Source organism: Cupriavidus sp. 86D6, from assembly GCF_057815095.1.
The window spans coordinates 1-54,692 of sequence record NZ_JBYPSB010000020.1 but is presented as its reverse complement, the minus strand read 5'-3'; the positions used below and the strand labels follow the sequence as shown (position 1 = coordinate 54,692).

At 66.3% G+C, this 54,692-nt stretch carries 59 protein-coding genes and 1 pseudogene (1 of these 60 running past the window's edge); 26 read left to right on the top strand and 34 right to left on the bottom strand.

Features of this window, described 5'->3' with window-relative positions; translation table 11 throughout:
- Nucleotides 1–516, bottom strand: the 5' portion of a protein-coding gene (locus AC3G88_RS27145; RefSeq protein ID WP_488894323.1) for an SRPBCC family protein. 18 nt of this gene lie to the left of the window's left edge; only the first 516 of its 534 coding nucleotides appear in the window; the start codon lies at nucleotides 514–516; its stop codon lies off the left edge, out of view.
- Between the two features lie 418 nt (nucleotides 517–934).
- On the opposite strand from AC3G88_RS27145, the gene AC3G88_RS27140 reads away from it, so the two are divergent.
- Together AC3G88_RS27140 and AC3G88_RS27135 are read left to right on the top strand one after the other, a co-directional pair.
- The gene (locus tag AC3G88_RS27140) at nucleotides 935–2,269 is read left to right on the top strand and encodes an MFS transporter (protein ID WP_488894322.1); all 1,335 of its coding nucleotides are present in this window, start codon (nucleotides 935–937) and stop codon (nucleotides 2,267–2,269) included.
- A gap of 565 nt (nucleotides 2,270–2,834) precedes the next feature.
- Complete coding sequence (locus tag AC3G88_RS27135) at nucleotides 2,835–3,797, top strand: helix-turn-helix transcriptional regulator (RefSeq protein WP_487522635.1); 963 nt, start codon at nucleotides 2,835–2,837, stop codon at nucleotides 3,795–3,797.
- Between the two features lie 27 nt (nucleotides 3,798–3,824).
- Here the strand turns inward: AC3G88_RS27135 and AC3G88_RS27130 are convergent, their stop codons facing one another.
- The 13 genes from AC3G88_RS27130 to sctV form a co-directional block, all read right to left on the bottom strand.
- A complete protein-coding gene (locus AC3G88_RS27130) occupies nucleotides 3,825–4,865 on the bottom strand; it encodes an EscU/YscU/HrcU family type III secretion system export apparatus switch protein (RefSeq protein ID WP_488894321.1) in 1,041 nt (346 codons plus the stop codon).
- Nucleotides 4,862–5,665 carry a type III secretion system export apparatus subunit SctT gene (gene sctT / locus AC3G88_RS27125; protein WP_488894320.1) on the bottom strand — a complete coding sequence of 268 codons (804 nt, stop codon included), beginning with the start codon at nucleotides 5,663–5,665 and terminating at the stop codon, nucleotides 4,862–4,864. The genes AC3G88_RS27130 and sctT overlap by 4 nt, the downstream gene beginning before the upstream one ends.
- A gap of 14 nt (nucleotides 5,666–5,679) precedes the next feature.
- Nucleotides 5,680–6,168 (bottom strand): type III secretion protein HrpD, encoded by a 489-nt coding sequence (locus tag AC3G88_RS27120; protein WP_488894319.1) that lies wholly within the window; start codon nucleotides 6,166–6,168, stop codon nucleotides 5,680–5,682.
- Nucleotides 6,165–7,538 (bottom strand): FliI/YscN family ATPase, encoded by a 1,374-nt coding sequence (locus AC3G88_RS27115; RefSeq protein ID WP_488894318.1) that lies wholly within the window; start codon nucleotides 7,536–7,538, stop codon nucleotides 6,165–6,167. The genes AC3G88_RS27120 and AC3G88_RS27115 overlap by 4 nt, the downstream gene beginning before the upstream one ends.
- 12 nt (nucleotides 7,539–7,550) lie before the next feature.
- On the bottom strand, nucleotides 7,551–8,159 hold the full coding sequence (gene sctL, locus AC3G88_RS27110; protein WP_488894317.1) for a type III secretion system stator protein SctL: 609 nt from the start codon (nucleotides 8,157–8,159) through the stop codon (nucleotides 7,551–7,553).
- Entirely contained in the window at nucleotides 8,141–8,920 is a 780-nt protein-coding gene (locus AC3G88_RS27105; RefSeq protein WP_488894316.1) for a type III secretion system protein SctK, read from the bottom strand. Before AC3G88_RS27105 ends, sctL begins: the two co-directional genes overlap by 19 nt.
- Nucleotides 8,917–9,708 (bottom strand): type III secretion system inner membrane ring lipoprotein SctJ, encoded by a 792-nt coding sequence (gene sctJ / locus AC3G88_RS27100; protein WP_488894315.1) that lies wholly within the window; start codon nucleotides 9,706–9,708, stop codon nucleotides 8,917–8,919. Before sctJ ends, AC3G88_RS27105 begins: the two co-directional genes overlap by 4 nt.
- On the bottom strand, nucleotides 9,705–10,211 hold the full coding sequence (locus AC3G88_RS27095) for a hypothetical protein (RefSeq protein WP_488894314.1): 507 nt from the start codon (nucleotides 10,209–10,211) through the stop codon (nucleotides 9,705–9,707). Before AC3G88_RS27095 ends, sctJ begins: the two co-directional genes overlap by 4 nt.
- Nucleotides 10,212–10,264: 53 nt before the next feature.
- Entirely contained in the window at nucleotides 10,265–10,468 is a 204-nt protein-coding gene (locus tag AC3G88_RS27090) for a hypothetical protein (RefSeq protein WP_092297932.1), read from the bottom strand.
- Nucleotides 10,469–10,533: 65 nt separating this feature from the next.
- The gene (locus AC3G88_RS27085; RefSeq protein ID WP_488894313.1) at nucleotides 10,534–11,670 is read right to left on the bottom strand and encodes a type III secretion system protein SctD; all 1,137 of its coding nucleotides are present in this window, start codon (nucleotides 11,668–11,670) and stop codon (nucleotides 10,534–10,536) included.
- Entirely contained in the window at nucleotides 11,667–13,385 is a 1,719-nt protein-coding gene (gene sctC / locus AC3G88_RS27080; protein ID WP_488894312.1) for a type III secretion system outer membrane ring subunit SctC, read from the bottom strand. Before sctC ends, AC3G88_RS27085 begins: the two co-directional genes overlap by 4 nt.
- 36 nt (nucleotides 13,386–13,421) lie before the next feature.
- Nucleotides 13,422–13,688 (bottom strand): flagellar biosynthetic protein FliQ, encoded by a 267-nt coding sequence (locus AC3G88_RS27075; RefSeq protein ID WP_153946904.1) that lies wholly within the window; start codon nucleotides 13,686–13,688, stop codon nucleotides 13,422–13,424.
- 4 nt (nucleotides 13,689–13,692) lie between these two features.
- Nucleotides 13,693–15,810, bottom strand: coding sequence for a type III secretion system export apparatus subunit SctV (gene sctV / locus AC3G88_RS27070; protein ID WP_488894311.1), 2,118 nt, complete (start codon nucleotides 15,808–15,810; stop codon nucleotides 13,693–13,695).
- Between the two features lie 237 nt (nucleotides 15,811–16,047).
- Here sctV and sctQ point away from each other — a divergent pair, with 237 nt between their 5' ends.
- The 5 genes from sctQ (at nucleotide 16,048) to AC3G88_RS27045 (ending at nucleotide 20,426) form a co-directional block, all read left to right on the top strand.
- The gene (gene sctQ / locus AC3G88_RS27065; protein WP_488894310.1) at nucleotides 16,048–17,178 is read left to right on the top strand and encodes a type III secretion system cytoplasmic ring protein SctQ; all 1,131 of its coding nucleotides are present in this window, start codon (nucleotides 16,048–16,050) and stop codon (nucleotides 17,176–17,178) included.
- Nucleotides 17,175–17,834: a type III secretion system export apparatus subunit SctR gene (gene sctR / locus AC3G88_RS27060; RefSeq protein WP_153946901.1), complete on the top strand. Its 660-nt coding sequence runs from the start codon at nucleotides 17,175–17,177 to the stop codon at nucleotides 17,832–17,834. The genes sctQ and sctR overlap by 4 nt, the downstream gene beginning before the upstream one ends.
- A gap of 261 nt (nucleotides 17,835–18,095) precedes the next feature.
- The gene (locus AC3G88_RS27055) at nucleotides 18,096–18,833 is read left to right on the top strand and encodes a helix-turn-helix transcriptional regulator (RefSeq protein ID WP_488894309.1); all 738 of its coding nucleotides are present in this window, start codon (nucleotides 18,096–18,098) and stop codon (nucleotides 18,831–18,833) included.
- 260 nt (nucleotides 18,834–19,093) lie between these two features.
- Nucleotides 19,094–19,225 (top strand): hypothetical protein, encoded by a 132-nt coding sequence (locus tag AC3G88_RS27050; RefSeq protein ID WP_488894308.1) that lies wholly within the window; start codon nucleotides 19,094–19,096, stop codon nucleotides 19,223–19,225.
- Nucleotides 19,226–19,439: 214 nt separating this feature from the next.
- Nucleotides 19,440–20,426: a Bug family tripartite tricarboxylate transporter substrate binding protein gene (locus tag AC3G88_RS27045; RefSeq protein ID WP_488894307.1), complete on the top strand. Its 987-nt coding sequence runs from the start codon at nucleotides 19,440–19,442 to the stop codon at nucleotides 20,424–20,426.
- Nucleotides 20,427–20,495: 69 nt separating this feature from the next.
- On the opposite strand, the gene AC3G88_RS27040 is transcribed toward AC3G88_RS27045, so the two are convergent.
- On the bottom strand, nucleotides 20,496–20,960 hold the full coding sequence (locus AC3G88_RS27040) for a nucleoside deaminase (RefSeq protein WP_092597388.1): 465 nt from the start codon (nucleotides 20,958–20,960) through the stop codon (nucleotides 20,496–20,498).
- An 82-nt stretch (nucleotides 20,961–21,042) separates the two neighbouring features.
- Nucleotides 21,043–21,516 (bottom strand): helix-turn-helix domain-containing protein, encoded by a 474-nt coding sequence (locus tag AC3G88_RS27035; protein WP_488894306.1) that lies wholly within the window; start codon nucleotides 21,514–21,516, stop codon nucleotides 21,043–21,045.
- Between the two features lie 70 nt (nucleotides 21,517–21,586).
- Between AC3G88_RS27035 and AC3G88_RS27030 the strand changes: the two genes are divergently transcribed.
- The 3 genes from AC3G88_RS27030 to AC3G88_RS27020 all read left to right on the top strand — a co-directional run bounded on the left by AC3G88_RS27030 (nucleotide 21,587) and on the right by AC3G88_RS27020 (nucleotide 23,343).
- On the top strand, nucleotides 21,587–22,438 hold the full coding sequence (locus tag AC3G88_RS27030; protein ID WP_488894305.1) for a class I SAM-dependent methyltransferase: 852 nt from the start codon (nucleotides 21,587–21,589) through the stop codon (nucleotides 22,436–22,438).
- Between the two features lie 65 nt (nucleotides 22,439–22,503).
- Nucleotides 22,504–22,920, top strand: a complete 417-nt coding sequence (locus AC3G88_RS27025) for a cupin domain-containing protein (protein WP_488894304.1) — start codon at nucleotides 22,504–22,506, stop codon at nucleotides 22,918–22,920.
- 9 nt (nucleotides 22,921–22,929) lie between these two features.
- Complete coding sequence (locus tag AC3G88_RS27020; RefSeq protein ID WP_488894303.1) at nucleotides 22,930–23,343, top strand: hypothetical protein; 414 nt, start codon at nucleotides 22,930–22,932, stop codon at nucleotides 23,341–23,343.
- A 30-nt stretch (nucleotides 23,344–23,373) separates the two neighbouring features.
- Here AC3G88_RS27020 and AC3G88_RS27015 read toward each other — a convergent pair whose 3' ends face one another.
- Entirely contained in the window at nucleotides 23,374–24,141 is a 768-nt protein-coding gene (locus tag AC3G88_RS27015; RefSeq protein ID WP_487522617.1) for a sulfite exporter TauE/SafE family protein, read from the bottom strand.
- Nucleotides 24,142–24,231: 90 nt separating this feature from the next.
- Between AC3G88_RS27015 and AC3G88_RS27010 the strand changes: the two genes are divergently transcribed.
- The 5 genes from AC3G88_RS27010 (at nucleotide 24,232) to AC3G88_RS26990 (ending at nucleotide 27,878) form a co-directional block, all read left to right on the top strand.
- Nucleotides 24,232–25,146 carry a LysR substrate-binding domain-containing protein gene (locus AC3G88_RS27010; RefSeq protein ID WP_488894302.1) on the top strand — a complete coding sequence of 305 codons (915 nt, stop codon included), beginning with the start codon at nucleotides 24,232–24,234 and terminating at the stop codon, nucleotides 25,144–25,146.
- 30 nt (nucleotides 25,147–25,176) lie between these two features.
- The gene (locus AC3G88_RS27005; protein ID WP_488894301.1) at nucleotides 25,177–25,746 is read left to right on the top strand and encodes a hypothetical protein; all 570 of its coding nucleotides are present in this window, start codon (nucleotides 25,177–25,179) and stop codon (nucleotides 25,744–25,746) included.
- 168 nt (nucleotides 25,747–25,914) lie between these two features.
- On the top strand, nucleotides 25,915–26,556 hold the full coding sequence (locus tag AC3G88_RS27000; protein WP_488894300.1) for a flavodoxin family protein: 642 nt from the start codon (nucleotides 25,915–25,917) through the stop codon (nucleotides 26,554–26,556).
- Between the two features lie 21 nt (nucleotides 26,557–26,577).
- Entirely contained in the window at nucleotides 26,578–26,895 is a 318-nt protein-coding gene (locus AC3G88_RS26995) for a putative quinol monooxygenase (RefSeq protein WP_487522613.1), read from the top strand.
- Nucleotides 26,896–26,993: 98 nt separating this feature from the next.
- Nucleotides 26,994–27,878, top strand: a complete 885-nt coding sequence (locus AC3G88_RS26990; protein WP_488894299.1) for an isocitrate lyase/PEP mutase family protein — start codon at nucleotides 26,994–26,996, stop codon at nucleotides 27,876–27,878.
- 70 nt (nucleotides 27,879–27,948) lie between these two features.
- On the opposite strand, the gene AC3G88_RS26985 is transcribed toward AC3G88_RS26990, so the two are convergent.
- From AC3G88_RS26985 to AC3G88_RS26975, 3 genes are all read right to left on the bottom strand, one after another.
- Nucleotides 27,949–28,671, bottom strand: coding sequence for a hypothetical protein (locus AC3G88_RS26985; RefSeq protein WP_488894298.1), 723 nt, complete (start codon nucleotides 28,669–28,671; stop codon nucleotides 27,949–27,951).
- Between the two features lie 183 nt (nucleotides 28,672–28,854).
- The gene (locus AC3G88_RS26980) at nucleotides 28,855–29,517 is read right to left on the bottom strand and encodes a hypothetical protein (protein ID WP_488894297.1); all 663 of its coding nucleotides are present in this window, start codon (nucleotides 29,515–29,517) and stop codon (nucleotides 28,855–28,857) included.
- Nucleotides 29,514–30,920 (bottom strand): selenium-binding protein SBP56-related protein, encoded by a 1,407-nt coding sequence (locus tag AC3G88_RS26975; RefSeq protein ID WP_488894296.1) that lies wholly within the window; start codon nucleotides 30,918–30,920, stop codon nucleotides 29,514–29,516. The genes AC3G88_RS26980 and AC3G88_RS26975 overlap by 4 nt, the downstream gene beginning before the upstream one ends.
- A gap of 198 nt (nucleotides 30,921–31,118) precedes the next feature.
- Between AC3G88_RS26975 and AC3G88_RS26970 the strand changes: the two genes are divergently transcribed.
- Genes AC3G88_RS26970 through AC3G88_RS26945 form a run of 6 tightly spaced genes read left to right on the top strand, consistent with a single transcriptional unit; the run spans nucleotide 31,119 to nucleotide 37,008 of the window.
- Nucleotides 31,119–32,219, top strand: coding sequence for an ABC transporter substrate-binding protein (locus tag AC3G88_RS26970; protein ID WP_488894295.1), 1,101 nt, complete (start codon nucleotides 31,119–31,121; stop codon nucleotides 32,217–32,219).
- Between the two features lie 2 nt (nucleotides 32,220–32,221).
- Nucleotides 32,222–33,064, top strand: a complete 843-nt coding sequence (locus AC3G88_RS26965) for an ABC transporter permease (protein WP_488894294.1) — start codon at nucleotides 32,222–32,224, stop codon at nucleotides 33,062–33,064.
- A 10-nt stretch (nucleotides 33,065–33,074) separates the two neighbouring features.
- On the top strand, nucleotides 33,075–33,872 hold the full coding sequence (locus AC3G88_RS26960; protein WP_488894293.1) for an ABC transporter permease: 798 nt from the start codon (nucleotides 33,075–33,077) through the stop codon (nucleotides 33,870–33,872).
- Between the two features lie 21 nt (nucleotides 33,873–33,893).
- Nucleotides 33,894–34,685 carry an ABC transporter ATP-binding protein gene (locus tag AC3G88_RS26955; protein ID WP_488894292.1) on the top strand — a complete coding sequence of 264 codons (792 nt, stop codon included), beginning with the start codon at nucleotides 33,894–33,896 and terminating at the stop codon, nucleotides 34,683–34,685.
- A gap of 41 nt (nucleotides 34,686–34,726) precedes the next feature.
- Entirely contained in the window at nucleotides 34,727–35,641 is a 915-nt protein-coding gene (locus AC3G88_RS26950; RefSeq protein WP_488894291.1) for a TauD/TfdA dioxygenase family protein, read from the top strand.
- 2 nt (nucleotides 35,642–35,643) lie between these two features.
- Nucleotides 35,644–37,008, top strand: a complete 1,365-nt coding sequence (locus tag AC3G88_RS26945; RefSeq protein ID WP_488894290.1) for an LLM class flavin-dependent oxidoreductase — start codon at nucleotides 35,644–35,646, stop codon at nucleotides 37,006–37,008.
- A 44-nt stretch (nucleotides 37,009–37,052) separates the two neighbouring features.
- Here the strand turns inward: AC3G88_RS26945 and AC3G88_RS26940 are convergent, their stop codons facing one another.
- Nucleotides 37,053–38,180 carry a tail fiber protein gene (locus tag AC3G88_RS26940; protein WP_488894289.1) on the bottom strand — a complete coding sequence of 376 codons (1,128 nt, stop codon included), beginning with the start codon at nucleotides 38,178–38,180 and terminating at the stop codon, nucleotides 37,053–37,055.
- Between the two features lie 224 nt (nucleotides 38,181–38,404).
- On the opposite strand from AC3G88_RS26940, the gene AC3G88_RS26935 reads away from it, so the two are divergent.
- Complete coding sequence (locus tag AC3G88_RS26935; protein WP_488894288.1) at nucleotides 38,405–39,496, top strand: tetratricopeptide repeat-containing glycosyltransferase; 1,092 nt, start codon at nucleotides 38,405–38,407, stop codon at nucleotides 39,494–39,496.
- 20 nt (nucleotides 39,497–39,516) lie between these two features.
- Here the strand turns inward: AC3G88_RS26935 and AC3G88_RS26930 are convergent, their stop codons facing one another.
- Together AC3G88_RS26930 and AC3G88_RS26925 are read right to left on the bottom strand one after the other, a co-directional pair.
- On the bottom strand, nucleotides 39,517–40,236 hold the full coding sequence (locus tag AC3G88_RS26930; RefSeq protein WP_488894287.1) for a BON domain-containing protein: 720 nt from the start codon (nucleotides 40,234–40,236) through the stop codon (nucleotides 39,517–39,519).
- Nucleotides 40,237–40,279: 43 nt separating this feature from the next.
- On the bottom strand, nucleotides 40,280–40,495 hold the full coding sequence (locus AC3G88_RS26925; RefSeq protein WP_487522601.1) for a hypothetical protein: 216 nt from the start codon (nucleotides 40,493–40,495) through the stop codon (nucleotides 40,280–40,282).
- Between the two features lie 139 nt (nucleotides 40,496–40,634).
- On the opposite strand from AC3G88_RS26925, the gene AC3G88_RS26920 reads away from it, so the two are divergent.
- The gene (locus AC3G88_RS26920) at nucleotides 40,635–41,204 is read left to right on the top strand and encodes a DUF4142 domain-containing protein (protein ID WP_488894286.1); all 570 of its coding nucleotides are present in this window, start codon (nucleotides 40,635–40,637) and stop codon (nucleotides 41,202–41,204) included.
- Between the two features lie 78 nt (nucleotides 41,205–41,282).
- On the opposite strand, the gene AC3G88_RS26915 is transcribed toward AC3G88_RS26920, so the two are convergent.
- The 5 genes from AC3G88_RS26915 to glmS all read right to left on the bottom strand — a co-directional run bounded on the left by AC3G88_RS26915 (nucleotide 41,283) and on the right by glmS (nucleotide 45,331).
- Nucleotides 41,283–41,699 (bottom strand): NUDIX hydrolase, encoded by a 417-nt coding sequence (locus AC3G88_RS26915; RefSeq protein ID WP_487522599.1) that lies wholly within the window; start codon nucleotides 41,697–41,699, stop codon nucleotides 41,283–41,285.
- A gap of 175 nt (nucleotides 41,700–41,874) precedes the next feature.
- Complete coding sequence (locus AC3G88_RS26910; protein ID WP_488894285.1) at nucleotides 41,875–42,399, bottom strand: CinA family protein; 525 nt, start codon at nucleotides 42,397–42,399, stop codon at nucleotides 41,875–41,877.
- Complete coding sequence (locus AC3G88_RS26905; RefSeq protein ID WP_488894284.1) at nucleotides 42,386–42,967, bottom strand: DUF421 domain-containing protein; 582 nt, start codon at nucleotides 42,965–42,967, stop codon at nucleotides 42,386–42,388. Before AC3G88_RS26905 ends, AC3G88_RS26910 begins: the two co-directional genes overlap by 14 nt.
- 26 nt (nucleotides 42,968–42,993) lie before the next feature.
- Nucleotides 42,994–43,218, bottom strand: coding sequence for a DUF2188 domain-containing protein (locus tag AC3G88_RS26900; RefSeq protein ID WP_487522597.1), 225 nt, complete (start codon nucleotides 43,216–43,218; stop codon nucleotides 42,994–42,996).
- Between the two features lie 283 nt (nucleotides 43,219–43,501).
- A complete protein-coding gene (glmS, locus tag AC3G88_RS26895; protein WP_488894283.1) occupies nucleotides 43,502–45,331 on the bottom strand; it encodes a glutamine--fructose-6-phosphate transaminase (isomerizing) in 1,830 nt (609 codons plus the stop codon).
- A gap of 153 nt (nucleotides 45,332–45,484) precedes the next feature.
- On the opposite strand from glmS, the gene AC3G88_RS26890 reads away from it, so the two are divergent.
- From AC3G88_RS26890 to AC3G88_RS26880, 3 genes are all read left to right on the top strand, one after another.
- Nucleotides 45,485–45,979, top strand: a complete 495-nt coding sequence (locus AC3G88_RS26890) for an Lrp/AsnC family transcriptional regulator (RefSeq protein ID WP_488894282.1) — start codon at nucleotides 45,485–45,487, stop codon at nucleotides 45,977–45,979.
- Between the two features lie 237 nt (nucleotides 45,980–46,216).
- Nucleotides 46,217–46,615: a hypothetical protein gene (locus AC3G88_RS26885; RefSeq protein WP_488894281.1), complete on the top strand. Its 399-nt coding sequence runs from the start codon at nucleotides 46,217–46,219 to the stop codon at nucleotides 46,613–46,615.
- Nucleotides 46,616–46,868: 253 nt separating this feature from the next.
- Complete coding sequence (locus AC3G88_RS26880; protein WP_488894280.1) at nucleotides 46,869–47,207, top strand: cupin domain-containing protein; 339 nt, start codon at nucleotides 46,869–46,871, stop codon at nucleotides 47,205–47,207.
- 43 nt (nucleotides 47,208–47,250) lie between these two features.
- On the opposite strand, the gene AC3G88_RS26875 is transcribed toward AC3G88_RS26880, so the two are convergent.
- From AC3G88_RS26875 to AC3G88_RS26850, 6 genes and pseudogenes are all read right to left on the bottom strand, one after another.
- Nucleotides 47,251–50,622 carry an ImcF-related family protein gene (locus tag AC3G88_RS26875; RefSeq protein ID WP_488894279.1) on the bottom strand — a complete coding sequence of 1,124 codons (3,372 nt, stop codon included), beginning with the start codon at nucleotides 50,620–50,622 and terminating at the stop codon, nucleotides 47,251–47,253.
- 44 nt (nucleotides 50,623–50,666) lie between these two features.
- The gene (locus AC3G88_RS26870; protein ID WP_488894278.1) at nucleotides 50,667–51,902 is read right to left on the bottom strand and encodes a hypothetical protein; all 1,236 of its coding nucleotides are present in this window, start codon (nucleotides 51,900–51,902) and stop codon (nucleotides 50,667–50,669) included.
- A gap of 8 nt (nucleotides 51,903–51,910) precedes the next feature.
- Entirely contained in the window at nucleotides 51,911–52,162 is a 252-nt protein-coding gene (locus AC3G88_RS26865; protein ID WP_488894277.1) for a PAAR domain-containing protein, read from the bottom strand.
- 17 nt (nucleotides 52,163–52,179) lie between these two features.
- Nucleotides 52,180–53,202 (bottom strand): annotated as a pseudogene (locus AC3G88_RS26860) (SEL1-like repeat protein); the annotation flags it as partial.
- 24 nt (nucleotides 53,203–53,226) lie between these two features.
- Nucleotides 53,227–54,495: an SEL1-like repeat protein gene (locus AC3G88_RS26855; RefSeq protein WP_488894276.1), complete on the bottom strand. Its 1,269-nt coding sequence runs from the start codon at nucleotides 54,493–54,495 to the stop codon at nucleotides 53,227–53,229.
- Between the two features lie 3 nt (nucleotides 54,496–54,498).
- Nucleotides 54,499–54,692: hypothetical protein (locus AC3G88_RS26850; protein ID WP_488894275.1), on the bottom strand; the 194-nt coding region annotated here is incomplete at its 5' end.

Genomic DNA, 54,692 nt, shown 5'->3' with positions numbered 1-54,692 from the left:
AAACGCCGGCGTGGTGCGTAGCGCCGCTTCCCGCGCCTCGGCAGCAGCCTCGCGCTCGTCGGCCTCGGCGCGCTGCCGCAACCGTTCCATCGCGCCCAGCATCTCGTCACCGAGCGCCAGCGGGTATTCCGATCCCGCGCCGTTGGGCAGCGCGAAGGGGTCCAGCCATACCTGCCACGTGACGACCGTGGTGCCGGCATCCGGCCCGGCCGCCACCTGCCAGCGGCCGCGCGTGTGGCCCGACAGCTTGCGGTAGCTGTACGACCATGGGCCGCGATCGGTCAGCACGTCCACCGCCGGCAGCCCGCCCGCACGATAGACCATGCGCCGCACCGTTCCCGGCGCGCCGTTGCCCAGTACGACATCGCACCGTCGCAGTGCCGCATCCCATCGGGCGATGGCGCAATAGTCGCCGCCGAGCAGCCACACCCGATCGGGTGATGCCTGCACCAGGATCGACCGTTCCACCGGCGTCATCTGCGCATGCGCGGCGGCACACGCAAGGGCAAGAAGCATGGCGGCGGACACCGCTTTCAATGGACGCATGATGGGGCAGCTGGCGGCATGAAATGGGGAACGGGCACAAGCGTAGCGGCTACCTGCGCGCAAGGCCATTACCGAGCACTCGTAGTGCCACGGCTGCTACGGATTTCCGTAGCGAATGCGCCGGCTGGCGCGCCGTATGCTTACCGCCTTGTCCCGGGTACGGCCCAGGCCCGACGCTCAGGGATTACCCGAAAGCCCCGCGCCGGTGCATCACCCGGCATCCCGCTTTCGTACTGGCTTGCAGCACAGGATTCAATTTTCTTTATCGGACCTTGCCCGAAAAAGTAGTTGGACGTGCAGCGGTCCCGGTTTCAAGAATGCAGGCACCAACGACGCTGCCAGCCTGGGTTCCACGGCCAGCCAGCGCGCTCACCACGAAGAGGATTGCATGGACACGCAGATAGGCAGCATCCCGGGACCGGACCGGCCATCGTCGCACCCGGCCGGCGCACACCCCGACGCGCAGGCCGAGCCGCAGCGCGGCTTCTTCTCCTGGTATCGCGACATCACCCCCAACGAGCGGCGCACGTTCTGGAGCTGCAAGGTCGGGTACGCGCTCGACGCCATGGACACGCAGTTCCTGAGCTTCGTGATCCCGACGCTGATCGCCACCTGGGGCATCTCGCGCGCAGACGCGGGCTTCATCGGTACTGCCACGCTGCTGACATCGGCGGCCGGCGGCTGGGTGGCCGGCATCCTGTCGGACCGCATCGGCCGCGTGCGCACCCTGCAACTGACCATCCTCTGGTTCGCGTTCTTCACGTTCCTGTGCGGCCTGGCGCAGAACTACGAACAGTTACTGATCGCGCGTGCGCTGATGGGCTTCGGCTTTGGCGGCGAATGGACTGCCGGCGCCGTGCTGATCGGCGAAGCCATCCGCGCAAAGGACCGCGGCAAGGCCGTGGGCATGGTGCAGGCCGGCTGGGCCATCGGCTGGGGCCTGTCCGCGCTGCTGTACGCGCTGGTGTTCTCGCTGCTGCCACCCGAAACCGCCTGGCGTGCGCTGTTCCTGATCGGGCTGCTGCCAGCGGTGTTCGTGATCCTGCTGCGTCGGATGGTCAAGGAGCCGGAGGTCTACGTCGAGCACAAGGCCAAGGCCGGCCAGGGCGCCGCCGACCGCAAGTCGTTCGCCGCCATCTTCTCGCCGGGCCTGCTGTCCATCACGGTGCGTGCGGCGCTGCTGACCACCGGCGCGCAGGGCGGCTACTACGCCATCACCACCTGGTTGCCGACGTTCCTGAAGACCGAGCGCAACCTGACGGTGCTGGGCACGGGCGGGTATCTGGCCATGGTGATCGTGGGCTCCTATATCGGCTACGTGATCAGTGCCTACCTGACCGACCGCATCGGCCGCAAGCGCAACTTCATCCTGTTCGCGATCGGGTCGATGACGATCGCGCTGGCGTACACGCATATTCCCGTCAGCAACACGCTGATGCTGCTGCTGGGCTTTCCGCTGGGCTTCTTTGCCTCGGGCATTTTCTCGGGCATGGGGGCGTTGCTGACCGAGCTGTTCCCCACCAGCGTGCGCGGATCGGGCCAGGGCTTCTGTTACAACGTGGGCCGGGCCATCGGTGCGTTCTTCCCGTTCCTGATCGGCCAGGTGAGCCAGCAGATGTCGCTGGGCCACGCGATCGGTATCTTCGCGGCGGCGGCCTACGGCGTGCTGATCCTGGCCGCCCTGACGCTGCCGGAAACACGCGGCAAGCCGCTGGACGCATAGGTGTCCCCGGCGACATATCACGAAGCGATGCAACATGGCCATGTGTAACCGGCCAGTAACCGAAAGTGGCAACGGCGCCACGGCGCTTGCGGCGACGACGCAGACTGGCGTACGCTTCTGACGCGCAGTCGCCCGGCACCTTGCCGCCCAGAAACACAATGACACGGCAGCGTCCGCGCGGCACCCGGCCCTATCCCTCTGACGGGGGCGCGCGAGAGGCCCAGCACGCCTGCGGTCGGGCAATACGCCAGCCAGCACACCGGCCGGCGTCGCGGTGGAAAACAGCGTCAACACAAGAAACGACAGCACGGCCACGGTTGGCCGGGTCAATCGGCAATCCAGACGGGATTCCGGGTCAGCAGCAGTATGTGAGCCAGCCGGCTCGACGTCATGATGGCGCCCCTCGACAAGGCGTGGCGATGCCTGCACCAGTGTTCCGGTGCAGCGATTCGACCATGCCGCCGTGGCGCGAATCCTGGCGCGCTGACGGCAGCTCGAACGGGAGGCGCGGCAGCAGGCTCACAAGGCTGGCATACCGCGCAGCAGGCATACGCACGGAGGCCTTATGACCAGAGTAGAGGCAGGCATGCCCGGCCAGGACGCGGGGGCGTCAGGCATGGATATCGCAAACACGCTGCGCAACACGCGGCCGGCACACACGCCACCATCGATGGCGGTCACGCATCATGGTGTGCGGTTCTATGGCGAACGGCATATCGTTCCCACGCGCGGCAGGCCGCGCCAGGGCGGCACGCCCGGGCTGGTTTCGGCGCTGGCCGCCGAAGGCACGCACGAGGGGCGCTGCGGCGTGATGCAGGCCGCCATTCACGCCATCGGCTTCGACTATCTCGGCTATGGCACCGCCGCCAACGTCGGGGGCCAGATCCAGCCGCGCACGTTCTTCGACACGTACACGGCGCCCGGCTGGCGCGACCGCTATTTCCGCGAGCGGTATTTCGAGATCGATCCGCGCAACCCCCAGCCCGGCATGTTTGGCCTGCCGATGGTGTGGGATGCGGACGACCTCGAACAGGGCATCGACGGCAAGGCCACGCCGCTGCGACTGCGGCGCTTTCTGGACGACCTGCGCGATGCCGGCATCCGCAGCGGGGTGTTCCTGAACCTGCCGATGCCGAGCACCAGCGATATCGTCATCATCAGCTTCATGTCGGGCATCGAGAGCCGGCGCTGGATTGGCGACACCGTGCTGGGCCAGGCGCTGACGCTGGGGCTGGGGCTGCATGAATTCCTGACCTGCCACGCGGAGATTCCGGCCACGGCCGAAAAGCCGCGCGAGGGCCTGTCGGATGTGCAGCGCGAAATCCTCGCCTGCCTGGCGCAGGGGCTGTCCGACAAGCAGATCGCGCGCCAGATGGCGATGTCGGTCTTCAACGTCGACTATCACATGCGCCGCCTGCGCAGCCACTTTGGCGTTCGCAACCGCGTGCAGCTGGCCGCGGCGGCAACGCTGCTGCGCCCAGCGGGCGTACGCATCGGCGGCCCGCGCGAAGTGCTGGCGGAGGTCTGAGCCGTTCGCCTGACCGGCCCGCCCGGATCACGTCTCGCCCGTCGCCCAGCGCATCAGTTCGGCCACCCGCTCGAACAGGTCGCGGTCGATCGGGCGATCCAGCGGCACCTTCAGATAGAGCTGCATCGCCAGGTCCGAATCGAACGCCGACGGAATCAGGTAGTCGGCGGCGGCCTGGCGGATGCGCGCCGCCACCTGCGCGCCACCCTTGGCCAGCACGCGCGGCAATGTGCCGGGCCCGTCGTAGCGCAGCGCCACCGCGTACTGCGTGGAATAGACCACCGCCGTCGATACGCGCACGCGCTCACCCACCCCGAAGAACGCCGCCTCGAAGAACGCGGCTCGCCGCCGGCCGGCCACGATCGGATCGCCTTGCGTCTCGCGGTGCTCGCGGCGGTACTCCTCCACGCTCATGCGTTGCTGCTTCATGAACTCGTGGCGCTCGTGCACATAGTCGATGACCGCCATGACCAGGAAGATCAGCGCCGCCCAGCAGCACATGCGCAGCAGGATCCAGGCAATCAGCACCAGGATCTCGGCAGGCCGGGCATGGCCGGTGCGCACGCCGTCCTCGATCGCGCCGCGCGCGAGCACGTAGACCAGCCCGGCCAGCAAGGCGATCTTCAGCAGAATCTTGGCCAGGTTCAGCAGGTTGCGTACGGCGAACATCCGTTTCAAACCTTCGGCGGGATTGAGCCGGCTCAGGTTCGGCTTGATCTGCTCGAACGCCACCAGCGGCCCCACCTGCACGAACGCGCCCACGATGCCGCATAGCAGCGCCACCACCGCCACGGGCAGCACGCCCATCAGCAGCAGCCGCGCGCTGGCTTCGCCCAGCACCAGCATCTGCTGGTCCTGCAGATGCTGCGGCACCGCGCCCATGGCGTTGTGCCACAGTGCCTGGAACAGGCGCACGAAATAGCGGCCCAGCACCCACAGCACCGCCAGCACGCCCAGGAACACCACCGCCGACGTGACGTCGCTGCTGCGCGGCACCTCGCCGCGCTTGCGGGCATCCTCCAGCTTGCGGTGGGTGGCTTCCAGGTTCTTTTCGCTACTGTCGCTCATGGCGAGACCCCTGCCGCGCCGCGCCGCAGCAGTTCGATCAGCACGTTGTCAGGCCGCAGAAAACCCTGCAGCGTGTCGACCATCACGGCCAGCATCAGGGCCAGCATCAGCAGGGCGACGGTGATCTTCACCGGCTGGGCGAACTGGAACACGTCGAACTGCGGCACGAACCGCGCAATCAGCGCGAAGCCGAGTTCCACGATCACCAGCAACAGCAGGATCGGCGCGGCAAGCTTGACCACCCACGAGAACATCGTGCCGGCATAGGCGGTGGCGTAGCCCAGCGACGCCAGCGACATCTCCGGCCCGAACGACATCACCGGCCAGAACGCGAACGACTCGACGATCACGCCGGTCATCGCAAAGAAGCCGCCAAACGCGGCGAACAGCGCAATGCCCAGGTGCGACAGCAGGTTTTCCATCGGCCCGTCCTCCTGTTGCGTCACCGGGTCGAAGAACGTCGCGTTGCCCGAGCCGGTCTGGAAGTCGATCAGTTCGCCCACCATCTGCAGCGCCACGAAGAACAGCCCGAACGCCATGCCCAGCAGCAGGCCGATGAACGCCTCCTTGAAGATCAGCGCCAGCCAGAGCCCGCCCGCCATGTGGTCGAGGTCGATACGCGCGCCCGGCGACACGAACAGCGCGATGGCCAGTACCACGCCGTTGCGCGCCACGCCAGGAACGGCCTGCTGCGACAGGAACGGCAGCACCGTGAACGCCGTCAGCAGCCGCGGCATCACCATGACGATGGGCATGATGACCTCGCGTCCCCAGTGGAACAGCCATGCCGGATCAATCATCGCGCCCTGCATGCCTAGCCCTCCGACTGGCGATGCCAGCCCCGCACGGCCGCTTCCTCGACCGCGTCTTCCTCGTGCCGGTCCCCCGCGTGACGCGCCTCGTCACGCAGGCGCGACACCAGCTCGCGCACGCCGTGCAGCCGCGCATGCGCGCGCAGCAGTTCCCGGCGGCTGTCGTCGAACGCCGCGCGACGCCGCTCCACTTCGTCCAGTGCCTCGCCCAGTTGCGCGTTGGCGCGGGCGATGCGCGTATCGAACGCCGCCTGCCAACCCTGGGCATCGAGCAGGCCGGCGACCGATACGCCGCCCTGCGCCGCGCCTTCGGGCAGCCGCGTCAGGAATGCGGCACGGTCCGCCAGCGCGCCACTGACCACCCGCTGCGCCGCCTCGGCAGCCTGCAGGCCTTGCATCACATGGGCGCGCTGCTGCTGCATGGCGCGCATGGCATCGTCGTGACGGCGCTCGCGCACCGCTTCCAGATCGTCCAGCCGGTGATCGCTCATGCCTGGGATCCCATGATTTTCGGCGGCTGCACAGCGGCCGCGAGCTTGTCCAGCGCGGCCGCGAAGGTGTCCAGCCGTTCGGCCGGCTGCGACACGTACGCACGGATGGCGCCAATCGCTGCCACGGCCGCATCGGCTTCGCCGTCGGCGCCCGGGCGGTATTCGCCGATCTGCAGCAACAGCTCCATGTCGTGGAACTTCGCCAGCAGCTGACGCAGCCGCGCGGCATCGTGCCGGTGCGCGCCGCCTGTGACCTGCGGCATGACCCGGCTGACCGACTTCAGCACGTCGATGGGCGGATACTGGCCGGCGCTGGCCAGCTTGCGCGACAGCACGATATGGCCGTCCAGGATCGAGCGCACTTCCTCGGCAATGGGGTCGCCGTCGTCCTCGCCTTCGGTCAGCACGGTGTAGGCCGCTGTGATCGATCCCTGCGCGCTGGTGCCCGCGCGTTCCAGCAGTTGCGGCAGCATCGAGAACACCGAGGGCGGATAGCTGCGACGCGTCGGCGGCTCGCCCCCGGCCAGCCCGATCTCGCGTTGCGCGCGCGCCAGGCGCGTCAGCGAATCCACCAGCAGCAGCACGCGCCGGCCCTGATCGCGAAAGTGCTCGGCAATCGCCGTGGCCGTGTAGGCGCAGCGCACGCGTTCCATTGGCGAACGGTCGGACGTCGACACCACCAGCACGGTACGCGCCATGCCCTCCGGGCCAAGGTTGTATTCGATGAACTCGCGCACCTCGCGCCCGCGCTCGCCCACCAGCGCCACCACGTTCACGTCGGCGCTGGCGCCGCGTGCCAGCATCCCCAGCAGCGTGCTCTTTCCCACGCCGGGCGGCGCGAAGATGCCCACGCGCTGCCCTTCGCCCAGTGTCAGCAGGCCGTCGATGGCGCGCACGCCGGTGGCCAGCGGTTCGCGGATCAGCCGGCGCGTCAGCGGATCGGGCGGCTCGTTGTCGACCGGCACGCGCGTGACGCCCACCAGTTCGCCCTTGCCGTCGATGGGCTCGCCCAGCGCATCGAGCACGCGCCCCAGCAGCGCCGCGCCCGCCGGGCACTGCGGCCCGTGCAAGGCGGGCAGCACTTCGGTCAGCGTGGAAATGCCGGTGGTGCGACCCAGCGGCGTCAACACCGCCGTCTGCTGCATGAAGCCAACCACCTCGGCCAGCAGCGGCGCCTCGCCCGGCGTGACCAGCTGGCAGATCTCGCCGATATGCGCCTGCACACCGGTGGCATGGATCAGCATGCCCACCGCCTTGCTGACGCGGCCGCGCATCGACACCGGGGTGAAGTGCTCGAATGCACGGCCCAGGTCGGCCGCCGCATGGGCCAGCGCAGATTCGATATCGGCGGGTTGCAGTTCGGTGGCCATGGCAGGTCTCCCTCAGCCCGTGCGCAGGCGCCGGGCAAACGCTTCAAGCTGCGCCTGGAGCCCCACGTCGATCGAGCCCGATGGCGTCAGGATGCGGCACGCATCGGGGTCGAGGGCCGGCTCCACCACCACGTTGGCGCGGCGCGGCCAGTCCAGCGTCTCTGCCAGTTGATCCAGCAGCGACCGCACGGCCTGCTCGCGGCCCAGCGGAATCTGGATCGTGATGAACGGCTCGGCGCGCACCAGGGCTTCGATGCGCTGCAGCGCCACTTCGAGAATCAGATCCGGGTCGAGCTCGCCGGCAATCTGCTGCACGGCCTTCATGACGATGTCCGCCATGGTGCGCCGCATGCCAGCCAGCTGGCGCTCGGCCTCGGCGGCGGCGCTGACCTGCGCGGCGGCGTGGTCGGCCTGCGCACGCGCCCAGCCATCGCGGTAGCCGTTCTGGCGGCGCAGTTCGGCTTCGCGCTGCGCCTCGGTGCCGATGTGCAGCGCCTCGCGCCGGGCGGCCTCGATGACCTCCGAGGCATCCATCAGCGCCGCATACTCGGCTTCCTTGAGTACCTTGCGTTCCGACAGCAACTGCAGGTTCTCGCTCGTGATCAGAAAAGCCAGTGCCATGCGGAAAACCGTTCGGGAATCAGGTTAAGCAGCATCAGCTCGCGCAACTGCGCCACCTGGCTGCGCGAAAGCGGGGCCGGCGGCAACATGGCCAGACGGCGCGGCGACTTCTGCATCCACACGCGCCGCAGCGGCGCGTCATAGACGTCCAGCAGGCCGCCCAGCAACCGATAGCCGCGCTCTGCCATCAGTCGCGCGGCGCACGCGGGCCGCGCGCGCATTGGCGCGAGATTCATCGGCACGTCGGCCAGATCGGGCACGCGCTTCAGCAGAAAGGCCACCGCCTGGGGATCGATGCGTCGCGCGGCGCGCCGCATCGCGCGTGGCGTGGCACCCACCAGCCGGCTGGCCAGCGGCTCGATGCTCTCGGCCAGTTGCGCCGGCACCATGCGGCGTTCGATGGCAAAGCCGGCCTTGTGGACCGCCAGTCCCATCCAGATCGCCAGCAGGCGCAGCGCGCTGCGTTCGATCAACACCACGCGTGGCAGAGGGTCGGCGCCGGTCAGCAGGGCCAGCAGGCGCTCCTGCGCCGCCGCGTCGCCGGCCAGGTTCAGCGGCGCCCCCAGCAGGCCGGCGGCGGCATCGCCGAAACAGTCGGCGCGGCGCAGGCGCAACGGCCAGTCTGCCGGCAGCCAACTCGGATGCAAGTGCATGAGCGGGCGTTGCAACAGGTCGGCGATGGCGTGCGCCAGCGCCGCGTCCGGCAACACCGGCGCAGCCGGCGCCAGCGCGGCGAGCAGGACGCCTGCCGGCACGCTCATGACGCACTCCGCGCGGCACGCCGCGGCGGCCAGCGCAGGTTGCCGCGCCGCCAGGCCAGCACGCCCGCGCCCATCAGCGCCAGCGCCAGCGCCAGCACCGCCATCAACGCCATGGCGGCAAAGCGCGCCACCGGAAACGCGGCTGCGCCGGGATGGTTCGCCACGGGCACCGGCGTGTACGGGCGTGCTTCCACCAGCGACAGCGACACGCTGTCATGCGTCACGCCTTCAATGCTGTGCGCCACCATGTCCTTGACCGTCGGCACCAGCAGGCGCAGATCCACGTCGGGTCGATGCTTGATGAATACCGCAGCCGACGACGGCCGGATCTTGTCTGACAGCGGATCGGTGGCCGGCACCACCACATGCACGCGCGCCGTGACTACACCATCTATATTGCGCAGCGTCTCCGACAGCTCCTGCGACAGTGCGTAGATGTAGCGCATGCGCTCTTCGGTCGGCGTGGCCACCAGCCCCTGCTTCTGGAACACCTGGCCCAGCGAAGCGAACCGCTCGCCGGGCAGGCCTTCGCTGCGCAGGATTTCCAGCGCCTGAGGCAGTTGCGATTCCTCCACGCGCACGCTCCAGCCGCCATTGCCGCTGCCGGCCGAATCGCCGTCCGACGCGCGCACTTTTTCCGCGTCGATGCCGTCCGCCGTCAACGCAGCCAGTATCTGATTGGCCTCTGGTTCGTTGAGCGACGCATAGAGATCCACCTTGCAGCCCGACAGCGCCAGCAGCAGCAGGACAGGCAGGACGCGGAGGCAACGGTTGGCGGTGGCGATCATTGCTGGTTCTTGAGCAGGTTGTTGAACAGGTTGGTGCCGGCGCTGCCGATGCTGGACGTGACGTTGATCGACGAGAACAGCTCCAGCGACTGCGTCTGCAGCAGCATGGCCTGGTACACGACGTCACTGGTGTTGCCGGTGTGGATGGCGGCAAACATGTCCTGGCGCAGCGATTCCAGCCGCGCGGCCTGGCGTGCCGATTCCTCGCCAGCCGATACATAGCCCTGGCGAATGGCGTTGCCCAGCGTCGTCGACGACGGATCGCTGGCGGCCTGCACGGCACTGGCCTGGCGCGAGCCATCGGCGGCCTGTGCGCCGCGGACCATGCTGGCGAAGGACTGGGCATCGGCGGCATCGGCCGTCGCGGCATGCCGCGCGGGTGGCGCCTGGTGCGCGGCCAGCGCGGCACTGTCGGCCGCCTGGACGGCGGCTTGCGAGCCGGTGCCAGTGGCGCCAGCGCCGGCCACCGGCGCCACGGCGGCAATCGTGTTGGGATCCATCATGGTGCTCCCTGGTTCGGCCACGGAAGGCGGGGCGGCGCCCCGCCCGCCTGTGCTCAGTTGGTACGGGATGTCTGCTTCACGTCCTGCATGGCGCCCTGGATCAGGTTCGCCTTCTGCGTGTTGTGGGCCATCTCGCTGCTGACCACCGCGTTCTGGCGCGTCAGCGTGTCCTGCAGATTGAGGATGTTCACCGAGAATTCCTGCGCCTTCTGCTGGATCTCGTTCATCTTGGCGTTGAGGTCGACTTCGTTTGCCATGTCAGCTCCTTGGTAGGTTGGCGATATCTGCATCGAACGATGCAAATTCCTGCTGCCCGGCCGCGCTAGCGGCGCGCCTGGGCCGGCACGGGGGTGTCTTTCAGCACCACGCCGTCCGCTTCGATCCTTTCGATTTCGGCGCCGTTCTTGAGCACGGCGCCCTCGAAGTACCGGCTGCCGTTGGCCAGCTGGACCGAACGGTTACCGTCGGCATCCTCGGTAATGCTGACCACACGCGCCGGAAACACGCCCTGCCAGTTGTCGAGGTTGCCGTTGCGCAGGGGCCGGCGGCGGTTGTCAGCCGTCTCCCGATAGTCGATGCGATCCGTCACCAGCACGCCGGGGTGCAGGTCCTCTGTCAGCCTGCGCACCTTGTCCCGGCCGCCCTGCGGGTCGGCGGTGCCCGACAGCAGTACGCGGCCCTGGCCCTGGTAGGCGATACCGACGCCCGGTTCGTCCAGGTAACGCTGGATGTGCTCGATCAGGTCGTCGGCCGAGCGCAGCTGCTGCTGCACGCCGCGGCCATAGGGTGCCAGTGCCTGCGCCACGCGCTGGCGGTCCACCCGCGAATTGACGAAGCCGCGCACGGCCACCGTGCCATTGGGCTGGGTCACCACCTCCAGTTCGGGATAGTTCGCCACGGTCTTGCGTACAGCCGCCGGATCGATCTCGGCGTTGCGCAGCGGCGTGCCGCGCTGTGTCAGCGTGGCTGCCGCCCAGCCTGCGCCCACCAGCAGCACCGTGGCGGCCAGCCCGACAGCCGCCACCATCGCCCGGCCATGGCGCCGCGCGGCTTCTCCCTCGCCATCGGCGTGGCGCTCGGCACGGCGCCCAGACTCCGCCCATGCGAATAACGTGTCGGTTGCCTCGGTGGCGGCAGGCTGCGCGCGCAACAGTTCGACGTCCAGGGAGCCAATGCTCAGGATGTCACCGCCCGCCAGCGCAAACACCCGCTGCGTGGTGGGCCGGCCGTTCAGGGCCACGGCGCCATCGCCCACGCGCTCGGCCGAGACCGCCACCTCGCCAACGTTCAGCACAAGATGGCGCGGCAGCACATCGCTGCCCGGCACGCTGATATCGACGTCGCCCGACGCGCCGATCACATTTTCGCCGCGCCGCAGCGTGACCTGCCGGCCGTAGACATCGCCGCCCAGAAAGCGCAGCGACCAGGCCGATGTCCGTTCCTGCGCGAGGTCGCTCATCCGCTCATCCCCGGTACCACCAGCCGTGGCGTCAGCAGGTAAAAGCGTTCCATGTTGTTCTGGCGCTTTTCCTGGTACTTGAACAGGTTGCCGATGATCGGCACGTCTTGCAGCAGGGGCACGCCCGACGTGGCGTTGATGCGCTCCTCGGTCGTATAGCCGGCGATCAGCAGGCTCTTGCCCTCTTCCACCATGGCTTGCGTGGTGATGGAACGTCTGCGCACCACGGGAATGCGGTCCACCGTCTCGCCGGACAGGTTGCCGTCGGCAATATCGATGCTGAGCATCACGGCGCGGCTCTGCTTCTCGTCCACCACCAGCGGCGTGACCCGCACGGCGGTGCCGGCCGTCACGTTGAACAGGCCCGCGTCCTGGAAGCCGTCCACGCGCACGTAGAACTCCTGCAGGTTCTCCAGCGCCGCCTCGGTGTTGTCCAGTGTCAGCACCTTGGGGCGCGCCACGAAGTTGGCCTGCCCGCGATCGGCCAGTGCCTTCACGCGCGTCAGCAGGAAGCGGGTGATGTCATTGCCGATGGCACCCGTGAACTGCAGGCCGCTGGACGCGGCCGCGGCCGTGGTGCCGGCTTCGGACGTGAGATTGCCGAACGTCAGCGCGGGATTGTTGTTGCCGCCCCCGATCTGCAGGTCCACATGGCGCGTATGCAGGCGCCAGTCCACGCCAAGGCTGTCCAGGTCCTCCTGGCTGATGTCCATGATCGTCACCTCGATTTCCACCAGGCGCGGCTTGATGTCGAGCGATTCGATCAGGCGTCGGTACTGCGCCATGCGATCCGGCGTGTCCCGCACCAGCACGGCGTTGAGCCGCGTGTCGGCCTGGAATTGCGGCAACTGGTTGCTACCCCATGGGTTGGCCTGCACGTCGGTGTTGATCACCCCGTTGCCACCCATGCTGTCGAGCACCTGCCCCGGGTCGGCACTGGGCATGCCCATGCCGCCGCCATCGCCCGTGCGCAGCTTGGCCATGCGCGTGGCGCCCCGGCTGGAACCGGCGTTGGGCGCACCCAGCGGCGGCAAGCGATTGCGGCCATACAGGCTGCGCAGCACGCTGACCACGCCCGGCACGGTAATCTCCTTGCCGGAGCGATTGATGCGGAAATCATTGGCCCACGAGTACTTGAGCGGGAACAGCTGGACTTCGGCACGCTCGTCGGCAATGGAGCGATCGTCTACCGCACGCACGGCGGCGCGTACCGTTTCGACGTAACGCTTGGGCCCCGACACCATCAGCGTGCCCTCGGCATCGTTGATGGTGATCGGATAGCGGGAATCCGGCACCTGCATGCGCTCCAGCGAATCGCGCAGGCGCATGCCGGCGCCGCGCGCGATCGGCAGGACCTCGCTGCGCGCCTCGCTGGCCACGTCGATATAGAGCAGCGAGCCATCGAAGTAATAGGTCAGGCCGAACATGGCGCACACGCTGCGCAGCACATGCTGGGCGGATTCGGTGAACTTGCCGTTGATGGTGCCCTCCACCTTCGGATCGATGACGGCCGTGGTGCCCTGCGACGCCGCCAGCTCGCGCAGGAAGTCGGGCAGCCGCTTGTCGCTGACCGACGCATTGAACGGCTTGCTGGACCAGCGCAGGTCCGCCGCCTGCGCGGCGGTCATCGCCAGCAGGCACAGCAGGCAAGCCACCGGCCACGTCCGCAGCCAGCGCATTCGCGTCGGTTGGTAGTCCTGAAAGTACGGCGTCATGTCGGCTCGTTCATCCTGTCGTTGTTCGGGACACCCTCACAGCAGCGTCAGCATCGTCTGCAGCGCGCGCTGCGCAAAGCGCATCACCTCGCCGCCCAGCCAGCCACCCAGCAGCACCAGCGACACCAGCACGGCGATCAGCCGCGTGGAGGTGCCGATGCTCTGGTCCTGGATCTGCGTCACCGCCTGGAGCACCGCCACCACCAGTGCCACCACCGTGCCGATCAGCACGATCGGCAACGTGACCCACAGCACCACCAGCAGGGCCTGGCGCGTGATATCGAGGATGGTGTCGGCGGTCATCGTGCTATTCCGCCGCCGGGTTCTGGATCCAGCCCACCGGCACCAGCGTGACGTCCTCGTCGATTTCCTGATAGGACAGGACGGCCAGGCGCGGGGCCACCGGCTCGATCAGCCGCTTCACGTAGCGGCGCACATCGGTGCTGACCACCACCACCAGCCGCGTCTGCCCGGCCTTTTCCAGCAGCACGCGCAACTGCTCGCGGATGTCGCGTGTCACGTCGTGGCTCAGCAGCAGCAGGTTGCCACGCGCCGCGCGTTCGATCGCGCCCTGCACCCGCCCTTCCAGCGCGGGTTCGAACAGCACGGCGTCGATCGATCGCGCGGCACCGACATGGCGGCTCGTGATCAGCCGCCCCAGATCCACGCGAACCAGTTCCGTCAGCGCAATGGCGTCGGTTTCCTTGGGCGCCCAGGTCACCAGGCTTTCGAAAATCGTGCGCAGGTTGCGGATCGGCACCCCTTCCTGCAGCAGGCGGCGCAGCACGTCGGTCACACGCTGCAGCGGCACCACGCGCGCCAGCTCCATCACAAGGTCCGGCGCCTCGGCCTGCACCACATGGATCATGGCCTGCACGTCCTGGATACCCAGCAACTGGGCCGCGTGCTGCTTGATGACCGCGCCGATATGCACCGCCAGCACTTCCTCGCAGGACAGCGTGCGGACGCCGTCTGGCAGCGGTGCGTCGCCGGTGGGCGCGGCGACCCAAACCACTTCGGCAAAGGGGCCGAACGGGGCGCCGACCTCGGCCTCGCCCTGGTCGATCCGGGCGCGCGCACCGGGCTCCAGCAAGCGCCTGCCGGGACGCAACGCGCCAGCCGACGCCACTACGTCCTGCACGCGGATCGCGTAGGCATCCGCCTGTCCAAGGCCCGTCCAGACGATGCGCAAACGCGAAAAGACCATCCCGAGATCGGCCTCGACCTCGCCCTTTGCAATCGTCATGCGCTGTTCGAAAAGACGCAGGTCCACGCGGTCGCGCAAGGATTCGTCCAGGTCGAGCGCCAGCGGCGGCGCCACTGCACCATCCATGCGGTCCGCGCCGCCGCCCTCCACTTCGATCCACGTCACCGTGCCGGCACTGCGTTGGGCGCGTCGCATCAGCAGGTAGCCGCCACCGCCCACCACCAGCGCCATGATGGCGAAGGTCCATTTGGGGAATCCCGGCACCACCAGGAATACGGCAATCGCCACGCCCGACACCACCAGCGCCTTCGGCTGGCCCAGCAGCTGGCTGCCGATCACGTTGCCGAGGTTCAGCGAGCGTGTACGGTCTTCGGCGGAAGACACCCGCGTGATGACCACCCCTGCCGCGATCGACACCAGCAGCGACGGGATCTGCGACACCATGCCGTCGCCGATGGTCAGGATGGCGTAACGCTGCAGGGCATCGCCGATGCTCATGTCCTTCATCAGCGTGCCGATGCAGATGCCGGCCAGGATGTTGACCAGCGCGATGACCACCCCGGCGATGGCATCGCCCTTGACGAACTTCATCGCGCCGTCCATCGCGCCGTGCAGCTGGCATTCCTGTTCCAGCGCACGACGCCGCTCCTGCGCCTGGCCGGCGGTAATGGTGCCGGCCCGCACGTCGGCGTCGATGCTCATCTGCTTGCCCGGCATGGCATCCAGGGCAAACCGGGCGCCTACCTCCGCCACGCGCTCGGAACCCTTCGCAATCACGATGAACTGCACGATGGCGATGATCAGGAACACCACGCCGCCCACCACCACGTTGTTGCCGACAATCAGCTTGCCGAAGGTGTCGATGATGTGCCCCGCGTTGGCGTGCAGCAGGATCAGCTTGGTCGATGCGATATTGAGCGACAGGCGAAACAGCGTCGTGAACAGCAGCAGCGACGGGAACGTGGACAGCGACAGCGCAGACGGAATGTACGTGGCCACGATCAGCAGCGTCAGGCTCATGCCCAGGTTGATCGTCAGCAGCATGTCCAGCAGGAACGTGGGCAGCGGCAGCACGAACAGCGCAATCACCGCGAACAGCAGGAGCGTCAGCGCCAGGTCGGACTGGCGCGACGCAGCGGCCGCCATCTGCTGGAGGCCCGGTGTCGCCGGCCCCAGCCCACGCGTGAATACGGGCAGGTTTGCGGGTAGTTTTGCCATGGCCTTGCTGAACGTTTGCGGGACGATTGCTCTACGCCGGATCGTTTGATTGCTGGGAGTTTTGCCAGTGGCCGCAGTGTATGAGGCGCCTCCCCGGGCGACCAGTACCGAGGATTCGTAGCACCGCCCCGGCAAGGCATCGGCGCCCCTACAAGGGCTCGTAGTGGACGCGGCAGCACCCGCCTGCGTATCGTTGGCGGCAGTTTGATTGCCGCGACGATCGCCCGATTTCGTTCCATGCCATTGACCGTTCATGCCGCCGATGCCGCCGGCAGGCCGCCGATCACCGATCTTGACGCGGTCGCCGGCTTTCCCCATGTGGAGCCCGACATGGCGCGGCTCTCCAACCTGCTCGCCTGCGTGGCGCCGCTGCCCGTGCGCCTGGCCGGGCGCGACTGGCACCTGCGCTTTGTCCGCGCCGATACCGGCGATGCCGGCGATGCCGGTTTCGTCGCACCGGGCCCACACGCCTACCGCTTCACGCTGGGGTCTGCGCACGGCCGGCTGTGCCTCGATGCCGCCGCCGAACAGATGCTGCTGGGCCAGCCAGGCACGGCAGCGTCGCTGCCCGAACTGCTGCGCTATGCCTTGCTGGCCGACGCCTGCGCGCCGCTGGCGCATGCGCTGGCCGCCGTGCAGGGCGATCCATTGACCTGGCAGCCGGGCGCAACCGGGTGGCCGTCGAACCTTGCTGCCTTCGGGCTGATGCTGACTGCCGTGGGCGATGACGACGGCGGCAGCGCAACGAAGCGGCTGGCCGCTGTCCTGCAGCTCGACCAGCCCGAATGCCTGTCCCGGCTGACGCGGGCGCTGCCGATGCTGCCGTCCGATGCCGGCCAGCGGTTCGACACGCTGCCGATACCGATTGCCGTGCGCATCGGCACCACCACGGTCGCCATCGGCGACACGCGCGGCATCGTGCCCGGCGACATCATCAGCATCGAGCACTGGCAGTCGCAGGCGGGCGGATTCCTGGTGCGCTGCGGCACCGGGCGTCGTGGTGCGCACTGGACGGCGCTGGCCGAGGGCCGGCGCGTGACCGCATTGCAGGACCTCAACGTACAAAACGGAGCACACATGGAAGCAACCGACACGCTGGGCATGCCGCATCCGGATGCCGCGCCAGCGTCGCTGGCGCAACTGGACGGGCTCGAAGTGGAACTGCGCTTCGAAGTGGGTGGCGTGGCGCTGCCGCTGGCGGAACTGCGCACCGTGCGCACCGGCTTCGTATTCGAACTGCCACAGCCGCTCAGGCAGAGCGAAGTGCGCATCGTCGCCAACGGCGTCCGCATTGGCACCGGGACGCTGATTGCCGTGGGCAACCGGCTGGGCGTGCGCGTCACCACGTTCGCGGCAGGCGATGCATGAGCACCGGTCTCTACAACCCGGTACTGATCCTTACCATCATCCTGACGTTCGGCATCGCGCCGTTCGTTGCGCTGATGGTCACCAGCTACACCAAGCTGGTGATCGTGTTCGGGCTGCTGCGCGCCGCGCTGGGGCTGCAGCAGGTGCCGCCGAACATGGTGCTCAACGGCATCGCGATCATCCTGACCGCCTATATCATGGCGCCGATCGGCTCCGATGCGTTCGATGCGATGAAGCGCCGCGCCGAATCGAACGCGGCATTCAACGTGCAGGACGTGGTGGCGGTCTACGACGCGGTCAGCGGGCCGCTCAAGTCCTTTCTGGTCAAGCACACCGAGGAACGCAACCGCACGTTCTTCGTGCAGTCCGCCAAGCGCATCTGGCCAGAAGGGCGCGCAGACGACCTGAAGTCCGACGACATGATGGTGCTGATTCCAAGCTTCACGCTGTCGGAGCTGACCCGCGCGTTCCAGATCGGCTTCGTGGTCTACCTGGTGTTCGTGGTGGTGGACCTGATCGTCGCGGCCATCCTGCTGGCGCTGGGCATGTCGATGATTGCCCCCACCACCATCTCCGTGCCGTTCAAGCTGCTGCTGTTCGTGATGCTCGAGGGCTGGACGCAGCTGATCCAGGGGCTGGTCCTGTCATACAGGTAGCCGCTCAACCGTACCCCACCATCGGAGGGCACGCAGTCATTCCAGTCATTGCGGCCACGGCGTTGCAGAATTAACAGTCCGTTAAGGATCGATCGGCAAAAACGTAAAAAACGCCGCCGCTGCACTGCCCAACGTTACGTAACGCGTAACGGCGCCGTGCCGGAAGTACACAGCAGCACGCGGTCTCCGGTGCGTTCGCGTGGCTGGAACGGAACTTGCGCCTCAGTCGCTTCCAAATCCAGAAGAAAGGGGAGCGACACCATGAAGGCAGCCGTTGTAGAGTCCCGGCCACTGATCGGCTTTGGTATCCAGCAGGTGCTATACCGCATTCAGGACATCGACGATTCCTGTCTGATGTCGCCCGGCCCCGTGCGAGGCCTCACGCTGGACGGCATTGAACTGCTGATCGTGGGCGATTTGCTGCAGGGGTACGACGCAGCCATGCTCGATTTGCTGCGGACCGCCACCGATGTGCGCGGCGTGCTGTACCTGAGCGCCGGCGGCACGGTGCAATGGATGCCCCCGCGCGAAATCCCGCCGCTGCTGTCATGGCTGCCGGAAAACGCCTCGCTGGAGGCCATCGAGGGAACGCTGCGCAAGATGATCGGCGCCATGCGCAGGGGATGCTGCACCGGCACGCCCTACGCGGCATTGCCTGGCGAAGGCGTGACCCCGCCTGCGGCGACCCGTGACGCTGCCATCGTGCTGCCCATGTCCGTCCAGGCGCGCCTGTCCGATACGCGCCTGCCCGAGTTCGTCACCGAGGCGCAGCTGCTGAGCCTGACGCAGCGTCAGTACGACGTGCTGGTGCTGCTGTCCAAGGGCATGTCGATCAAGCTGATCAGCCGCCGCCTGCATATCTCCGTGCCCACGGTGAAGAGCCACACGCTGCAGATCTACCGCCGGCTCGCCGCCAGCAACAAGACCGAGGCGGTCTTCGTGGCACGCGAGCGGGGCGCGCTGCTGTCGTCGATCTCGGCGGCGGCCGAAGCCGCCTGACGGGGCCCAACACGCGGCAAGGGGCCGCTCAAGGCCGCTGGGAGAACGTGCGTTCGAATACCGATTCGGCGATGCGATTTTTCAGGATCTCGATCGAACCACCGGCGATCATCCAGCCGCGGCAGCGCAGGTGAACTTCCACCGCAGGCCCTGGAACTCGCACAGCAGGCGGCCGAACTACTTGCGCTGCAGCGCCCACTGGCGCGCCATCTCATACGCGTAATCCGCTTCTTGAAACCGCCCTCGCCCAGCAGCCGGACATGCGCAACAAGCTCGCGCAGCAAGGGGCCGAGGCCATGAACCTGGCGCCGGATGCGTTCGGCAAGTTCGTGGTGGCCGAGTACCAGGCCTGGAAGCCTGTCGTGGTCAGGGCCGGGGCACGCATCGACTGACCGCCGCGGCGCTGTGTCATGATGGCGGCCTGCCCTGCAGCACGTCTACCACGGCATCGGCGCGGCTATCGCACAGTGCCTCGCAAAACCGGGGCTGACCCTGACTTCGGCTGCAGATTTCCTCACCGATAATCCGCGAAGCCGGGCCCTGCCCGGCCATAGAGCCCCGGGGCGATGCCACCGGGCGCGGAAGAATATCAGTGAAGGAGATGTAGTGCGTATCAAGCATCAAGCCGCACGCGTGGCGTGCGGGATGGCTGTTGCCATCGCCACCATGTTCACCGCCCATGGCGCCCTGGCCGCCGATGCCTGGCCGACCAAGCCGATCAAGGTCATCGTGCCCTACACGCCGGGCGGTTCCACCGACACCGTGTCGCGCGTGGTCTTCGAGCGCGTCTCGCAGAGCCTGGGCCAGCCCATCATCATCGAGAACAAGCCCGGCGCCAACAGTACGCTGGGCGTGGGCGTGGCCGCGCGTTCGGCACCCGATGGCTACACCTTCGTGTCGGTGCTGGCCGCATACAGCGCCAACATGTCGCTGTATTCCAAGCTCAGCTACAAGCCGTCGGACCTGACCCCGGTGGCGGAAATGGCCGAGCTGCCGCTGTTCCTGTTCGCCAGCAAGAAGGTGCCGGTCAAGACCGTGGCCGAACTGGTGGACTACGGCAGGAAGCACCCCGACACGCTGACGTTCGGCTCCAGCGGCGTCGGCAGCTCGGCGCACCTGACCGGCGAACGGCTGGCGATGGAATCGAAGGTCAAGATGACGCACGTGCCGTACAACGGCAGCGCGCCGATCCTGCCGGCACTGGTGTCCGGCGAGGTGTCGGTGGCCTTCGACCCGCTGCTGGTGCCGATGCCTCACGTCAAGTCAGGCAAGATCAACGTGCTGGCCGTGGCATCGGCCAGGCGCTGGCCCGGCGAGCCGAATATTCCGACGATGGAGGAATCGGGCTTCCCCGGCTTCGTGATGAGTTCGTGGACGGGCCTGCTGGCCCCGGCCGGCACGCCGCAGCCGGTGATCGACCGCATGGCCAGGGAAATCGCCGCCGCCACGCGCAGCGCCGGCGTGGCGAGGAAGCTTACCGAACTGGGCTTTATCCCGGTGGGCGGTACGCCGGAAGAGTTCCGCAAGCTGATCGAGCGCGACACCACGCGCTACGCGCAAATCGTGAAGGCGGGCAAGATCACGCTGGACTGATCGCCGCGGCGCCCGTCGCGACGCCCCTCCCGCCGCGCGGGAGAAGGCCTTGGGGCGGCGGCAACGCGCTTAACCCTGCCGCCGCTTCCACTCCGCATACAGATCCGCCTCACCTTCCAGCCGCACGGGCAGGTACTGGATCTTCATCGACTGTTCGGCGAACGGTTTGGCCAGATCCGCGTAGATGGCCGCCGTTGACAGGCCGAACGGCTCCCCATCGTCGTTCGAATAGGCGTACGCCACCTCGGTCACGCCCGCCAGCCGCATGGCCGCCATGCACATCGGGCACGGATGGCCGCTGGCATACACGGCACAGCCGGCCAGGCTGGGCGTACCCAGCTTGTGGCTGGCGGCGCGAATCGCGTTCAGTTCGGCGTGCGACGTGGGATCGTTGGTCTTGTGGATCTCGTTGACGGCGGTCATCAGGACTTCGCCGTCGCGGACGATCACCGCGCCGAACGGGCGCCCGCCCGCCTGCATGTTGGCTTGCGCCAGGCGGATGGCTTCGCGCAGGTACTGCTGTGCATTCGACATATTCGACATGTCCGGTCTCCGTAAAACGCAGGCGCCGATGATAACCGCTTGCCGGCTGTATCCAGCGCGGCGCGGGTGCGCTTCACCGGCCGGAAGCCGTGTCCGGCGAGCGTGCCGTGCGGGGCGGCTTGCGCGGCAGGGCCGGCCGGCTCCGCTCGCCGATGACACCCTTGGCGGCCGCGCGCAGGATGCGCCGGAACGTCGGGCAATCCATATGGGCCGACGCCGGACAGGCCGCCGCGTGGCGCAGGCCGTCGCGCATCGCCACGAGTTGGCGGATCGTGCGGTCGAGGTCGTCGGCCTTGGCGGCCAGCTTGCGGCGGTCGATGTGTACCTGGCCGTCGCGGGCCAGCATGGCGGCAATCTCGTCCAGCGAAAATCCCGCCGCCCGCCCCAGCGCCACCAGCGCCAGCCGGTCCAGCACATCGGGGGCATACTGGCGGCGCAAGCCACGCCGCCCGGTGGACGCGATCAGGCCTTTTTCCTCGTAGTAGCGCAGCGTGGACGCCGGTACGCCCGATTGCCGCGCCACGTCTGCGATGTCGAGCGGATTCACCCTTGACCTCAAGTGGACTTGAACTGGCACAGTGTAGCTTCCCTTCCTGGAGAACCCGCGAGAACGCACGATGATTGCCAATCCGCAGACCAACAGCGACCAGAGCACCCTCTGGAACGGTACGGGCGGCCGTGCCTGGGTCGTGAACCAGACCCTGCTGGACCATATGTTCCAGCCATTCGAACCGATCCTGCTGGATGCCCTGCCGGCCGGTGAAGGACATCGGCGCGTGCTCGATATCGGCTGCGGCACCGGCGCCACCTCGCTGGCCATCGCGCAGCGCCTGGGCGACCGGGGCGAATGTGTCGGTGTCGACATTTCGGCCCCGATGCTGGACATGGCACGCGAACGCGCCGCGCGCCTTGGCGTGGCGGCACGCTTTGTCCAGGCCGATGTGCAAACCCACCGGTTCGCACCGGCCAGCATCGACCACTTCGCGTCGCGCTTCGGGGTCATGTTCTTCGACGACCCCGTGGCGGCCTTCGCCAACCTGCGCCGTGCCGCGCGGCCGGGCGCCACGATGCGCGCCATCGCCTGGCGCAGCCCGGCCGAGAATGCGTTCATGACCACGGGCGAGCGTGCCGCCGCCCCGCTGCTGCCCGACCTGCCCGTGCGCCAGCCCGGCGCCCCGGGGCAGTTCGCCTTTGCCGACCGGCAACGTGTGGCCGCGATCCTGGCGCAAGCCGGATGGTCCGGCATCGACATTCGCCCCATCGACGTGCCGTGCGAACTGCCCGAGTCGGATCTGACCCGCTACATTGGCTGGCTCGGTTCGGTGGGCCAGCGACTGCTGACGGCAGACGAAGCCACCCGCGCGCGGGTCATCCAGACCGTGCGTGCCGCCTTCGCGCCGTTCGTGCAGGGCGACACGGTGCGCTACACGGCCGCGTGCTGGCAGATCGACGCGCAGGCCGGAGACTGATGTTGCAGCTCCCGGCGGCGCGACTAGACTGGGTACATCATCGCGCGCACGACGGGGGGCAAACCATGGCCGCATCCACGGAACACCCGGTCAGCCATTCGACGCTGGCGTTCGGACGCATCTATGCCGATGACGCCGGCGAATCCCACTTCGGCGCGCTGTCGTTCGACATGGCCGAGCGCAGTTTTGCCCCGCCCGCACCGCCGTTCTGGGTGTCACGCATGGACGAGGCGGTGCGGCAGGGCTTCCTGGTGGTGCCCACCGGCTGGGTGGGCGACCTGCACCCGGCGCCGGTGCGCATGTGGATCTTCCTGCTCGACGGCGAAATGGAGTTCGAGACCTCAGACGGCGAGCGCCGCGCACTGGTGCCCGGCGGTACGCTGCTACTCGACGACACGGGCGGCAAGGGCCATCGCAGCCGGGTGATCGGCGGCAATATCGCCACGCTGGCCATGGTGGAAATGCCGGTGCCCGGCCGCTAGGCGCAGCGAATGCCGTCCGACATCGGCCCCGATCCACGGCAGGACGGTACTGCGCCGCCGGCATCACCGTCCCGGCCGCCGTTGCCGCCACCGGCGCCGCTGCCGCCCACCGTGCCGTCGGGCTTCCGGCAGGGCATCATCACGGCGATCACGGTGCTGCTGGGGTTTTCGCTGGCGTTCTGGCGCTTCTGGGGGTTCGAAAGCCCGGGCTACTGGAGCCGGGGCTCACTCGCGGCGGCGGCATGCCTGATTCTGGCGGTGGCGTTGCAGATCCTTGCGTTATTCCGCGCGCTGCGCGTGGAAGACGACAGCATTCCCGAGTATCGCAGGACCGTCCGCTGGTTCATCGCCTCGGCCCTCGCCCTGCTGGCCGGCCTGACCATCGCGATGATGGACGCGGCGCTGATCGAGCAGGTGGACTGACGGGCGCTGCGGCCCCAGGGCCGCAGCCGGCTATCGATGCATCAGCGCCGGCGCGTAGGTCTTCACGAAAAACGCCAGCGTGATGCACGACGTGGCCAGCAGCGTGCCGGCCCGCACCACGCGCGGCGGCGTCATGCGGCCAAGCAGTGCGCCGCCATATCCGCCCAGCACCGCCCCAATCAGCATGGCAACCGTTTCCGGCCAGCGCACCGCGTTCGCCACGATAAACGCGATCACGGCCACGGCATTGGCCGCGCTGACCATCAGCGTGCGCGGCGCGTTCAGGTTCTTGAGGTCGCGGCTGTCCAGCAGGCCCCACATCGCAATCATCATGATGCCGACCGCCCCACCGAAATAGCCGCCGTAGACTCCCAGCCCGAACTGCACCGCCAGCACCGCGTGCGCATGGATGCGCCAGCGCGCGCGCAGCGCCTCGCCCAATTGCCGCCCGAACGCCAGCGCGACGCAGGCGATCAGCAGCAGCCACGGCAGCACGAACGTGAACGCGGCCGACGACGTACGCAGCAGCAGCATCGCCCCGACAAACCCGCCACACAGCGTGGCCACCAGCAGCGTGCGCAGCGATACCGCGCCCACCGGGCCCAGCCCGTCGCGATAGGCCCAGGCGCTGGCCAGGCCGCCCGGAAACAGCGCGACCGTGCTCGATGTGTTCGCCTGAACCGGTGGCACACCGGCGGCAATCATGGCGGGCAGGCTCACGAACGAGCCGCCACCCGCCAGGGCGTTCATCGCACCGGCAACAAATCCCGCGCCAAAAACCAGAAGAATTGGGTCCATGGAGCGAATCCTAGCCATCGTGCCGGGCACCCGCAATCTGGCTTTTCCGGTGCTAGACTTCGGCAAAACCGAAAGCTGGAGGAGGACGGGGTGCGCTTCGACCTGACCGATTTGCGGCTGTTCCTGAGCGTGGTGGAATGCGGCAGCCTGACCCAGGGTGCCCGGTCGATGCATCTGGCCCTGGCGTCCGTGAGCGAACGGATTGCCGGCATGGAGGCCACGCTGGGGGCGCCATTGCTGGAGCGCGACCGGCGCGGCGTGAGCCCAACGGCTGCCGGCGAGGCACTGGTGCGGCACGCGCGGTCCATCCTTGGCCAGGTCGAGCAGATGCATGGCGAGCTACGCAGCTATGCCACGGGCCTCAAGGGCCGTATCCGCCTGCTGTCGAACACTGCCGCGCTGGCGTCGTTCCTACCGCCGCACCTGCGCCGCTTCCTGGCCGCGCATCCTGACCTGTCGATCGACCTGGGCGAACGCCCGAGCCCCGAGATCGTCCAGGCGTTGGTGGAGGGACGCGCCGAACTCGGTATCGTGGCCGATTTTGCCGATTTCGGGAACCTGCAGACACACCGCATCGCCGAGGACCAGCTCGTGGTGGTGGCCGGCCGCCAGCACCGGATCGCCACGCAGCCGGCCGTGGCATTCGCCGACATCATCGGCGAGCCGATCGTGGGCATGGCGGACACGGCACTGGAAACGCACCTGGCCGAGCGCGCGTCGCGGCTGGGGCACCAGCTGCACTATCGCGTGCAACTGCGCAACGTGGAACATGTGGCGATGCTGGTCGATGCCGGGATCGGCATCTCGATCGTGTCCAGCGCGCTGGCCAGGTCGATGCCGCACGGCCTGGCCATCCTGCCGCTGTCGGAACCGTGGGCCACGCGCAGGCTGTTCCTGTGCGCGCGCGATTTTGGCGCGCTGACACCGCACGCGGGTCTACTGGCGCGCCAACTGATCGGCACAGGCGAGCCCGACGCCTCAAGTCCGACCGCCGGAAAGCCGTAAAATCTTGCGACATCGTTCGGAAGCATTCCCATGAAGACCCTGATCCTGCTGGCCGCCGTCGGGCTGGCATCCGTCGCCCAGGCCCAGCCCACCGCTGGCGGCGTGGCCGCCCCGCTGGGCCTGGAGCTTGGCAAGACCTCGTGTGCACGGCTGACGCCGGGCCCGAATCGCGAAAGGACCGGCGCGGCGCCATGGGCCGGCGGCGACGCATTCGAGTTGAAGCGCCTGGAACGCTTCAACCTGCCGGGCCTGACCCGTGCGGTGGTGAACTGCGACGGCCAGGATCTGGTGACGCTGGTGACGCTGACGTTCGACCGCACCGCCCTCGACGACGTGACCCACAAGCTCGACGCCCGCTACGAATCGAAGCGCAAGACCGAACCCAACGCCCAGAACGGCTACGCGGAATGGGCGGCGTCCAATGGCAGCCTGGAACTGCTCTACGCCCGCGACGGCAAGCAGTTCACGGTGGCGTACTGGGGCAAGGGCGCCAAGGCGCGCTACTTTGCCTACAACAGCAACTCGGACAAGGCCGCGTCAGCGCCGGCACCGGCCCAGCCTGCGGCGCCGGCAAAGGCGCCAGTGCCGGCGCCACTCTGACGACGACCGCCACAGCGCCGTCGGCCGACCACGGGTGACGGCCCGGCGCTTTGGTGGACGCTTCGCCACTTCAACTTTTGGTTGAAAATCCTTTTCCGTACCTGTGCCTACCGGGAACAGGTCGCCCCGACCATACTGGCTTCACCTTCCTCTCATCCGGAGCCAGAAATGACCACCCCCACCCAGGTTGCAATCGTCTACCACAGCGGCTACGGCCATACCGCCAAGCAGGCAGAAGCCATGGCACGCGGTGCGGCGGGCACGGCAGACACCACCGCGCTGCTGATCAGCGTCGACGAAATCGACCAGTACTGGGACAAGCTTGAGCAAGTGGACGCCATCATCTTTGGCGCGCCGACCTACATGGGCAGCGCGTCCGGACAGTTCAAGATGTTCATGGATGCCACGTCGCGCAATGTGTTCGCCAAGGGCTTCCGCTGGGCCAACAAGGTGGCCGCCGGCTTCACCAACGCCGCGTCACGCTCGGGCGACAAGCTCGTCACGCTGCAACAAATGGCGATCTTTGCCGCCCAGCACCAGATGCACTGGGTCAACCTGGGCCTGTCCTCCGGGCACAACAGCTCGACCACGACCGAGGACACTCTGAATCGCCACGGCTTCTTCATCGGTGCCGCCGCGCAGTCCGATGCCGACGTGAGCGCCGAAATGGGCCCGCCGCCTGCCGACCTGCGTACTGCCGAGCACCTGGGCGCACGCGTGGCGCAAGTCGCGCGCGAACTGAAGGCCGGCCGCGCCGCGCTGGCGGCGCTGGACACCGGGCGAGTCGTCGAACTGAAGGCCGCTGCCTGATTCGCCGCCCGGAGAACCCACATGCCCCACATCACCTCGTTCATCGTCCGCCTGCCGGGCAAGCCGGAGCATCGCGAAGCCCTGCAGGCCCAGTTGCATCAAGTGCTGGAGACCATGGCCGGCGAGCCCGATTTCATCAACACGTTCCTGCATCGGTCCAGCGACGACCCGGACACGCTGGTGGTCTATGAAACCTGGGCCTGCTCGGCCGAGGACTTCCGCACCCGCCATCTGGCCAAGCCGTACCGGCAGGCGTACGAAGCCGCGCTGCCCACGCTGCTCAAGGCACCGCGCACCATCGAATGGCTCGACCCGCTCAAGGAATACCTGAAGCGTTGATCGCCAAGGTGTAATCTTCAGCCTGCATTGCGCGCCCCCCCTTTTACGTGCGCACCCGGGATGCCCGCCGGCATCCCGGCCAGACTGGAGCCCCCCCCATGACCTCCAAAGCATCTTCCCGCAGACAGGCCTTCCGGCAGCAGGTGGCAACGCGCAAGGCGCTGCTGATGCCCGGCGCATTCAATGCCATGAGTGCGCGCGTGATCGAAGACCTTGGCTTCCAGGCCCTGTACCTGACCGGCGCCGGCGTTACCAACATGTCGTTCGGCCTGCCCGACCTGGGCTTCATCGGCCTGAGCGACATGGCCGAGCACACCGCCCGCGTGCGCGATGCCGTCGACCTGCCGCTGCTGGTGGATGCCGATACCGGCTTCGGCAACGCGCTGAACGTTCACCACGCCGTGCGGACGCTGGAACGCGCCGGCGCCGATGCCATCCAGCTCGAAGATCAGGTCATGCCGAAGAAGTGCGGCCACTTCGCCGGCAAGCAGGTCGTCAGCACGGGCGAGATGGTCGGCAAGATCCGTGCTGCAACCGATGCGCGCGATGATCCCAACTTCCTGATCGTGGCGCGCACGGACGCCGCCGCCGTGCACGGCCTCGACGACGCCATCGATCGCGGCCACCGCTTTGCCGAAGCCGGCGCCGACATCCTGTTCCTGGAAGCCATCGAGGATATCAAGGACATCGAACGGCTGCCCGGGCTGTTCAGTACGCCGCTGCTGATCAACATCGTGATCGGCGGCAAGACGCCAGTGCAGGGCCGCGACGCGCTGGAGCGTCTGGGCTACGGCCTGGTGCTGTACGCCAATGCCGCGCTGCAAGGTGCCGTACGGGGGATGCAGCAGGCGCTGGACATGCTGCAGACCAACGGCCAGATGACCGAAGACCCGGCCATCGTCGCGCCATTCGGCGAGCGGCAGCGGCTGGTCAGGAAGCCGCTGTACGACGAACTCGACGGCCGCTACAAGAGCGACGACTGACCATGCCTGGGTGTCAGCCGTAGCTGGCCAATGACACCGGTGCGCCGGACGACAACACCTTCCGCTGGCGTTACCGGTTCTCCACCAGCCGCGTCACTACCTGCACTAGCACGCCAACGTCGTCCGCCACCTTGTCGAGTTTGACTTCCATCCTGTCCATCCGCTCGTCCATCTTGTCGAAGCGGTTGTCCATCTTGTCGAAGCGGTCGTCCATCTTATCGAGGCGGATATCGATCTTGTCGAAACGGTCATCCATCTTGTCGAGGCGGATATCGATCTTGTCGAAACGGTCATCCATCTTGTCGAGACGGTCGTCCATCTTGTCCAGACGGATATCGATCTTGTCGAAACGGTCATCCATCTTGTCGAGACGGTCGTCCATCTTGTCCAGACGGATATCGATCTTGTCGAAACGGTCATCCATCTTGTCGAGACGGTCGTCCATCTTGTCCAGACGGATATCGATCTTGTCGAAACGGTCATCCATCTTGTCGAGACGGTCGTCCATCTTGTCCAGACGGATATCGATCTTGTCGAAACGGGTATCCATGACGTCCAGACGGATATCAATCTGCTCAAGATGCTTGTCGACGCCATCCAGCCTTGCCACCAACGGTTTGAACTCCGCATGCACGATATCGCGGTTGTGACCGGCCATGTAGGTCATGACGCCCAGCACGATGCCCACGATCGCCGCGGCCAGGATGCCGGCGACAGTAAGTTGACTGACGGTCAGACCTGCATCCTGCGCCTGCGGCGCAAAAGCCCCCACTGCGGAAATCAGCGAATTCATGTTTTGAGAATATTCGTATAGGCACCGAACCGTGCACTGTCGCTTCTTGTTGTCCTGCTCATCATCGATACAGGGGCTCTCGCGACCTGTCGAACATCACCCCAGCCGCGCGGCTATTGCATCACGGAACAGCCGATATCCGTGATGGAGTGAGATCAAACGACAACGCACTCGGGCGACAAATCAATCCACTGCCAGCAGTGCCAGCGATGCACCGCCCACCAGCACCAGGCTGAGCGCCCACACCGCGTCGAGATTGAACCAGCTGCGCGCGACGAACTGCGGGCCGAGGTAGCGGAACGTGAGCCATGCCAGGCCGCCGCCAGTGGCCAGCATCGCCATGGTGTGCAGGGCCGTCACCAGCACGGCAGTGCCGGCATTGCCGAACGCCAGCGCGCCGGCCGCTGCGTGTCCGGCATCGCCGCGCGCGGCGCAGAGTCCGAGGTAGATCGGCACCAGCATCAGCCCTGCCCCATGGGCGAGGGCGACGGCGAACGACCAGAAGGCCAGCCGTGACGGTGGGATGCGCGCCAGCGCGCGCGGGTGACGGCGCCAGACCAGTAGCGCAATGCCATAGGCCACCACCATCACGCCGGCAGCCAGGCGGATCTGCGTCTCCCACGCCGCCAGCGACACCAGCAGCCCGAACGGCAACGTCAGCGCCAGAATGGCCAGTGCATGCCCGGCACCGAGGTAGCCCAGCGACATCGGCAGCATGTGCGCGCTGCGCGTGATCAGCGCCCCGGACACCGCAAGCGGCCATCCCATCGCCGGATTGAGCCCGTGGTACAGGCCGCTGGCCAGCACGGCGGCCCACAGCCCGGCCTGCTCCCAGTTGGCAGTCAAGCGCCCACCGACGGATAGCAGAACGAATCGGTCGAGCAGTCGCCGCCTTCCAGCCGGATCTGGTGGGCCCGATAACCATCGGGAAACGTGACCCGGAAACGTTCGTCGAGCGTCAGCCCCCCATCGGCCCCGGCATGCGCCATTACCTGCGTGCCGGGCACGCCGTCCGGATAGAACTGGTCGTCCCAGGTGGAATACAGCGAATTGGTCCAGTAGACGCGGCGGCCGTCACGGCTGATCTCCACCATCTGCGGGCCGCCCGCGAACGGCGAGCCGTCGGGGTGCGGCGTGCGCCGGACGATGCCGCCAAGGTGGACCGATCCGGCCAGCCTGGGCTTGCGCGGATCGCTGACGTCGTACTGCCGCATTTCGCCCGTGCCCCAGCACGACACATAGAGAAAGCGGTCGTCCAGCGACAGATCGATGTCCGTCACCAGCGGCGGCACCGCGCCAAAGCCCTTCAGCAACGGGGGCAGATCGTCCGGCGACGCGGGCTCGGGTGCAATCGTGGCCGTCTTCTCGATATGGAACTTGCCGCCTTCGCGCCACCATGTCCAGATCGATCCCTCCAGGTTCGTGGTATCGACCACCACGCCGACAAACCCGTACTCGCGCACCGGATCGTGCGCGGGCCGCACCTCCAGCGCCATCTGGTGCTGCGCGCCCAGGTCAATCGTCTGCACGTTGCGCCGCCCGCGCAGGTCCCAGAAATGAAGCCGGTGCCCGTAGCGGTTGGCCAGCAGATCCTCGGGCACCAGGCCGCGCTCGAACTGCGGCGGCAGCGCCCATTCGCTCGACACCATGTAGTCGCGCGGCAGGTTCCACCAGAAGTCGTAGTGCTTGTCCTGCGTGCCGCGGTCGATCTCCCAGCGGCCCAGCACTTCGAACGTCTGGCAATCCATGATGAAGATGCCGGGTGCGCCGTCGGTGCCATCGGGGCCCGCGCCGCCAAGCGTGCTCACATACACGCCTTCCGGCCCGCAATGCACGGTATGGGGCCGCGAATAGCCGGTCTTGCTGAAGACTTCCTCTGGCTCGATGACCTTGTGAAGCTTGGCCTGGGTGGGGTCCGGCTTCGTATCCACCACATAGATGCGCGAGCTTCGCATGCCGGGAATGATCAGGAAGCGCCGCTCCAGGAACGCATGCCCGGTCAGCGGCGAGAGTGCGGACGAACAGGCGTTCCAGCCGAAGTGATGCAGTTCGTCGCCACGCCCCGTCATCGGCACCGTGTGGACGACGGTGCCGTAGCGCGGCGAATCGGGATTGACGTCGACGACGGCCAGCGCCTCGGGCTGCGACCCATCGGGGCTCAGCAGCAGCGTGTACGCGTAGGCTTCCGCCGGGGCTTGCATCGCGAGCCGTGGCGATGCGTGGAAGGTCGGATCGGGCCGCAGGTTCATGGTGAAACCTCCTTGACGTCGGGGGTCAAAGTGCGTCGGTGCGATCTACCAGCATAGGCGCCTGCCCCCCGCAGCGGTAACGAAGATATCCGCATGCCCATATGCCGTCACATCGGATATGGCGCAACGAATTCATTCCTTCGGCCCCGGCGGCAAGGGCGCTTATCTTGGTCCGTCCGATCACAACCATGCGCCCCGATGTCCCTGTCCCACAATCCCGCGCGCCGCGCCGCCTTGCGCGGCATCGCCCGCCACGGCCTTGGCGCCGCCGCGCTGTTCTCCACGTTCGGCGCAGCGGCCAGCGCCCGCCCCGATGTGATCCGCATCGGCGTGGCGCAGCCGGCCACCGGCACGCCGCCAACGTTTGCCGGCAGTTCGCTGGCGATCGCGCATGCCAGGGGCTGGTTCGAGGAAGCCTTCAAGCCAGCCGGCACCCGCGTGGAGTGGTTTTTCTTCAAGGGCGCCGGCCCGGCGGTCAACGAGGCGTTGACCAACCGCCAGCTCGACTTCGCGCTGCAGGGCGACCTGCCCGCCATCGTGGCCCGGGCGGCGGGGCTCAAGACCAGGCTGGTGCTGGCTACGGGCGTACGCGCCAATATCTATATCGGCGTGCCGCCCGATTCGCCGCTGAAGACCGTGGCCGACTTGCGCGGCAAGCGCGTGTCGCTGTTCAAGGGCACCAACATGCATCTGCCGGCACTACGGCTACTGGAAGCCAACGGTCTGACGGAAAAGGATGTGCGGCTGCTCAACCTGGACACGGCCGGCTATCTGGCTGCGCTGTCCACGCGCGACATCGACGCGGCGATTGGCGCCATGGACATCCTGCGCCTGCGCGACAAGGGTGCCGTACGCATTCTGTACAGCAGCAAGAACCAGTCACCAATCTACACGCGCCAGAGCCATGTGCTGGTGACCGAGGATTTCAGCAACCGCTATCCCGAGGCCACGCAGCAGTTCGTGAAGACCGCCGTCGAGGCGGCCCGCTGGGCGTCCGACGAAAGCCACCGCGAGGAGGTGCTGCGTACCTGGGCCCGCGCCGGCACGCCCTATGACCACTGGAAGGAGGATTTCGACGGTGAACCGCTGCGCGTACGCCTGAACCCGAACTTCGACCCGTTCCTGGTCTCCCGGTACAAGGATGCCAGCGAGCAGGCCTATCGCTTCCGCCTGAGCCGTGCACGGTTCGATGTCGACCAATGGATCGACCAGCGATACCTGAAGACCGCGCTCAACGACCTGCACCTGCAGAGCTACTGGCCCATCTATCAACCTGACGGCAAGATCCTGGGAGCGTGACCATGGCCGCCCAACCGATTGCAATCAACGTGCCTTCTGCGGTGCAATCCGCGTCGGCAGCATCTGCCGCATCTGCATGGCGGCGCGACTGGCTGACCGCCACGCTGCTGGCCTGGCCCGTGCCGCTGGCGCTGCTCGGGCTCTGGTATCTGGCCGCACGCTTCGAATGGATTCCACCGCAGGTGCTGCCCGCGCCCGATGCCGTGCTGGCCACGCTGGAAGACCTGTATCGCAGCGGCGACCTCTGGTCGAACCTGCAGGTCAGCGCCCTGCGCGTGGCCGGTGGCTTTGCCGTCGGGCTGGCTGGTGGCCTGGCACTGGGTGCGGCGATGGGCCTGTCGCCGCGCTTTCGCGACTACGTCTATCCCACGTTCAAGGCCTTCAGCCAGGTGCCGGTGCTGGGCTGGTTGCCGCTGCTGATGCTGCTGGTGGGCATCGACGAGGCGCTGAAGATCATCCTGATCGCCAAGGCTGCGCTGGTGCCCATCGCGATCAACACGTACAAGGGCATTCACAACGTCCCCACCCGCTATCTGGAAGTGGCACGCGTGCTGAAGCTCACGCGCTGGCAGACGCTCTCGCGCGTGGTCTTTCCGGCCGCCGCGGCGCCGATCTGGAACGGCGTGCGATACGGCCTGACCCATGCGTGGCTGGCGCTCGTGGTGGTGGAACTGCTGGCCTCGTCGGAAGGGCTCGGCTACATGATCGTGTACGGGCGCCAGCTGTTCCAGCTCGACATGGTCATCGCCGCGGTGATCGTTGTCGGCGTGGTCGGCTTCACGCTCGACAAGGCACTGGCGCTGGCCGAGCAGGCCGTGCTGCGCTGGCGCAAGCCAGGCTTCTGAGGAGCCGCCCATGACCGGATTGGCTATCCGCAGGAGGCTCCGCATCCCCCGTGCGCTGCGCGGCTGGGTACTGCCATTGACGATGATCCTGCTCTGGTGGGCCGCGGTGCGCTTCGGCTGGTCGACGTCGCCGCTGCTGGTCCCCGTGTCGAAGGTCTGGGCCACCGCCGTGGATCAGGTGACCACCGGCAAGCTGTTCGTCGCGCTGCAGGCCAGCCTGTGGCGCGACCTTGCCGGCTTCGCCATCGGCACCGCCGCGGGCCTCGCGTTCGGCACGGCGCTGGGGCTGTCCCGGCTGTTCGAGAAGCTTGTCGGGCCGACGTTCCACACCGTCAAGCAGATCTCGCTGTTCGCGTGGAGTCCGCTGATTTCTGTCTGGTTCGGCCTGGGCGATGCGGCCAAGGTGGTCTTCCTGTCGCTGGCGGCCTTCTTCCCGGTCGTGCTCAACACGTTCGAAGGCATCCGCGCGGTGCCGGCCGATCTGCTCGAAGTGGCCCGCGTGCTGCGCTTCTCGCGCTGGCAGACGTTCCGGCGCGTGGTGCTGCCCGCCGCCTCCCCGTCGATCTTCGCCGGCATCCATCTGGCCTTGATCTACGCGTGGCTGGCCACGCTCGGCGCCGAGTACCTGCTGGTGGCGGGCAAGGGCATCGGCAACACCATGATCGACGGCCGCGAGAACTTCTGGATGGACCTCGTCCTCTTTGGCGTGATCGTCGTGGGCCTGGTCGGCTTCACGCTGAACTGGATCGCCGCACGCATCGAAGCCCGTCTGCTGCGCTGGCGCGGCCGTTCGGTCGCAGCCGCTTGAACTGACATCCCGGAGAACCTCATGCCACACGCCGGCACACTCGACATCAGCCATCTGCACAAGCACTACGACGTCAAGGGCAAGACCCTGCCCGTTCTCGACGATGTATCGCTATCGATCGCCCCCGGCGAGTTCGTCAGCATCGTCGGCGCCAGCGGCTGCGGCAAGTCCACGCTGCTGCGGCTGGTGGTAGGACTCGAAGACGACTATCGCGGCGACATCCGCCTGGACGGGCAGCGCGTGGCTGGCACCAGCCTGCAGCGCGGCATCGTGTTCCAGGAGCATCGCCTGTTTCCGTGGCTGACCGTGTCGCAGAACATCGGGCTGTCGCTGATCAACAGCAAGCTCAGCGAAGGCGACAGGTTCCGCACGGTGCAGTCGCATATCGAACTGGTCGGGCTGCAAGGCTTCGAGAACGCGTATCCGTACCAGCTGTCGGGCGGCATGTCGCAGCGCGTGGCCATTGCCCGCGCGCTGGTGACGCGGCCCGAAGTGCTGTTGCTGGACGAGCCGTTCGGCGCGCTGGACGCCATCACGCGCGCGCACCTGCAGCACGAGCTGCAGCGCATCTGGCAGGCCGAAGGCATCACGATGATCCTGGTCACGCACGATGTGGAAGAGGCCGTGTTCCTGGGCGACCGCGTCGTCATCATGGAACCCAGGCCCGGCCGCATCCGCAGCGTGCTGCCGATCGGCCTGCCCCATCCGCGCGACCGGGCCTCGCCCGCGTTCGCGCAGGCCCGCGAACAGGTGATGCGCGAATTTGGCGCGCTGCATGCCACGCCCGGCGCCCAGGCCGCGCTGTCCCATTGAACGTTGCCCATTCACTGCCCTACTTGTACCCGGAGCCTTCCATGACGCAAACCCAGCCACAGGTCGAACTCGATATCCACCCCGTAGCGGGACGCATTGGCGCCGAAGTGCGCGGCATCCGCCTCGATGGCGACCTGCCGCCCGCCACGTTCGCCGCCATTCGCGCCGCGCTGCTGCGCCACAAGGTGCTGTTCTTCCGCCAGCAGTCACATCTCGACGACGCCTCGCAACAGGCCTTCGGCAAGCTGTTCGGCACACCGGTGCCGCACCCCACGGTACCGTCGCGCGACGGCACGGTCCTGCTCGAACTCGACTCGCAACACGGCGGCCGCGCCAATTCCTGGCATACGGACGTCACCTTCGACCTGGCCTATCCGCAGGTATCCGTGCTGCGCGCCGTCAAAGTGCCTGCCGCCGGTGGCGATACGGTCTGGGCCAACACGGCTGCGGCCTACAACGACCTGCCCGCGCCGCTGCGCGCGCTGGCAGACCAGCTCTGGGCGCTGCATACCAACGACTACGACTATGCGGCGTCACGCCCGCTGCCCGACGATGCCGGCGCGCGCCGTCATCGCGAACTGTTCACGTCCACGCTTTATGAAACCGAGCATCCGGTGGTGCGCGTCCACCCCGAGACCGGAGAACGCACGCTGGTGCTGGGCCATTTCGTCAAGAAGCTGCTCGGCTATTCGTCGGCCGATTCCGCGCACCTGGTGTCGCTGCTGCAAAGCCACGTGCATCGGCTGGAAAACACGGTGCGCTGGCGCTGGCAGGCTGGCGACGTGGCGATCTGGGACAACCGGGCCACCCAGCACTACGCCCTCAACGACTATGGCGACGCGCACCGCATCGTACGCCGGGTCACGATCGCCGGCGACGTGCCGGTCAGTGTCGATGGCCAGCCCAGCCGTGCGGTCAAGCCCGCACCCGTGGCCGAACAACGCAAGGCAGCCTGACCATGAGCCAGACGCAATCCCCACGGCAGCTCCATCTCGGCGCCTTCGTCATGGCCACCGGCCACCATGTGGCGGGCTGGCGCCATCCCGAGGCCCATGCCGACGCCGGCCGCAGCCTGGCGCACTACGCGGCGCTGGCCCGGCGCGCGGAATCGGCCGGCTTCGACGCATTGTTCCTGGCCGATGGCGTGGCGATTCGCGGCATGGACGATGCCACGTTGCCGCATACGGCGCGCGCGGCATCGTTCGAGCCGCTGACGCTGCTGTCGGCGCTGGCGGCGGTCACACAGCGGATCGGGCTGGTGGCGACGGTTTCCACCACGTACAACGAGCCCTATCACGTGGCCCGCAAGTTCGCCTCGCTGGACCACCTGAGCGGCGGCCGCGCGGGCTGGAACGTGGTGACGTCGTGGTCCGATGCCGAGGCGCGCAACTTCAACCTGGACAAGCATCCCGAGCATGCGGACCGCTATGCGCGCGCCGAGGAATTCGTCGATGTGGTGACCGGCCTGTGGGATACCTGGGAAGACGACGCCCTGGTCCATGACAAGACCCGCGGCGTGCATTTCGTGGCGGAGAAACTGCACCGGCTCGACCACCGGGGCAAGCATTTCCAGGTGCGTGGGCCGCTTAACGTATCGCGGCCACCGCAGGGGCATCCCGTGATCGTGCAGGCCGGATCGTCGGAGGCCGGGCAGGCACTGGCAGCGCGTACCGCCGAGGTGATATTTACGGCGCAGCAGTCGCTGGAAGGCGCGCAGGCGTTCTACCGCGGGCTCAAGGGCCGGCTGGCGCGGTTTGGCCGCTCGCCGGACCAGCTCAAGATTCTGCCGGGCGTCTTCCCGGTGGTGGGGCGCACGGCCGCCGAAGCCGAGGAAAAATTCGAGGCGCTGCAGGACCTGATCCTGCCATCGGTGGGGCTGGCACTGCTGTCGCAGCACCTGGGCGGCATCGACCTGAGCGGCTATCCGCTCGACGGCCCGCTGCCCGACAACCTGCAGGAGCCCAATGGCGCCAAGAGCCGCTTCCAGCTGGTGACCGGTGTCGCCCGCGCGGAAGGGCTGACGATCCGCCAGCTGTGCCGGCGCGTAGCCACCGCACGCGGGCACTGGTCGATCCACGGTACGCCGTCGCAGATCGTCGACCAGCTGCAGGCGTGGTTCGAAGGCGAAGCCGCCGATGGCTTCAACGTGATGCCACCGTGGCTGCCCGGCGGGCTCGACGATTTCATCGAACTGGTGCTGCCGGAACTGCGCCGGCGCGGGCTGTTCCGCGAGCAATACACGGGCACCACGCTGCGCGAGCATCTGGGGCTGGCGCGGCCGGCCGGACGTACCCGGCAAAAGCCGAACGCGCGCGTGGCATAGGTGCCGGGTGGCCCAGGCCGGGCCGCCCGTGCTGGCCATGCGCCTTACTGGCGCGCTGGGAAAACACCCTGCGTGCAGATCACGTAGTAGAGCCCGGTGGGCTCCAGCGGGCGCAGGTCCGGCAGCGCAAACGTACGGACGCCATCGCCGCCGAACTTGGTGCCGATCAGCGAAAACAGCGCCGTGTTGCTAGTGATGGTGAGCAACCGACCGTCGGCACGCATACCACCGGCCGCGAAGCTTGTAGCCGACAGCCAGACCGTGGCCATCGTGCAATTGTTGGCGACACCGTCGCCGACGTAGGAGTCGTCATTCCCCAGCCCCGGCACCGTGCCGGCGGGACCCGTGGCCCCGGTAGCGCCGGTGGCACCGGTCGCGCCCGTGGCACCCGTTGCGCCGGTTGCGCCGCTACTGCCTTGCGGCCCTGTCGGTCCCGTCGCTCCAGTCGGTCCAGCCGCTCCCGTTGCTCCCGTGGCACCGGTCGCACCCGTTGCGCCGGTCGCACCGGTCGCGCCAGTCGGTCCCACCGGACCCACCTTGCCCTGTGCCACATCGTTTGACAATGCGGCCAGCGTCGAATTGCTCAGCTTGAGCTTGGCCGCGATCTCTTCCAGACGATCATCGTAGTTGTCGCCGTTGCGCGGATTGAATTTCTGGTTGAGCAGGTTCAGCGAATCCGCGTTGACGCCCAGCGTGGACAGGCGCTGCTTGACCTGGGTAATGGCCAGCGCCAGCTTTTCGCTGGCCGCGGCGGCCGATACCGTCGAGAAATTGGTGAAGAACGCTTCGGTGTCGGCATTGCCATAGGCGGCCGCCACAACCAGTTCGGTAATCGGCGTAACGTTGGTTGTGCCGGCCGATTCGATGTACGAGTGCAACACTTCGCCGGTGGCCGTGGTCACGCGCACCACGCACGGCAGTGCCAGGTTCGCCGTGGAAGTGTTCCAGCTGCCGTCAGATCCGGTCGTCACGGTGGTCTGGCCGCTCACGCATTTGACCGTCAGCGCGGCATTCGTGATCGGCGCGCCGGTGGCCGCAGTGCCCGAAATCGTCGCTGCCGGCAGGGCTGACGGGGCGCTGGCCGCACTTCCGGCGCCGTCGCCGCCACCGCAGCTTGCAAGAAGTACCGACGTGGCCACCGATAGGGCGGCAGCCCATTGTTGTTGTTTCATTTTCCCGTTCCTTTTTTGATTAATGGTTTTATCGATGCGCCGCCGGGCCGGTATGCCAGGGCCGCCGCGCTTGGCGCGGCTGCATCTTAGCGATGAACAGGAAGGGGGGAACTTCAAATTACCCCCCACCTTGGTGGGGCAGACAGTGTCGCGCGCCCGGCCAGCACCGCGCGGCCAAAAGCGGGTATTCTTCGCCCCGGATTTTTGAGCCAGCGAGGATCGCGGTGACACGCATTTGCCTGAACATGATCGTCAAGGACGAAGCCCCTGTTATCGAGCGCTGCCTGGCTAGCGTGAAGCCCTGGATCGACCATTGGGTCATCGTCGATACGGGGTCCAGCGATGGCACGCAGGACGTGATCCGACGCTTCATGGCCGACGTGCCCGGTGCGTTGCACGAACGCCCGTGGCGCAACTTCGCCCACAACCGCAACGAGGCCATGGCGTTGGCCCGTACGGCTTTGGGCAACGACAGCGGCGAGGGCGACTATCTGCTGTGCATCGACGCCGACGAAACACTGCGCATGGCGCCGAACTTCCGCTGGCCCGACCTGCAGGCCGATGGCTATCAGTTCCGCTGCGAACTCGACGGCTGGCACTATCTGCGCAACGCGCTGGTGCGCGCCAGCCAGCCCTGGCGCTGGGAAGGCGTGCTGCACGAATTTCTGACGCAGGACGCGCCGCACCGCTGGGAGGCCCTGCCGCAGGCGACCATCGTCGTGGCGCGCGATGGGGCCCGCGCGCGCGACCCGCAGACCTACCTGCGCGATATCGCCGTACTGGAGCAGGCCGTGCGCGACGAGCCCGCCAACACGCGCTATCGCTTCTATCTGGCGCAAAGCTATCGCGACGCCGGCAAGCTGGACGATGCCTTGCGTCTCTACGAAGAACGCGCCGCGATGGGTGGCTGGGACGAGGAGGTCTGGTTCGCGCGCTTTCAGATCGCCGTGCTGCGCGAGCGACGCGGCGACGCGCCCGCCGACGTACAGGCGGCCTATCTGGACGCCTACCAGCAACGCCCGACCCGGGCGGAACCGCTGTGCGAACTGGCGCGCTTTCACCGGCTGCGCAGTGAATTCGCGCTGGCGCACCTGTTCGCGCAACAGGCCGCCAGCCTGCCGATGCCGGCCGATGCGCTGTTCGTCGACGAATCGGTCTACGCCTGGCGCGCGCTCGATGAACTGGTGGTCAGCGCGTACTACGTGGGTGCGCTCGACCAAGGCCGCGACGCCCTGCGGCAGTTGCTCGCCGCGGCGCGCTTTCCCGACAGCGAACGGCCCCGCATCGTGGGAAACGGCCAGTATTTCGGGTTGTAGCGGACGGACCTTGCCGTGCTTCAGGCCGGCTTCGCCCCGGTGTACGGGTTCGGGTTGGCGTCCTGACCCGCGTCCTCACCCACGTTCTGGCTCGCGGTCTGGCCGGCGCGGCCAAGCTGGCCGGTGAGCCCCGGCTGGCTCGACTGTTCCGTCCAGCGCGTATCGCCGCTACCGGGCAGCACCCTGATCCGGTTCTCGACGTCCTTGACGCCGTACACCGATGCGGCGATGTCCTCGATGCGGTACTTCTGCGGGCGCGCCGGCACCGTGCCGGACAGCGTGACCCATCCTTCCGACACCGCCACCTCGACTTCGCGCACATCGAGCCGGCCCGCATGGGCCAGGCGTTCACACAGGTCTTCGCGAATCCGCTCGTCCGGGCGGGTATAGCCCTTGGGCCCGGCTGGCTGCTGCCGTCCATGCGGCCGCGCGGAGCCGCCGGGACCATGCCCGTAGGTGCCGGGCAACGCCTGGTCATCGACGCCGCTACCGCGGGCCGTGCCGTAGCCGTCGCGCCAGCGGTGTTCGCCTGGCGTGCCGCCATGGCGGTAGGCGCCACTGCCATCGTCGCGGTCGCGCACTTCGTCGGGATAACCGTGCCCGATGCCCCAGCCCGCCTGGCCTGTATAGCGCATGCGTTCCATGCGTCGCGGATCGCCGCCGTAATCGCGCGGCGGCCCGCGCCAGTCGTCGAGGAATCGATCGTCGCGATGTCCGCCGTCCCTGCTGTCTCGGTTCATGACCTCTCCCGCTGGCTGACTTCCATGGCTGATCGGTGACACGTCAGGCCCCACGGCCCTTTTTCGAGGGTTCGCCCGGCGATGACGACGTGGCCTGATGTTGCGCGCCGGGATCTTCGTTGCGGAATCCGCCATAGCTGCTCTGGCCCGGATCTGCGCTGCGGCTCTTCAACTGGTCGGCGCGCCGGTCGGTGCGCACGCCGGGATTGGCGCCGCCGCGCTTTTCGGCTGGCGTGCCGGTATGTGGCTTGCTGGGCATCACGGTCTCCTGATGGCAATCGCGGCCGGAATGCCGCAAGCATCATGCCAATGGCCGCCCGGCCTGCCGGTCCTTGCGCAACCGGCATGGCGCTTGCCTTTCTTACGTTGTACCGATCCACCACCAAGCGAGGATTGCCATGCCAATATCCACCACGCGACGTACCGGACTTACCGGCTTCCTGATGCTTGCGGCCGCAGCGGCAGTCATGTCCGTGGCAACCCCGGGCACGCACGCCGCACCGCTGTCGGACCAGCCGGGCACCGCCATGGCCGGCGACGGCGATGTCATGTTCCTGCGCAAGGCCGCCATGGCCGGGACGCTGGAAATCGACGCCAGCAACCTGGCGCAAAGCCGCGCCGGCAGTCCCGCCGTCAAGTCGTTTGCAACGCAGATGATCCAGGACCATCGCGCCGCCGAGGCAAAGCTGAAGCAGCAGGCGCAAAGGCTGGGGGTACAGTTGCCAGCCACGCCGCTGCAGAAGGACCAGCAGGTGCTGGCCCGGCTGGGGCAACTGAAGGGCGCCGAGTTCGACCGGGCCTATGCACAGCAGGTTGGCGTGGACGCGCACCAGGATGCCGTGGCGCTATTCCGCAAGGCGGCGGACGATGCCAAGGACGAGGGCGTCAAATCGTTCGCGCGGCAGATGCTGCCCACGCTGGAGCACCATCTGGAGATGGCGCAGAAAATGGCGTCGCAAGTGAAGTAGGGAGCCTTGCCGGTGTTTGCAGATCCAGACGGCGGATCTGCAAACACGGTGCAATATCTTCGCGCCACGGCGCAGACGTCAGCTGGCCCTGGCGAGGAAATACTGCGACACGATGGCCCGCGTGGTGGGGCTGGTCGTCAGTTTGTCCAGCACGTCGCGCGGTGCCCACTTCAGGTACTTGATCTCGTTGCGAGGCTTGGGCGTGGCAGACTTGCCCACGGCCGCCGCGAACACGTGGTGCACCGTGGTGGCGCCAATGAACTGAAAGGCCGTGGTCAGCGACTTGGCCTCGATCGCGGTTTCCTCGCGCAGTTCGCGCCACGCGGCTTCCACCAGCGATTCCTGGTCGTCGGGTCGTCCGCCGGGCAGGGCCCAGCGCACGCCGTCCTTCGAGACAAGTAGAACGTGCCCCTCGCGGACGCAAATGACCGTAGCTCTGATTTTCGGCTTGATGAATGGCATGTCGGCCGTTCCCACCACTGCATGTTGTTTCATGACATCCGGACCACGCTGTGGCAATGATCCCACTATAAAAGCAAGCCGTCACGCCGCCACGCCGGGCGCTCCACGGGCGGCCTGTGCGAAACGAAGGCAAAGCGGACAAGCGCGTAGTGTCCCCGTCCAGCGCGCCGCTGGCAATGGATGGGATCGCCGCTGTTGCGCAACCACCTCACGCATGGGCCGTGCCAGTGCCGTCCCGGTGCGCGGCAGTGGCGAGCGCATGGTAGTGCGCAATCCGTTGTAGCGCCCACAGCGCAGCGGCCCGCCGGATCTGGGTACGATCCCCGCGAAACTGGCGCGTTTCGGTGTACTCGCATATCTGGGTGCCCGGCAGGCGGACCAGCCACGCAAAGCACTGCGTGCCGGGCGGCGTGCCGTCGGGCGCCCCATCGTCGGCCACGCCCGTGTTGGCGACGGCCACATCGGCCTGGCTGATCCGCATCACGCCTTGCGCCATGGCCAGCGATACCGCCTCGCTGGTCAGGCCGTGCCGCGCGATCAATTCGGCGTTGACGCCAAGGATCTGCTCCTTGGCATCCGGCGAATAGGCCACGATGGCGCACTTCAGCGTGCCGCCGCAACCGGGCACGTCGGCTATATGCGATGCAATGAGCCCCGCCGTGCAGGACTCCGCCGTGGCAAGCCGCAAATCGTGGCGCTGCAGGAAGTGTGCGGCGGCCTCAGCCGGGTGCATGGGCGTCCTCCGTTCGGGGTTGCGTGGGCCGTGGCGGTTCGTGGCGCGGCGGGCCGGGGTGTTCGACAAACGATATCTGCCCGTCCCGTTCGAGCACGACATCCCATTGCTTGTCACCGCGCCCGTGCCGCTGGTCGTCCCAGCCGGGGGTGTGCAGCTTCGCCCTGGCGTTGGCGTCGAGATCTTCGTCACTGAGCATGGCACGCCTGCGGGCCTGGCGATCCTCTCGCCCGTCCTTCGCCAGCACGATCGGCCGGCCGCTGACGACACGGTCAATCGCCGGCCATGTCGCGGACAGCATGCAGACCAGCCGATGCATGAAGACCAGCACGGCCGCCGCCGCCAACGTGCCCAGGATCGGGCTGGCGCCCGCCACCGCGCGCGACAGGATCGCGCCCAGTAGCAGCATGATGCAGAGGTCGAACGCGGTTTTCTGGGCGAAGGTCCGTCGGCCAGCCGCGCGCAGCAACAGCCATGTGGCCAGGAAGACCAGCGCCGCACGCGCGGACATCTGATACCACGCGAGCTCCCGGCCCACGCCGAATACGGCCTCGAATGCCGCCTCCATGAAGGACCCCGCCTCGCCCGCAGCGTTCAGCCCCGGATCGACCTGGGATCGTGCCCGAACGAATTGCGCGCCCGGATCTGGCCGTCCCGGCCGTGGATAAACAGTTCGGCCTGGTTCTGCCGGGCCATCTCGGTAGCCACTGCGATGGCATCCTCCTGCGTGGCAAACAGCTTCCGGCCCGCCGGGCTTTTGGCCTCTTCCACGGCCCAGCCATCCGGGGCCGGCACCACGTGTACGTCCTTGCCGCTCATTTCGGTCTCCATGGGTGTCTGTCACATGTCTTACTTATTCACCCAAAACGGCCGGCGCGGTAGTCGGCCGGGGTCTGACAACTGCGTCAGCCAACGTCGATGTACACAACACCGGCGTTTGCAACGCGGCGCCGCGTCCGGAACGGGTGCTTTCCGTACCGACGGACACCTCAATTTCTGACCTAGATTACTTATGCGCCCGGCGGTCCAGACCTGTCGGGCCTCCCTTGATCCATGGCGCCCGCTCTCCCGGAGGGGCGCTTCTTTTTTGCTCGCGCCGCGATTACTCCACCGTGACCGACTTGGCAAGGTTGCGTGGCTTATCGATATCGGTGCCACGCGCCAGCGCGGTGTGATACGCCAGCAACTGCATCGGAATGGTGTGGACAATGGGCGATAGCAGCCCGTAGTGCTCGGTGAGCCGGATGATTTCGAGGCCCTCGCCCGGCTGCAGCGCGCAGTCGATATCCGCGAACACGTAGAGCTTGCCGTTGCGTGCGTGTACCTCGTGCATGTTCGACTTCAGCTTTTCGAGCAGGCTGTCATTGGGCGCCACGGCCACCACGGGCATCTGGTCGCTGATCAGGGCCAGCGGCCCGTGCTTGAGTTCGCCCGCCGCGTAGCCCTCCGCGTGGATGTAGGAGATCTCCTTCATCTTCAGCGCGCCTTCCAGTGCGATCGGATAGTGCATGCCACGTCCCAGGAACAGGATGTTCTCCTTGCGGGTCAGCTGATCGGCCCAGCCGATGAAGTGCGGCTCCAGCGCCAGCACGCGGCTCAGTGCATCCGGCAGGTGCCGCAGCGCGCGCAGGTGTTCCTGCTCTTCGGCGTCGGACAGGCGGCCACGCATCTGCGCCAGCGTCAGCGCCAGCAGGAACAGCGCCACCAGTTGCGTGGTGAATGCCTTAGTGGAAGCCACGCCGATTTCCACGCCTGCCCGTGTGATGAATTGCATCGCGCAGGCCCGCACCAGGGCGCTGGTGGCCACGTTGCAGATGGCCAGCGTGCGATGCATGCCGCGCTCGCGCGCCGCCTGCACGGCGCCGAGCACATCGGCGGTCTCACCGCTTTGCGACACCGCCACCACCAGCATGTTCGGATTGCTGAATCCGTCGCGATAGCGATACTCGCTGGCAATTTCCACCCGCACCGGCAGGTTGGCCAGCCGTTCGATCCAGTAGCTGGCGGTCAGCGCCGCGTGATAGCTGCCGCCACACGCCAGCAGCAGCACGGCGTCCACCGTTTCGAGCTGCCGATACGCGCCATCGCCAAACAGCTCGGGCATGATCGACGTGATGTCCTGCAGCGTGTCGGCCACGGCGCGCGGCTGCTCGAAAATCTCCTTCTGCATGTAGTGCTGGTACAGCCCCAGATCGGCCGCCGCACTATGCGCCGCCACCGTATGCACGGCACGCTCCACACGCTGGCCGGCAACATCGACGATCCAGTGGCGATGCATCTGCACATCAGCCACGTCGCCGTCCTCCAGATAGACGATCCGGTTCGTGACCGCGGCCACCGCGATGGCATCGGACGCCAGGTAGTTCTCGCCTTCGCCGATACCCACCACCAGCGGCATGCCGTGCCGGGCGCCCACCAGCCGGTGAGGCTCGTCGCGGCACAGCACGGCAATCGCATAGCTACCGCGTAGCCGCCGGACGGCCTCGCGCACCGCGTCGAACAGGTCGCCGTTGTAGAGATGGTCCACCAGGTGCGCGATCACCTCGCTGTCGGTCTGGCTGGCGAACACGTAGCCGTGGTCTTCCAGTTCGCCGCGCAGGGCCTCGTGGTTTTCGATGATGCCGTTGTGGGACAGCGCGATACGCGGTGCGCGATCGTTCGGCGAGAAGTGCGGGTGGGCGTTGGCCGTGACCGGCTTGCCATGCGTGGCCCAGCGCGTGTGGGCAATCCCGGTATAGCCGTCGATGCCCTGTTCGACCACGTCACGCTGCAACGCCGCCACACGGTCCACGCTGCGCGACCGCACCAGCCGCCTCCCCTGCAACGCGGCCACGCCGCATGAGTCGTAGCCGCGATACTCGAGTCGCTTCAGGCCATCGACCAGTTCTCCAACGATATCGCGCTGCGCCACCGCGCCCACAATTCCACACATAGCCCCTCCGGTTTCCGGTATCCCACATCGACTTGATGCGATGGATCGGATGGTAGGCTGCACATCATGAAATTTTCTTTCGAAAATTCTCAATCTGTGACGTTTTCGATTGGCGTATGATATCGCTGAAATTTTATTTCATTATCTACGAGCATGACTTCCATCCCCCTCGATGACCTAGACCTGCGCATCCTGCAGGTCATGCAAGCCGATGCCTCGCTGACCAATGTCGAACTGGCGGCGCGCGTCTACGCATCCGCGCCTACCACCATGCGGCGCGTACGTCGCTTGCGCGAGACCGGCGTGATTGCGCGCGAGATCGCCGTGCTGGACGCCGAAAAGGTCGGCCAGGCACTGACGGCCATCATCGAAGTGACGCTTGATCGTCAGACGGCCGAAGACTACGCGGCATTCGAAAAACAGGTCTGCGCGGAGCCGGCGGTGACACAGTGCTACCGCGTCTCGCCGGGACCGGATTTCGTGGTGATGGTGGCATTGCGCGACATGGCCGCCTACGACGCCTTCGCGCGGCGCCTGTTCCGGGGCGCCAGCAACGTCCGCAACGTGCGGACGTTCTTCTCGACGCATTGCGCCCGGTTCGCGGCCAACCCGCCCGTCACCGCAGACCGCGCGGCAAACGCGCCCTGATTCACAACCGCGGCCCAGCCACCGGACGACCTGACTTCGCAACAAACTGTTTGCTGACGGCCGCCAGCGGCCGGGTGCGGTGTTGGCGCGCGACCAACGTTCGATGGCGGTTTTCAGCCTGGGCGCGGCAGCCCCGCCACATTCGGCCCCTCGCATCCACTGGTACGGGAACTGCGTAATAGCAGAGGAACGCCTCGCGGCGTTCCGTTGTGTTTCACCTGCCTTTGGAGTTTTGTCATGTCACGCAGATTCACCATTTCCCTTCTCTCCACCACTGCCCTGGCGCTCGGCCTGGCGGCAGGCGGCGCCCAGGCCTCGGGCCCGCACGACAGCACCCATGCTGGCGACAGGTACGGCTACAGCTTCCGCATGGATGCGCGCGATGTCTTCACCGACGGCGCGCGAGCCGGCCGATTTGACACGTTCAGCGAAGGCGCACGTGTCGTGGCCCCAACCACGCGCGAAATCGACAACGACCGTTCCCTGTCAGGGATGGACATCCGGGGCGTATCGGCCGAGCCCTCACGTACGATCGACGTCTACACGGACGGCGCGCTGGCCGGCCTGGACCGCAGCGGCGTATCCGCCGAGCCTTCGCGGACGATTGACGTCTACACCGACGGCGCGCTGGCCTGAGCAGCGGTAGCGGGGTATCACTGGCGGGGCGCGTCCGACGGCTCACCACCGGCGCGACGCGGCCCGCCAGACCGCCCTTCGCCGACGTGCCTCGCCCGCCGTCAAGCGCCCCGGGGCGACTTACGCTGCCTGCGCCACATTCACCCGCTGCCGTCCTGTGCCATGGCACGCGGTTTGGCCATAGACTGAAACCTGCCGTGCGCAGGAAGGCGCGGCCGTAGCACCATCCAATCCCCAGTCAGCGAGCGAAGCCATGTCGATCCCCCACCTGTCTTCCGGCCAGACCGCCAGCGTGCTACCGCTGGGCGCCAACCTCAAGAACACCCCCACTACCGCGCTATTCAAAGCCCCGCACATGGAAGTAGCCCGCCTGGTGATGCTGGCAGGCAAACAGCTGCCCCCACACGCCGTGGCCGGCCCGCTGACCATCCAGTGCATCGAGGGCGAAGTCGAAATCGCGCTGGACCACGGCTCGCAACGCCTGAAACCGGGCGACCTGATCTACCTGGCCGGCAACGTCCGGCACGACCTAAAGGCCGTGACCGATGCGTCGGTGTTGTTGACGATTGTGTTGATGGAGGGGGGCGAATAAGGCGAATCGCCGAAGCTCGTCTCCGGTTCGAAGCGTCGGGTCTCTAGCGCACGGCAAAGATCCTTTCCGGCAGCACGAACCCACGCAGTGACAGCAGTTCGAGCGGGCCCTGGCCAGCTTCGGTGCGCATCTGGAACCGGATAGGGTGGCGTACGTACTGTGGCGCATAAGCCATCCCCGCGCGCTGATTCAAGCTATTGCCGTCGGCAATAGTCGAATGCTCCGGCGATTGGGCAGACGCCTGCGTGCCAGTGTCGGACTTGCCCTGCCAGGTCAGTTCGACAATAGCGCTGTTGATGGGCTCGACGCTTGCGCGCTCCAGCATCCTGATCAGCCCCCAACGTCCAGCGAATTCGTAGTTCTTGTTCGTACCGGCATACTCCGTCTGCCATTGCAGTCGCGTACCGGGCTGCTGCAGGTCATCTGCTGGCCAGCGCAATGTATGCCATGTCTCGCGTTGATTGAAGTAGTGGACTCGCTGGCCATCTACCGTCAGCACAATGTCGGTGAGTCCCGGCGTGGGGATCGGTTTCAGTTCAAAGCGGTACTCAGGGTCTCCCTGCACCAGCAAGCGCGCTCCCACACGCTGCAACGCATTGATTCCCCTGAGAAAGGCCGGATCAAACGCCAGGTCGTGCCCAGCGGCGGGCACCCATTCGTTACCTCGCAATTCCAGCACGCCGGCAAGCTGGCCGCCGAGAAACGCCTGGATCAGCCCTGTCCGGGCCCGCAGAAAGCGCGCCAGTTCGGGCAGCGATGCGTCATTTCGTGTATCCGCAAACGGATAGCGGCCTGCGAACGATTTGTTCCAATCCGTGACGATGTGCTCCCGCCAGGCTGCATTGAGACTGCGTTGCGCTGGCTCCAGCACGGCCTGCGTGGCCTGAACGATTGGTTTAACGAACAAGGTATCGCCCATCCCGGCCCATTCCTTCCCTAAACTCGCAGCCATCAAATGGGCATAAGCCTGTGCGTCGGCCAATTCCGATCCTCGTCCCTGGAACATTCCCTGGGCCAACTGCTGAGCCTGCGCATGACCATCGCTACCTTGTGTGATTTGTTGCAACCGAAGCCGCAACGCTGTCGCGCGGTCGAGTAGCCGCTGCAGGCTGTGATCGCCACCGCCAGCAGCACTGGTCTGCTCAGCATGGCCACCGAGACGCAAGACCGGCCCGAACGCGGCTGCCAGTGGCCCAGCCGCCACAGATCCGGGCGATTCGGTTCGTCCCCTTTTCTCGCCAACAATGCCTTTGGCCTTGTCCACCAGTGCATCTGCAAACGAAGCCTTTTGCTGACCTGCACCGCCCTGGTAAGCCAGCGACTTCATCAGCGCAATCACCGGCGACTGCCGCGCATCGGCCAGCAACTTCAGTTGATCGACAGCTGCCGGCAAGGTCGGCGCGGGTATCCATTGCAACGTATTCATGAATGCCTGCCAGTGTTCGGCATAATCTGCGAAATACTGTTCGGTCAAGGCTGCCCGCATGGCATCAACGGAATCGTTGGCCTGTGCCGACCCTGCGTCGGCAAGGCTATGTGCTGGCGCTTCGGAAAGCACCCAGTCCGCAGCGACATCCCGCCGCTTGGCTGCGGCTTCGATAGCGTCCGCAACATAGCCTTCGTAAGCCTGGCGTGTGAAAACACCCGGCACCGACGTCGAAGCGCGCAACAGGCCTCGGACGTCGGCGCCCGCTGTCAGCAATGGCAGGGTGAGATCTGGGAATTTGTTGCCGACGCCCTCCACAATGCCCCGGTAGAGGGTCTCGCGCGCGTTGCGCTGGCCAATCAGCGCAAGCAGGGTGTTGCGCGAACCGGCGACAAGATCCGCGCGCTCGGGGATTTTCCACTCTTCATGGCTTTCCAGTTGCCGCGCATGGAAAGTGAACAGGCGCTCAGCAAGATCTTTCTTTTCCCCGGGCGAAAGGCGCGCGCTTGTCGACCAGTGGGCAGCCATCTGCGCGGCGAGGAAGTCTGCCTTCGTCCGGGACGGGCGCGCAAGCATCAGATAAGCCTTGAGGGTGTCGCGGCCGCTCATCGCCCAATTCAGGGTCTGCTCGTCCAGCTCATGGGTAGGCAATTGGGAGAGGTCGGCTAACGTGGCCTCCATGGCTTGCTGCACCGGGGCAACAAGCTGCGGCTGTGCCGCCAGGATGTATGGGGTCCACAACGCAGCCAGGATTTCAGCGTCGCGATTGAGGCCGAAACTCCGGAGCCAGACAGCAGGATGCAGCGCGCGGCGCTCGAAATACGCGATCCTCTGCTGGACGGCAAGAAGCGCGTGCAGACGGCCCTCCGCATGGTTGGCAGTTCGCATGTCCTCAACCGTTCTTCGGGCCTGTTTGAGACTTAGCGATGTCTGCGCGCCGGTAACCATCATGCCGATACTCCAGAAGGCGATCACCGCGATCCCGGCAAATGACATGGCTGTCAGTGGACTGAAGCCGACCCGTCGACCTGGCTGACACCGGGCGAGCGATGCCGCAAGGCGCCAGACCGGATGTTCAGCCGCCCCTGGCATTTGGCTGCTATCGGCGCAGGTGCGAGGCCACGGGACGAACAAGATGCCTGCCACGCGATGCCGTAGATCACGCATCGACAGATTGCCGACCCACTCGGCGATCTCGGCGCCCCGCACGTCCAGGCGCTTTGACAGGGCCGCCAGATAGCCCTGGCCCGCATCGCGCACCAGGTCATCCACGCCCGTCTTGGCCAGCCGATCCCGAATATCCCTCAGCAATTCCGCGGTGCGCTCGGTATTCGTAGGGTCAGTCAGTTGGCAGCCCACCAGCACCGCGTCTTTATCCGTTGCGGCATCCGACCCGCCAGCTTCCAGCACGAAGACAGGCGCAGACCAGTGCAAGGCCTCCGCGATCTGGCCCAGGCGGATTGCTGTCGATGACGCATGCCCGCCCGTTGGTACGATTTCCGTTTCCGCCTGGACGACAACCACGATGCCATCGATCGGCCTGGCCTTGCGCAGGCCACGGACGCGTCGAAGCCACTCGCCGTCGCCCCGACGCTCCCGAGTCATGTCCGATAGCAGCAATGCATGAAATGTCTCGATCCAATCCTGCTCGAGCAACCCTGGCAAAAGCCGGCCGATTGCCACGGTGTCACCGGTCACCAGCAATCGAGGCAGGCGACGGCGTACCTTGTCGCGCATTGCGCCCTCCAGGCTCTCATAACGCAGCGCGGTCTGATGCGCGTCCGAATCCCGAGGTGTTCCGAGACGCGCGGCCGGATCCCGCTGATGACGCCGGCGCCGGTTTCCGTGCTGCGCTGCCGTGCGCCAGCCGCCCATCATGGCGCCACGCAAGAACAACACTGCGGCGCCGATGCCTACGGCGACCCACACCCGCCATAGCGCCGACTCGTCCCCGGAAAAGTACAGCGACACCGCCACTATCGCTGTCATCGCCAGGACTCCAATCACGTATCCCGAACTTCCACGCATAGCCATCAACTTCTCTCCGTATCCGGCTGTCGCCCCATGGGCTGCACCACAGCCAGTTCCATCACGTCCTCGCGGCATACGATCAACTGCGGTGCAGTGGTCTGCCGCGCCTGCTCGACAGCAAGCGACACCGCAAGCCACGGCGAGGCAAAGTCCGCACCGCCTAATGCGGCGTCGATGTCATGCACGCCCGCGAACCCATCGGTCTGCGCGGCACCGAGGCCAACCTGCGCGGCGCCCGTCAGAAGCGAGACCTTCTCGACACTGTTCAGCCCCGCTTGCCACAGGTGATGCAATTGATCAGGCCCGCATCGTCCGAACATCCCGGCATGCGTGATGGCCTCGGTCACTCCACCGGCTCGCACCGCAACGGGCCGGTGCATCGTGGCAATCGGTGTGAGGCCGTGTCGCCCAGCCATCGGTGCCCAGCCAAGCAACAAGGCCACACCGGCTTCGGCGCTGTTCTGCGCCGGGGTCTCCGAAAGCGTGACGGCGACCACCAAGACGAACTTCTCGAGGTCGGCGCCGCCCGGAACATCCAGCCAGCTATCCAACGACATCATGCCCAGCCGTGACATCACAAGGCTTGCGTGGCTGGGCGGCAACCCAAGCGCGGCCCAGCTCTGCTCCCAGAAAAGGCGAGCCAGCGTTACATCCACGTGGTCGGGCAATTGCAGATAGACCTCCAGCGGCACGCCGCGCGGCATTTCGTGCAATGGCCTGTCGATCGCCGCCAGCAGCGCCCTGAACACGCGTCGGTAACGAGCGACACCCTCTTCCCCTTCATCGAGTTCAATGTGCGTATGGCGAACGGCCGCTTGCCCGACACCAGCCGTGCGCGCTGCGAGCGCCGTTTGCTTGGCCGCAATACTCGTGGCGACACCATCCGTGCCCATGGCGCAGAGGTAAGCGTTGCCAAGTACGGCCAGCGGTTCGGCACCGAATGCAATGGCTTCCTCACGATCTGCCTTGTCAACTTCCGCAATTGCCACAAGGCGATGCTTCTCGTCTTCGTAAAAATGGAGCCGACATCCAAACATTGCCGCCCACACGAGCGCGGGATACCCAAGCAGCCGCATCCAGAACCACGCCGTGCCGGTGGGCTTGCCTTCGGGCCACGTCAACAACGTCCAGGCGATGCCGGCTGCCATTACCGCCACCAGCAGTGCAACCCAGACCTTTGGATCAGGCGCCTTCAGACGGCCGACATCATCGGAGACATCTGGAAGATCAATTGGCATGTGCGTTCTCAGACGAGACTGGAAATCAGCCTGCAGCCACACATGGCGCGATAGCCGTGACGCGCTATCGGGACACCCCCGTCCGTCATCGAGGTATCGCCATCGACAATCAGATTGGGCCGCACGTCCGGATGCCGTGGGCAGGACACTTGATCGCCCTTGCGCGCAACGGCTCGCCCGTCATAACGCATCGCCACCGATCCACTGATAACCTTGCCCCCGTGGTCCGTCGAATCGCCAATGCGAACAAGATCGGTCATCGGCTTGACTCCTCGGCAGCACTTTGCGCAAGAGAAAGTCCCGTGGACGGATCGAGATTCTTTGCCTGGCTCAGACGATTGACCAGTTCCTCGGACGGCTTCTCGGGCGGCACTGCAGCGTCATGCTCCCGTACCCACTGGAATGTGCCGTCCCACGGCGGCAGCTTGGCCGGCGGCAACGGGACGATCTGGTCGATGTCGGGGACTTTGGGGTTGAGGTGTTCGTAGTTTCGTAGGAATTTTCCGATCTGCTTGTATCGAAGAGAACGCTCCGGATCCACCTCTAATGCAAGGTAGTTCAGGCGGTCTGTTTCAGGAGGCCCTTCGAATCCATGCTGCAACCAAAGCGCAGACTGCGAGTCCCCCGCCATGACACCTTGCTGGAAGGCCCCTACCGCCGAGTGGTATGCCCGCTTGGTTTGCAGGCGCACCCCAAGCCTCATCGAAGCTTTGGCGAAGCCCTGGTCTGAGGCGCACTGCCACATCTGCGTGGCAACTTCAGGGGCTTTGTCCCAAGGCGCGAGCAGCTCTCCAACATACAACTGGGCGTCAGGGCTGCCTAAATCCGCCGCTTTTCGAAAGAAGCGTAGCGCCATCTCCCTGTCCTGCTTCAACCCATAACCGATTTCCAGATAGTGACCAATATCGTAGTATCCGCCAGGTACTCCGAGTTCAATTAATTGATTGGCAAGATCGATCACCTCCTTGGACCGAAACGGTGAATATGCCTGACCGTAAGCCAGCAAATTCTGCAGATTCCGGTTTGCCTTGTAGTGGCCATGCGCTGCCGCGATACGATAGTAGACCGCCATCTGCTCATAATCTTTCGGCCCCTGCTTCTTTTGCAAGAATCGGGCGTAGTGAAATAGCGCATCAGCACCGCCGTCCAGCGGCGGCAGGACATTGGCCTCGTGTGCGCATGTGAAGGCGAGGTCCGTCCGGACGGCACTGACATCTGGCAACGGCGGATATTCGGTGGTCTGGCTCGAGCAGGCGCCCAGCAAGCCCGCGAGAAGAACCAGACTGACAACGGGTCGCAGACAGGGATTTGATATCGACATGATTCAACCCTTCTCGTCGTACGAAATCAGCTTCCACGACACGTTCCAGTACGTGACCCGCTCCCCCAGCAGGTCGTCCAGCCATGACAGCCGGCGAGGCTTGGGCATCTCGAATTCCGGCAGGACGTCACCCTTGCGGAAATGCCGAGTTGCCCCGGCAAATACAGTTGCAGCCTCCGGCACGCACCAGATACCGCTTTCCGGACAAGGCTGACCGGTTTTGGCGCGGGTCCCCAACGGCAGTTTCGGTGGCGGCGGCAGCGGCAAACCAGTGGCCGGGTCGAGATTCCTTGCCTGGCTCAGACGATTGACCAGTTCCTCGGACGGCTTCTCGGGCGGCACTGCAGCGTCATGCTCCCGTACCCACTGGAATGTGCCGTCCCACGGCGGCAGCTTGGCCGGCGGCAACGGGACGATCTGGTCGATGTCGGGGATTTTGGGGTTGAGGTGTTCGAAGTTTCGTAGGAATTTTCCGATCTGCTTGTATCGAAGGGAACGCTCCGGATCTGCTTTCAATGAAAGGTAATAGAGCCTCTCAGTCGGAGGTGGCCCTTCAAATCCGTGCTCCAATGCGAACGCAGACGACGAGTCCCCAGCCATGACGCCTTGCTGGAAGGCGCCCAACGCCGAGTTGTATGCCCCCTTGGTTTGCAGGCGCACCCCAAGCCTCCGCGAAGCTTTGGCGAAGCCCTGGTCCGAGGCGCACTGCCACATCTGCGTGGCAACTTCTGGGGCCTTGTCCCAGGGTGCAAGCAACTCTCCGACATAGAACTGGGCGTCAGGGCTGCCTAAATCCGCCGCTTTTCGAAAGAAGCGCAGCGCCATCTCCCTGTCCTGCTTCAACCCATAACCGATTTCCAGATAGTGACCGATATCGTAGTATCCGCCAGGTACTCCCTGTTCAATTAATTGATTGGCAAGATCGATCACCTCCTTGGATCGAAACGGTGAATATGCCTGGCCGTAAGCCAGCAAATTCTGTAGGTTCCGGTTTGCCTTGTAGTGGCCATGCGCTGCCGCGATACGATAGTAGACCGCCATCTGCTCATAATCTTTCGGCCCCTGCTTCTTTTGCAAGTATCGCGCGTAGCGAAATAGCTTGTCGGCGTCCGGATCGATATCGGGCAAGACTTTATTTTCATGAGCACAATCAAAGGCCAGATTGACTCTTACACTACTGACATCGGGCAATGATGACATGGCAGGTATCTCTTTCGAACACGAACCCAGCAGAAAAGCGAGGGGGATAGTAAAAATAATGACGATTCTCATGGATCAATCCAGATTGGTGCGTTTCGGTGAATCTCGGTAAAACCGCACGAGTGACGCGTGGGGCGGCTCCTCTCCCAAACTTTTTAATTCCCAGTTCTTGTCAGTAATAGACCTCCACGCCTCAAATGCCTCCTCCACATCCTCCTGCGCCCCCATCCCCTTCGTATGAATCTCCCATAACCGTCTGCGTAATGGCG

Coding starts and splice junctions, on each gene's coding strand:
- AC3G88_RS26910 (WP_488894285.1), bottom strand. CDS start 42,399: ATGCACCCGGCTGAGGCCGCCGCACACTTCCTGCAGCGCCACGATTTG.
- AC3G88_RS27030 (WP_488894305.1), top strand. CDS start 21,587: ATGATTGCCAATCCGCAGACCAACAGCGACCAGAGCACCCTCTGGAAC.
- AC3G88_RS27135 (WP_487522635.1), top strand. CDS start 2,835: ATGACCAGAGTAGAGGCAGGCATGCCCGGCCAGGACGCGGGGGCGTCA.
- sctC (WP_488894312.1), bottom strand. CDS start 13,385: ATGACGCCGTACTTTCAGGACTACCAACCGACGCGAATGCGCTGGCTG.
- AC3G88_RS26965 (WP_488894294.1), top strand. CDS start 32,222: ATGGCCGCCCAACCGATTGCAATCAACGTGCCTTCTGCGGTGCAATCC.
- glmS (WP_488894283.1), bottom strand. CDS start 45,331: ATGTGTGGAATTGTGGGCGCGGTGGCGCAGCGCGATATCGTTGGAGAA.
- sctL (WP_488894317.1), bottom strand. CDS start 8,159: ATGGCACTGGCTTTTCTGATCACGAGCGAGAACCTGCAGTTGCTGTCG.
- AC3G88_RS27000 (WP_488894300.1), top strand. CDS start 25,915: ATGACCACCCCCACCCAGGTTGCAATCGTCTACCACAGCGGCTACGGC.
- AC3G88_RS26970 (WP_488894295.1), top strand. CDS start 31,119: ATGTCCCTGTCCCACAATCCCGCGCGCCGCGCCGCCTTGCGCGGCATC.
- AC3G88_RS26875 (WP_488894279.1), bottom strand. CDS start 50,622: ATGACAGCGATAGTGGCGGTGTCGCTGTACTTTTCCGGGGACGAGTCG.
- AC3G88_RS27050 (WP_488894308.1), top strand. CDS start 19,094: ATGCGCAACAAGCTCGCGCAGCAAGGGGCCGAGGCCATGAACCTGGCG.
- AC3G88_RS26955 (WP_488894292.1), top strand. CDS start 33,894: ATGCCACACGCCGGCACACTCGACATCAGCCATCTGCACAAGCACTAC.
- AC3G88_RS27140 (WP_488894322.1), top strand. CDS start 935: ATGGACACGCAGATAGGCAGCATCCCGGGACCGGACCGGCCATCGTCG.
- AC3G88_RS26940 (WP_488894289.1), bottom strand. CDS start 38,180: ATGAAACAACAACAATGGGCTGCCGCCCTATCGGTGGCCACGTCGGTA.
- AC3G88_RS27015 (WP_487522617.1), bottom strand. CDS start 24,141: ATGGACCCAATTCTTCTGGTTTTTGGCGCGGGATTTGTTGCCGGTGCG.
- AC3G88_RS27055 (WP_488894309.1), top strand. CDS start 18,096: ATGAAGGCAGCCGTTGTAGAGTCCCGGCCACTGATCGGCTTTGGTATC.
- AC3G88_RS26920 (WP_488894286.1), top strand. CDS start 40,635: ATGCCAATATCCACCACGCGACGTACCGGACTTACCGGCTTCCTGATG.
- AC3G88_RS26990 (WP_488894299.1), top strand. CDS start 26,994: ATGACCTCCAAAGCATCTTCCCGCAGACAGGCCTTCCGGCAGCAGGTG.
- AC3G88_RS26995 (WP_487522613.1), top strand. CDS start 26,578: ATGCCCCACATCACCTCGTTCATCGTCCGCCTGCCGGGCAAGCCGGAG.
- AC3G88_RS26930 (WP_488894287.1), bottom strand. CDS start 40,236: ATGAACCGAGACAGCAGGGACGGCGGACATCGCGACGATCGATTCCTC.
- AC3G88_RS26890 (WP_488894282.1), top strand. CDS start 45,485: ATGACTTCCATCCCCCTCGATGACCTAGACCTGCGCATCCTGCAGGTC.
- AC3G88_RS26905 (WP_488894284.1), bottom strand. CDS start 42,967: ATGGAGGCGGCATTCGAGGCCGTATTCGGCGTGGGCCGGGAGCTCGCG.
- AC3G88_RS26950 (WP_488894291.1), top strand. CDS start 34,727: ATGACGCAAACCCAGCCACAGGTCGAACTCGATATCCACCCCGTAGCG.
- sctJ (WP_488894315.1), bottom strand. CDS start 9,708: ATGATCGCCACCGCCAACCGTTGCCTCCGCGTCCTGCCTGTCCTGCTG.
- AC3G88_RS26945 (WP_488894290.1), top strand. CDS start 35,644: ATGAGCCAGACGCAATCCCCACGGCAGCTCCATCTCGGCGCCTTCGTC.
- AC3G88_RS26900 (WP_487522597.1), bottom strand. CDS start 43,218: ATGAGCGGCAAGGACGTACACGTGGTGCCGGCCCCGGATGGCTGGGCC.
- AC3G88_RS27020 (WP_488894303.1), top strand. CDS start 22,930: ATGCCGTCCGACATCGGCCCCGATCCACGGCAGGACGGTACTGCGCCG.
- AC3G88_RS26865 (WP_488894277.1), bottom strand. CDS start 52,162: ATGACCGATCTTGTTCGCATTGGCGATTCGACGGACCACGGGGGCAAG.
- AC3G88_RS26975 (WP_488894296.1), bottom strand. CDS start 30,920: ATGAACCTGCGGCCCGATCCGACCTTCCACGCATCGCCACGGCTCGCG.
- AC3G88_RS27090 (WP_092297932.1), bottom strand. CDS start 10,468: ATGGCAAACGAAGTCGACCTCAACGCCAAGATGAACGAGATCCAGCAG.
- AC3G88_RS27085 (WP_488894313.1), bottom strand. CDS start 11,670: ATGAGCGACCTCGCGCAGGAACGGACATCGGCCTGGTCGCTGCGCTTT.
- sctV (WP_488894311.1), bottom strand. CDS start 15,810: ATGGCAAAACTACCCGCAAACCTGCCCGTATTCACGCGTGGGCTGGGG.
- AC3G88_RS27075 (WP_153946904.1), bottom strand. CDS start 13,688: ATGACCGCCGACACCATCCTCGATATCACGCGCCAGGCCCTGCTGGTG.
- AC3G88_RS26985 (WP_488894298.1), bottom strand. CDS start 28,671: ATGAATTCGCTGATTTCCGCAGTGGGGGCTTTTGCGCCGCAGGCGCAG.
- AC3G88_RS26855 (WP_488894276.1), bottom strand. CDS start 54,495: ATGAGAATCGTCATTATTTTTACTATCCCCCTCGCTTTTCTGCTGGGT.
- AC3G88_RS27115 (WP_488894318.1), bottom strand. CDS start 7,538: ATGGCCACCGAACTGCAACCCGCCGATATCGAATCTGCGCTGGCCCAT.
- AC3G88_RS27025 (WP_488894304.1), top strand. CDS start 22,504: ATGGCCGCATCCACGGAACACCCGGTCAGCCATTCGACGCTGGCGTTC.
- AC3G88_RS26885 (WP_488894281.1), top strand. CDS start 46,217: ATGTCACGCAGATTCACCATTTCCCTTCTCTCCACCACTGCCCTGGCG.
- AC3G88_RS27130 (WP_488894321.1), bottom strand. CDS start 4,865: ATGAGCGACAGTAGCGAAAAGAACCTGGAAGCCACCCACCGCAAGCTG.
- AC3G88_RS27005 (WP_488894301.1), top strand. CDS start 25,177: ATGAAGACCCTGATCCTGCTGGCCGCCGTCGGGCTGGCATCCGTCGCC.
- AC3G88_RS26915 (WP_487522599.1), bottom strand. CDS start 41,699: ATGAAACAACATGCAGTGGTGGGAACGGCCGACATGCCATTCATCAAG.
- AC3G88_RS27120 (WP_488894319.1), bottom strand. CDS start 6,168: ATGAGCGATCACCGGCTGGACGATCTGGAAGCGGTGCGCGAGCGCCGT.
- sctR (WP_153946901.1), top strand. CDS start 17,175: ATGAGCACCGGTCTCTACAACCCGGTACTGATCCTTACCATCATCCTG.
- AC3G88_RS27095 (WP_488894314.1), bottom strand. CDS start 10,211: ATGATGGATCCCAACACGATTGCCGCCGTGGCGCCGGTGGCCGGCGCT.
- sctT (WP_488894320.1), bottom strand. CDS start 5,665: ATGATTGATCCGGCATGGCTGTTCCACTGGGGACGCGAGGTCATCATG.
- AC3G88_RS27105 (WP_488894316.1), bottom strand. CDS start 8,920: ATGAGCGTGCCGGCAGGCGTCCTGCTCGCCGCGCTGGCGCCGGCTGCG.
- AC3G88_RS26870 (WP_488894278.1), bottom strand. CDS start 51,902: ATGCCAATTGATCTTCCAGATGTCTCCGATGATGTCGGCCGTCTGAAG.
- AC3G88_RS26925 (WP_487522601.1), bottom strand. CDS start 40,495: ATGCCCAGCAAGCCACATACCGGCACGCCAGCCGAAAAGCGCGGCGGC.
- AC3G88_RS26880 (WP_488894280.1), top strand. CDS start 46,869: ATGTCGATCCCCCACCTGTCTTCCGGCCAGACCGCCAGCGTGCTACCG.
- AC3G88_RS27040 (WP_092597388.1), bottom strand. CDS start 20,960: ATGTCGAATGCACAGCAGTACCTGCGCGAAGCCATCCGCCTGGCGCAA.
- AC3G88_RS26960 (WP_488894293.1), top strand. CDS start 33,075: ATGACCGGATTGGCTATCCGCAGGAGGCTCCGCATCCCCCGTGCGCTG.
- sctQ (WP_488894310.1), top strand. CDS start 16,048: ATGCCATTGACCGTTCATGCCGCCGATGCCGCCGGCAGGCCGCCGATC.